The 56966-nt window shown below is 76.2% G+C and carries 55 protein-coding genes, 1 pseudogene and 1 riboswitch (1 of these 57 running past the window's edge); of the genes and pseudogenes, 36 read left to right on the top strand and 20 right to left on the bottom strand.

Going from position 1 to position 56966, the window contains the following annotated elements; all coding sequences use genetic code 11:
• Positions 1-306: the start of an NAD(P)/FAD-dependent oxidoreductase gene (locus tag DQ239_RS15235; RefSeq protein ID WP_113835275.1), read on the bottom strand. 1521 nt of this gene lie to the left of the window's left edge; the window shows 306 of its 1827 coding nt (coding positions 1-306); its start codon is at positions 304-306; the stop codon falls past the left edge of the window.
• Positions 307-502: 196 nt separating this feature from the next.
• Between DQ239_RS15235 and DQ239_RS15230 the strand changes: the two genes are divergently transcribed.
• The 10 genes and pseudogenes from DQ239_RS15230 (at position 503) to nhaA (ending at position 10231) form a co-directional block, all read left to right on the top strand.
• The gene (locus tag DQ239_RS15230) at positions 503-1153 is read left to right on the top strand and encodes an RNA polymerase sigma factor (protein WP_233489301.1); all 651 of its coding nucleotides are present in this window, start codon (positions 503-505) and stop codon (positions 1151-1153) included.
• Positions 1150-2217 (top strand): hypothetical protein, encoded by a 1068-nt coding sequence (locus DQ239_RS15225; RefSeq protein ID WP_113835274.1) that lies wholly within the window; start codon positions 1150-1152, stop codon positions 2215-2217. The genes DQ239_RS15230 and DQ239_RS15225 overlap by 4 nt, the downstream gene beginning before the upstream one ends.
• Positions 2218-2282: 65 nt before the next feature.
• Positions 2283-3200 carry an aldose epimerase gene (locus DQ239_RS15220; RefSeq protein ID WP_113835273.1) on the top strand — a complete coding sequence of 306 codons (918 nt, stop codon included), beginning with the start codon at positions 2283-2285 and terminating at the stop codon, positions 3198-3200.
• Between the two features lies 1 nt (position 3201).
• A pseudogene (locus DQ239_RS21010) lies at positions 3202-3366 on the top strand (MOSC N-terminal beta barrel domain-containing protein); the annotation flags it as partial.
• A gap of 565 nt (positions 3367-3931) precedes the next feature.
• The gene (locus tag DQ239_RS15210; RefSeq protein ID WP_113835272.1) at positions 3932-4147 is read left to right on the top strand and encodes an RNA-binding S4 domain-containing protein; all 216 of its coding nucleotides are present in this window, start codon (positions 3932-3934) and stop codon (positions 4145-4147) included.
• Positions 4148-4192: 45 nt separating this feature from the next.
• Positions 4193-5623, top strand: a complete 1431-nt coding sequence (locus DQ239_RS15205) for an RNB domain-containing ribonuclease (RefSeq protein WP_113835271.1) — start codon at positions 4193-4195, stop codon at positions 5621-5623.
• Positions 5620-6243, top strand: coding sequence for an aminotransferase class I/II-fold pyridoxal phosphate-dependent enzyme (locus DQ239_RS21205; protein ID WP_255411246.1), 624 nt, complete (start codon positions 5620-5622; stop codon positions 6241-6243). Before DQ239_RS15205 ends, DQ239_RS21205 begins: the two co-directional genes overlap by 4 nt.
• A gap of 67 nt (positions 6244-6310) precedes the next feature.
• Positions 6311-6811, top strand: a complete 501-nt coding sequence (locus DQ239_RS21200) for an aminotransferase class I/II-fold pyridoxal phosphate-dependent enzyme (RefSeq protein ID WP_255411245.1) — start codon at positions 6311-6313, stop codon at positions 6809-6811.
• Entirely contained in the window at positions 6808-7596 is a 789-nt protein-coding gene (locus tag DQ239_RS15195) for a nitrilase-related carbon-nitrogen hydrolase (RefSeq protein ID WP_113835270.1), read from the top strand. Before DQ239_RS21200 ends, DQ239_RS15195 begins: the two co-directional genes overlap by 4 nt.
• A gap of 7 nt (positions 7597-7603) precedes the next feature.
• The gene (gene nhaA / locus DQ239_RS15190) at positions 7604-10231 is read left to right on the top strand and encodes a Na+/H+ antiporter NhaA (protein WP_113835269.1); all 2628 of its coding nucleotides are present in this window, start codon (positions 7604-7606) and stop codon (positions 10229-10231) included.
• 9 nt (positions 10232-10240) lie between these two features.
• On the opposite strand, the gene DQ239_RS15185 is transcribed toward nhaA, so the two are convergent.
• Positions 10241-11152, bottom strand: a complete 912-nt coding sequence (locus DQ239_RS15185; protein WP_113835268.1) for a DUF2382 domain-containing protein — start codon at positions 11150-11152, stop codon at positions 10241-10243.
• 132 nt (positions 11153-11284) lie between these two features.
• On the opposite strand from DQ239_RS15185, the gene DQ239_RS15180 reads away from it, so the two are divergent.
• Positions 11285-12820 carry a CYTH and CHAD domain-containing protein gene (locus DQ239_RS15180; protein ID WP_113835267.1) on the top strand — a complete coding sequence of 512 codons (1536 nt, stop codon included), beginning with the start codon at positions 11285-11287 and terminating at the stop codon, positions 12818-12820.
• A 6-nt stretch (positions 12821-12826) separates the two neighbouring features.
• Here DQ239_RS15180 and DQ239_RS20415 read toward each other — a convergent pair whose 3' ends face one another.
• Complete coding sequence (locus DQ239_RS20415) at positions 12827-13402, bottom strand: TetR/AcrR family transcriptional regulator (RefSeq protein WP_158544853.1); 576 nt, start codon at positions 13400-13402, stop codon at positions 12827-12829.
• A 78-nt stretch (positions 13403-13480) separates the two neighbouring features.
• On the opposite strand from DQ239_RS20415, the gene DQ239_RS15165 reads away from it, so the two are divergent.
• The 3 genes from DQ239_RS15165 to DQ239_RS15155 all read left to right on the top strand — a co-directional run bounded on the left by DQ239_RS15165 (position 13481) and on the right by DQ239_RS15155 (position 14738).
• A complete protein-coding gene (locus tag DQ239_RS15165) occupies positions 13481-13933 on the top strand; it encodes an SRPBCC family protein (RefSeq protein ID WP_113835265.1) in 453 nt (150 codons plus the stop codon).
• A 145-nt stretch (positions 13934-14078) separates the two neighbouring features.
• Positions 14079-14351, top strand: coding sequence for a GlsB/YeaQ/YmgE family stress response membrane protein (locus tag DQ239_RS15160; protein WP_113835264.1), 273 nt, complete (start codon positions 14079-14081; stop codon positions 14349-14351).
• 123 nt (positions 14352-14474) lie between these two features.
• Positions 14475-14738 carry a GlsB/YeaQ/YmgE family stress response membrane protein gene (locus DQ239_RS15155; protein WP_113835263.1) on the top strand — a complete coding sequence of 88 codons (264 nt, stop codon included), beginning with the start codon at positions 14475-14477 and terminating at the stop codon, positions 14736-14738.
• A 27-nt stretch (positions 14739-14765) separates the two neighbouring features.
• Here the strand turns inward: DQ239_RS15155 and DQ239_RS15150 are convergent, their stop codons facing one another.
• On the bottom strand, positions 14766-15404 hold the full coding sequence (locus tag DQ239_RS15150) for an MBL fold metallo-hydrolase (protein ID WP_113835262.1): 639 nt from the start codon (positions 15402-15404) through the stop codon (positions 14766-14768).
• A gap of 120 nt (positions 15405-15524) precedes the next feature.
• On the opposite strand from DQ239_RS15150, the gene DQ239_RS15145 reads away from it, so the two are divergent.
• On the top strand, positions 15525-15740 hold the full coding sequence (locus tag DQ239_RS15145; protein ID WP_233489299.1) for a hypothetical protein: 216 nt from the start codon (positions 15525-15527) through the stop codon (positions 15738-15740).
• Positions 15741-15743: 3 nt separating this feature from the next.
• On the opposite strand, the gene DQ239_RS15140 is transcribed toward DQ239_RS15145, so the two are convergent.
• Entirely contained in the window at positions 15744-16535 is a 792-nt protein-coding gene (locus tag DQ239_RS15140) for an enoyl-CoA hydratase-related protein (RefSeq protein WP_113835260.1), read from the bottom strand.
• Positions 16536-16730: 195 nt separating this feature from the next.
• Between DQ239_RS15140 and efeO the strand changes: the two genes are divergently transcribed.
• The 4 genes from efeO to DQ239_RS15120 all read left to right on the top strand — a co-directional run bounded on the left by efeO (position 16731) and on the right by DQ239_RS15120 (position 22653).
• Positions 16731-17873, top strand: a complete 1143-nt coding sequence (gene efeO, locus DQ239_RS15135) for an iron uptake system protein EfeO (protein WP_113835259.1) — start codon at positions 16731-16733, stop codon at positions 17871-17873.
• Positions 17870-19159, top strand: a complete 1290-nt coding sequence (efeB, locus tag DQ239_RS15130; protein WP_113835258.1) for an iron uptake transporter deferrochelatase/peroxidase subunit — start codon at positions 17870-17872, stop codon at positions 19157-19159. Before efeO ends, efeB begins: the two co-directional genes overlap by 4 nt.
• A gap of 229 nt (positions 19160-19388) precedes the next feature.
• A complete protein-coding gene (locus DQ239_RS15125) occupies positions 19389-21083 on the top strand; it encodes a protein kinase (RefSeq protein ID WP_113835257.1) in 1695 nt (564 codons plus the stop codon).
• A 199-nt stretch (positions 21084-21282) separates the two neighbouring features.
• On the top strand, positions 21283-22653 hold the full coding sequence (locus DQ239_RS15120; RefSeq protein ID WP_233489297.1) for a serine/threonine-protein kinase: 1371 nt from the start codon (positions 21283-21285) through the stop codon (positions 22651-22653).
• A gap of 19 nt (positions 22654-22672) precedes the next feature.
• On the opposite strand, the gene DQ239_RS15115 is transcribed toward DQ239_RS15120, so the two are convergent.
• Entirely contained in the window at positions 22673-23461 is a 789-nt protein-coding gene (locus DQ239_RS15115; protein ID WP_113835255.1) for a hypothetical protein, read from the bottom strand.
• A 118-nt stretch (positions 23462-23579) separates the two neighbouring features.
• On the opposite strand from DQ239_RS15115, the gene DQ239_RS15110 reads away from it, so the two are divergent.
• The 6 genes from DQ239_RS15110 to DQ239_RS15085 all read left to right on the top strand — a co-directional run bounded on the left by DQ239_RS15110 (position 23580) and on the right by DQ239_RS15085 (position 30799).
• Complete coding sequence (locus tag DQ239_RS15110; protein ID WP_113835254.1) at positions 23580-24863, top strand: competence/damage-inducible protein A; 1284 nt, start codon at positions 23580-23582, stop codon at positions 24861-24863.
• Between the two features lie 43 nt (positions 24864-24906).
• Positions 24907-25296 carry an SRPBCC family protein gene (locus DQ239_RS15105; RefSeq protein WP_199583053.1) on the top strand — a complete coding sequence of 130 codons (390 nt, stop codon included), beginning with the start codon at positions 24907-24909 and terminating at the stop codon, positions 25294-25296.
• A 60-nt stretch (positions 25297-25356) separates the two neighbouring features.
• Entirely contained in the window at positions 25357-27006 is a 1650-nt protein-coding gene (locus DQ239_RS15100) for an acyl-CoA dehydrogenase family protein (protein WP_113835253.1), read from the top strand.
• A gap of 106 nt (positions 27007-27112) precedes the next feature.
• Complete coding sequence (locus tag DQ239_RS15095) at positions 27113-29203, top strand: EAL domain-containing protein (protein ID WP_233489295.1); 2091 nt, start codon at positions 27113-27115, stop codon at positions 29201-29203.
• A 116-nt stretch (positions 29204-29319) separates the two neighbouring features.
• Complete coding sequence (locus DQ239_RS15090) at positions 29320-30051, top strand: NYN domain-containing protein (RefSeq protein ID WP_233489293.1); 732 nt, start codon at positions 29320-29322, stop codon at positions 30049-30051.
• Between the two features lie 109 nt (positions 30052-30160).
• Positions 30161-30799: a PilZ domain-containing protein gene (locus DQ239_RS15085; protein WP_113835251.1), complete on the top strand. Its 639-nt coding sequence runs from the start codon at positions 30161-30163 to the stop codon at positions 30797-30799.
• A gap of 7 nt (positions 30800-30806) precedes the next feature.
• Here the strand turns inward: DQ239_RS15085 and DQ239_RS15080 are convergent, their stop codons facing one another.
• Positions 30807-31322, bottom strand: a complete 516-nt coding sequence (locus tag DQ239_RS15080) for an ATP-binding protein (RefSeq protein WP_113835250.1) — start codon at positions 31320-31322, stop codon at positions 30807-30809.
• A gap of 128 nt (positions 31323-31450) precedes the next feature.
• On the opposite strand from DQ239_RS15080, the gene DQ239_RS15075 reads away from it, so the two are divergent.
• Positions 31451-32137 carry a GAF and ANTAR domain-containing protein gene (locus DQ239_RS15075; protein ID WP_113835249.1) on the top strand — a complete coding sequence of 229 codons (687 nt, stop codon included), beginning with the start codon at positions 31451-31453 and terminating at the stop codon, positions 32135-32137.
• Here the strand turns inward: DQ239_RS15075 and DQ239_RS15070 are convergent.
• Both DQ239_RS15070 and DQ239_RS15065 read right to left on the bottom strand, forming a co-directional pair.
• Positions 32134-33081: a nucleoside hydrolase gene (locus tag DQ239_RS15070; RefSeq protein ID WP_113835248.1), complete on the bottom strand. Its 948-nt coding sequence runs from the start codon at positions 33079-33081 to the stop codon at positions 32134-32136. The two genes, DQ239_RS15075 and DQ239_RS15070, sit on opposite strands and share 4 nt — an antisense overlap.
• Positions 33082-33112: 31 nt before the next feature.
• The gene (locus DQ239_RS15065) at positions 33113-34486 is read right to left on the bottom strand and encodes an APC family permease (RefSeq protein WP_113835247.1); all 1374 of its coding nucleotides are present in this window, start codon (positions 34484-34486) and stop codon (positions 33113-33115) included.
• 335 nt (positions 34487-34821) lie between these two features.
• Here DQ239_RS15065 and DQ239_RS15060 point away from each other — a divergent pair, with 335 nt between their 5' ends.
• Positions 34822-35742 (top strand): hypothetical protein, encoded by a 921-nt coding sequence (locus DQ239_RS15060; RefSeq protein WP_113835246.1) that lies wholly within the window; start codon positions 34822-34824, stop codon positions 35740-35742.
• A gap of 687 nt (positions 35743-36429) precedes the next feature.
• A complete protein-coding gene (locus DQ239_RS15055) occupies positions 36430-38988 on the top strand; it encodes a SpoIIE family protein phosphatase (protein WP_113835245.1) in 2559 nt (852 codons plus the stop codon).
• A gap of 4 nt (positions 38989-38992) precedes the next feature.
• On the opposite strand, the gene DQ239_RS15050 is transcribed toward DQ239_RS15055, so the two are convergent.
• The 5 genes from DQ239_RS15050 to DQ239_RS15030 form a co-directional block, all read right to left on the bottom strand.
• Complete coding sequence (locus DQ239_RS15050; RefSeq protein ID WP_113835244.1) at positions 38993-39421, bottom strand: ATP-binding protein; 429 nt, start codon at positions 39419-39421, stop codon at positions 38993-38995.
• Between the two features lie 105 nt (positions 39422-39526).
• Complete coding sequence (locus DQ239_RS15045; protein ID WP_113835243.1) at positions 39527-40294, bottom strand: energy-coupling factor transporter transmembrane component T; 768 nt, start codon at positions 40292-40294, stop codon at positions 39527-39529.
• Positions 40291-41694 carry an ABC transporter ATP-binding protein gene (locus tag DQ239_RS21320; protein ID WP_304543622.1) on the bottom strand — a complete coding sequence of 468 codons (1404 nt, stop codon included), beginning with the start codon at positions 41692-41694 and terminating at the stop codon, positions 40291-40293. The genes DQ239_RS15045 and DQ239_RS21320 overlap by 4 nt, the downstream gene beginning before the upstream one ends.
• A gap of 41 nt (positions 41695-41735) precedes the next feature.
• A complete protein-coding gene (locus DQ239_RS15035) occupies positions 41736-42347 on the bottom strand; it encodes an ECF transporter S component (protein WP_113835242.1) in 612 nt (203 codons plus the stop codon).
• A riboswitch (TPP riboswitch) is annotated at positions 42345-42448 on the bottom strand. Its footprint overlaps the gene before it by 3 nt.
• Before the next feature lie 79 nt (positions 42449-42527).
• On the bottom strand, positions 42528-43823 hold the full coding sequence (locus DQ239_RS15030) for an Nramp family divalent metal transporter (RefSeq protein ID WP_199583052.1): 1296 nt from the start codon (positions 43821-43823) through the stop codon (positions 42528-42530).
• A gap of 172 nt (positions 43824-43995) precedes the next feature.
• On the opposite strand from DQ239_RS15030, the gene DQ239_RS15025 reads away from it, so the two are divergent.
• Positions 43996-44508 (top strand): VOC family protein, encoded by a 513-nt coding sequence (locus tag DQ239_RS15025; protein ID WP_113835241.1) that lies wholly within the window; start codon positions 43996-43998, stop codon positions 44506-44508.
• A 73-nt stretch (positions 44509-44581) separates the two neighbouring features.
• Positions 44582-45379, top strand: a complete 798-nt coding sequence (locus tag DQ239_RS15020) for an SDR family NAD(P)-dependent oxidoreductase (protein WP_113835240.1) — start codon at positions 44582-44584, stop codon at positions 45377-45379.
• Between the two features lie 42 nt (positions 45380-45421).
• Here DQ239_RS15020 and DQ239_RS15015 read toward each other — a convergent pair whose 3' ends face one another.
• Both DQ239_RS15015 and DQ239_RS15010 read right to left on the bottom strand, forming a co-directional pair.
• Complete coding sequence (locus tag DQ239_RS15015) at positions 45422-45625, bottom strand: hypothetical protein (protein ID WP_113835239.1); 204 nt, start codon at positions 45623-45625, stop codon at positions 45422-45424.
• Between the two features lie 44 nt (positions 45626-45669).
• Positions 45670-46692 carry an NADP-dependent oxidoreductase gene (locus DQ239_RS15010; protein ID WP_199583050.1) on the bottom strand — a complete coding sequence of 341 codons (1023 nt, stop codon included), beginning with the start codon at positions 46690-46692 and terminating at the stop codon, positions 45670-45672.
• A gap of 82 nt (positions 46693-46774) precedes the next feature.
• On the opposite strand from DQ239_RS15010, the gene DQ239_RS15005 reads away from it, so the two are divergent.
• From DQ239_RS15005 to DQ239_RS14985, 5 genes are all read left to right on the top strand, one after another.
• A complete protein-coding gene (locus tag DQ239_RS15005; protein WP_113835368.1) occupies positions 46775-47689 on the top strand; it encodes a haloalkane dehalogenase in 915 nt (304 codons plus the stop codon).
• Positions 47686-48807: a methyltransferase gene (locus DQ239_RS15000; protein ID WP_113835238.1), complete on the top strand. Its 1122-nt coding sequence runs from the start codon at positions 47686-47688 to the stop codon at positions 48805-48807. Before DQ239_RS15005 ends, DQ239_RS15000 begins: the two co-directional genes overlap by 4 nt.
• 136 nt (positions 48808-48943) lie before the next feature.
• Positions 48944-50524 (top strand): methyl-accepting chemotaxis protein, encoded by a 1581-nt coding sequence (locus DQ239_RS14995; RefSeq protein WP_113835237.1) that lies wholly within the window; start codon positions 48944-48946, stop codon positions 50522-50524.
• Positions 50525-50612: 88 nt separating this feature from the next.
• Positions 50613-51656 carry a sensor histidine kinase gene (locus tag DQ239_RS14990; protein ID WP_233489290.1) on the top strand — a complete coding sequence of 348 codons (1044 nt, stop codon included), beginning with the start codon at positions 50613-50615 and terminating at the stop codon, positions 51654-51656.
• A 58-nt stretch (positions 51657-51714) separates the two neighbouring features.
• The gene (locus tag DQ239_RS14985; protein WP_113835236.1) at positions 51715-52554 is read left to right on the top strand and encodes an NmrA family NAD(P)-binding protein; all 840 of its coding nucleotides are present in this window, start codon (positions 51715-51717) and stop codon (positions 52552-52554) included.
• A gap of 10 nt (positions 52555-52564) precedes the next feature.
• Here the strand turns inward: DQ239_RS14985 and DQ239_RS14980 are convergent, their stop codons facing one another.
• The 3 genes from DQ239_RS14980 to DQ239_RS14970 all read right to left on the bottom strand — a co-directional run bounded on the left by DQ239_RS14980 (position 52565) and on the right by DQ239_RS14970 (position 56150).
• The gene (locus tag DQ239_RS14980) at positions 52565-54412 is read right to left on the bottom strand and encodes a diguanylate cyclase (protein ID WP_113835235.1); all 1848 of its coding nucleotides are present in this window, start codon (positions 54410-54412) and stop codon (positions 52565-52567) included.
• An 81-nt stretch (positions 54413-54493) separates the two neighbouring features.
• Entirely contained in the window at positions 54494-55507 is a 1014-nt protein-coding gene (locus DQ239_RS14975; RefSeq protein ID WP_113835366.1) for an ATP-dependent DNA ligase, read from the bottom strand.
• Positions 55508-55595: 88 nt separating this feature from the next.
• Positions 55596-56150: an NUDIX hydrolase gene (locus DQ239_RS14970; RefSeq protein WP_233489288.1), complete on the bottom strand. Its 555-nt coding sequence runs from the start codon at positions 56148-56150 to the stop codon at positions 55596-55598.
• 9 nt (positions 56151-56159) lie between these two features.
• On the opposite strand from DQ239_RS14970, the gene DQ239_RS14965 reads away from it, so the two are divergent.
• Positions 56160-56633 carry a DUF1992 domain-containing protein gene (locus tag DQ239_RS14965; protein ID WP_158544851.1) on the top strand — a complete coding sequence of 158 codons (474 nt, stop codon included), beginning with the start codon at positions 56160-56162 and terminating at the stop codon, positions 56631-56633.
• Between the two features lie 13 nt (positions 56634-56646).
• Here DQ239_RS14965 and DQ239_RS20410 read toward each other — a convergent pair whose 3' ends face one another.
• The gene (locus DQ239_RS20410) at positions 56647-56784 is read right to left on the bottom strand and encodes a hypothetical protein (RefSeq protein ID WP_158544850.1); all 138 of its coding nucleotides are present in this window, start codon (positions 56782-56784) and stop codon (positions 56647-56649) included.
• Positions 56785-56966: the final 182 nt, after the last annotated feature.

Here is a 56966-nt window from a genome sequence, read left to right as displayed (position 1 = left end):
CCCGCCCTTCTCCACGATCCGCACGTCGTGCACGCCGGCCTCCTTGAGGCGGGCCCCGGTGACCAGGCCGGCGAAGCCCCCGCCGATGAAGGCCACCGTCACGTGGTCGGTCTTGGGCGCGCGCTCGACCCGCGGCGTGTACGGGTCGGTGAGGTAGCCGGCCAGCTCGCCGGTGAGCCGCACGTACTGCTCGTTGCCGTCGGCGCGGAGGCGCTTGTCCCGCTCGGCGAGGTACTTGCGGCGGACGGCGTCCTTGTCGATCGGCGTGCCGTCCGGGCGCACCGGCCCACGGGTGGAGGTCGTCATCGCTCGCGTTCTCCTCATCCGGCTGTGCTCCGCGCCACAGTGCCGGAAGACTCTCACAGCCGAGCGGGCCGGCGGTGCGATGTGGACCACAAATGTCGAACCCGGTTCTGTTTTGCTCGGTCGTGAACCGGTTCCGCCGCTCCGGACATGAAGGGGTGTGACCACCTCACCTCTTGCGGCCGCATCATCACCAGCCGTGACCTCCACGGCGGTGCACCGGTCCGCCGACCCACCCGGCGACCCCCCACGGCTGCGCGCCCTCCCGGACAGCGCGCCGTCCGACAGCGAGCTGGTGGCCCGCTCGATCGACGACCCGGCCCAGTTCGCCGCACTGTTCGACCGGCACGCCACGTCGGTGCACCGCTACCTCGGCCGGCGGGTGGGCGAGCTCGCCGACGACCTGCTCAGCGAGACCTTCCTGGTGGCGTTCCGCCGGCGGGGCGCCTACCGGCCCGAGCACCTGGAGGTGCGGCCCTGGCTCCTGGGCATCGCGACCCACGTCGTGCACGGCCACCAGCGCAGCGAGCGACGCCGCTACCGGGCCCTGGCCAGGGCGGCGGGACGCCCGGAGGAGCACGGCGACGATCCGGCCGACTCCGGTGACCGGCTCGCCGCCCAGGCGTTGCGCGGACCGCTGGCCGCGGCCCTGGCCCGGCTGAAGCCCGGGGACCGCGACGCGCTGCTGCTCCTGGCCTGGGGGCAGCTCGGCTACGGCGAGATCGCCGCCGTCCTCGACGTCCCCGTGGGCACCGTCCGGTCCCGCCTCCACCGCGCACGCCGGCAGACCCGCGCCGCGCTCGGCGACGTCTCCCCGTTCGACCCCACCTCCGAGGAGGACGACCGATGAACGACCTGCAGCTGCTCCGCGACGTCGGCCCGGAGGCCGCGCCACTCTCCCCCGCCGCACGCTCGGCGGCGCGCGCCGTCCTGCTGGCCGGCATCGAGGGCCCCGTTGAGCCTCGGCGCGGTCTCCGTCTCGGCCGGACCGCCGCCCTGCGGACGGGTGTCGCGGTGGCGACGGCGGCCGCCGCCTGGGCCGGCGCCGTGGCGGTCACCGGTCCCGACGCCGGTGCCGCACCGGAGGAGCCGGGCGGCATGACGCTCGTGGCCGTCGACGAGGTCACCTTTCCGCTCTCCCTGGACCCCGTGCCCGCCGGGATGACCCCCAGCTTCTCCGGGTCGGCCGGCGATCCGGAGGCGGTCGCGGGCTACACCCACGCGGACGGCACCGGCTTCTCCATCTACCTGTCGCCGGCCGAGCCTGCCCCGGCGGACGAGCCGGACCTGACGGCCAGCGGGACGGTGGCCGTCGCCGGCGCCGAGGCGCGCTGGACCACCGCCGTCACACCGGAGCTCTGCACCGTCGCCAACGTCTGCTTCGACGACCTCCCGTCCGCCTCGCTCACCTGGCAGCGCGCGCCGGGCCAGTGGGTGAGCCTGGCCGGCGACGGCGCCCACGGCGACGTGGCCGCGCTGGTCGCGGTGGGGGAGTCGCTGGTCGACCGCCCGCAGCCGATCAACCTCCAGGTCGGGCTCGCACCGGCCGGCTGGTCGGTCGTCGACTGGCACGAGAGCAGCGGGTACGTCGGCGTCGCCAGCGACGACGACCCCACGCGCACCCTCGCCGTCCAGTGCATGCCGGAGGCGCCGGCCGGAGACCACGAGATGGACAACGGCTCGGTGGAGGGCCGGATCGCCTCGGTCACCGCGATCGACCCGGTGGTCTCCACCACGGTCGGCGACCGGCCGGCCCAGGTGGTGCACGCGCACGACTACGTGGACGCCGAGATGCGGTTCTGGATGGTCGCGTGGGAGCTGCCCGACGGCACGCTGTGCACGGTGCAGACGCCCGAGGAGTTCACCCAGGACGACGTCCTGGCCATCGCCGAGGGCGTCACCTACACCCCCTGACCCCACCGACGTCGCCGGCGGGGCACCCGCCCGGCCGGCGGCCCGGATGTGGTGAGCTGAGCGCCATGCCCGACATCTGGCCGCCGGCCGAGCCCCGCGAGGCGCAGCTGACCGCGGGCGAGGCCTCGCTCGCCGTCGACCTGCGCGGCGGGGCGCTGCGGCGGCTGACCGTCGCGGGCTGGGAGGTGCTCGACGGCTACCCGGCGGGCGGCACCTTCCCCGGGCGTCGCGGCGCGGTCCTTCTGCCGTGGCCCAACCGGCTCCGCGACGGCCGGTGGACGTGGGAGGGCGAGCAGCTGCAGCTGGAGGTCGCCTCGCCCGCCTCGCCGAACGCGGCCCACGGCCTCGTCGGCTGGCAGCCCTGGTCGGTGCTCGCCGCGACCGCTGACACCGCCACGGTGGGGACGACGGTCCTGCCCCGGCCCGGCTACCCGTTCCGGCTCGCCGCCGCGGTCGACCTCGCGCTGACCGCCGACCGGCTGACCACCACGCTCCGGGTGCGCAACGACGGCGACCGCCGTGCGCCCCTGGGCGCGGGGTTCCACCCGTACCTGTCCGTCGGCGCCGACACCGACGGCGGGATCGGGGACGCCGAGCTGCACGTGCCCGCCCGCACCGAGCTGCTCGTCGACGGCGGCCTGCCCAGCGGCGGAACGCGCCCCTTCGACGGCGCCGTCGGCCGGATCGGGGACCGCGCGCTGGACGTCCCGCTCACCGACCTGGTGCGCGACGACGACGGATGGGCCCGGGTGTGGCTGCGCGGCGCGGCCGGAGAGCTCGAGCTCGCCGTCGACGCGGCGTGGCCCTGGCTCCAGGTCTACAGCGGCGAGACCCTGCCGGCCGGCCAGCGGCGGCGCAGCCTGGCCGTCGAGCCGATGACCTGCCCGCCCAACGCCCTGGCCGACGGCGTGGACCTCGTCGTCCTGGAGCCCGGGGAGACGTGGGCCGGCAGCTGGACCCTCGCCTGGACCCCCGGGAGCTGACGTGCGCGTGCTCGAGCTGTGGCGCTACCCGGTGAAGTCGCTGCAGGGGGAGCGGCTGACCGAGGCCTGGCTCGGGCCGCTCGGCATCCCCCACGACCGGGGCTGGGCGCTGTTCGACCGGGACACCGGACTCGGGCTGACTGCCCGTCGCGAGCCCGAGCTGCTGTTCGCCGCGGCGCGGGTCCGCGACGACGGAGGGGTCGAGGTCGTGCTGCCGGACGGGTCCGTCACGGCCGACGACGGCGTCCTCTCCGACTGGCTCGGTCGGCGGGTGGAGCTGCGGGCCGCCACGGCCAACGAGGGCGCCGCGCCCACCTACGAGGACCCGGGCGACGAGCAGCCCGACGGGCCGGTCGAGTGGCAGCAGTGGCAGGGCGCGACCGGCCCGTTCCACGACAGCCCCCGCATCCGCGTGTCGCTGGTGTCCACGGGCACGCTGGGCCGCTGGGACCGCCGGCGCTTCCGGGCCAACGTGCTGCTCGACGGCGCGGGGGAGGACGCGCTCCGGGGCCGCGACGCCGTCCTCGGGGCGGCCGGGGTCCGCGTCGGCGCCCCCATCGCCCGCTGCGTCATGACACCCGCCCCCAGTCCGGCGGCATCGGGCGCGACACCTCGGTGCTCAAGACCATCCACCGCGAGCGGGACGGGTTCCTCGCCGTCCGCGCCGCCGTGGTCGAGCCCGGGACGGTCCGGGTCGGCGACCTGCTGGAGCCGGCGGCAGACTGAGCGGCATGCGCACCGTCGACCTGCGGCCGGGGGAGGACACCATCCGGCTCGGCCAGCTGCTCAAGCTCGTCGACGCCGTCCCGACCGGCGCCCAGGTGAAGGACGTCCTGGCCACCACCGATATCCGGGTCAACGGCGAGCCCGAGGACCGGCGCGGCCGCCAGCTGCGCTCGGGGGACGTCGTCTCCGTCGACGGGTTCGGGGACGTCCGCGTCCGCTGATCGGTTCGTTCCACGTGGAACCGCCCGCTCTGCGAGGCTGAGCGCATGGCCCGCCCCCCGCTCCGCGTCCCCCGGTGGCCGGCCGCGGCGCCCGAGGGGCCGGACTTCGCCGCGATCCGCGCCGAGTTCGACGTCCCGGAGGAGTTCCCGGCCGACGTCCTCGCCGAGGCGGCCGACCGGGCTGCCCACCCCCGCCTGCCGGAGCTGGACGCGACCGACGTCCCGCTGGTCACCCTCGACCCGCTCGGCAGCAAGGACCTCGACCAGGCCGTCCACCTCGAGCGGCGCGGCCAGGGGTACCGGGTGAGCTACGCGATCGCCGACGTCGGCGCGGTGGTCGCGCTCGGCGGGGCGCTCGACGCGGAGGCCCGGCGGCGCGGGCAGACGCTGTACAGCCCCGACCGCCGCACGCCGCTGCACCCGCCGGAGCTCAGCGAGGGCGCCGCCAGCCTGCTGCCCGGCGAGCTGCGCGCGGCGGCGTTGTGGACCATCGACCTGGACGCCGACGGCGAGCCGGTGCACGTAGACCTGCACCGGGCGCGGGTGCGGAGCCGGGCGCAGCTGGACTACCGGTCGGTGCAGGCGCAGGCCGACGCCGGCTCCCTCCCGGAGGCGCTCGCGCTGCTGCCCCGGATCGGCGGTCTGCTGGAGGACCGGGCCGCCGAGCGCGGCGCGATCGAGCTGGGCACCCCCGACCAGGAGGTCGAGGCGACGCCGGACGGCGGCTGGAGGCTGGTGCTGCGCGGCGACCTGCCCGTGGAGGGGTGGAACGCGCAGATCTCGCTGCTGACCGGTCGTTGCGCCGCGGCCCTCATGCTGGAGGGCGCCGTCGGCATCCTCCGCACGCTGCCTCCGGCCCGCCCGGAGGACGTCGAGCGGTTGCGTCGCCTGGCGCCCGCCCTGGGCGTCGACTGGCCGGCCGACGCGGGCGCCGGGCAGGTGATCGCCGGGCTCGACCCGGCCGAGCCGATGCACGCCGCCTTCCTGGAGGAAGCCGTGACCCTGCTGCGCGGCGCCGGGTACACGCCGTTCGACGGCGCTCGCCCGGAGCAGCCGGCCCACGCCGGGGTCGGCGCGCCCTACGCGCACGTCACCGCGCCGCTGCGGCGGCTGGTCGACCGCTTCGGCACCGAGGTCTGCCTGGCGCTGGCCGCCGGCGCCGAACCGGACCCCGCGCTGCGCGCCGTCCTGCCGGAGCTGCCGGGCCTGATGACGGCGTCGGACCGGCGCACCCGCGAGGTCGAGCGGGCGGTCGTCGACGCCACCGAGGCGTGGCTGCTGCGCGGGTCGGTGGGCCGCACCTTCCGCGGGGTCGTCGTCGAGGCGGGGGAGGACGCCGGCACGGTGGTGCTGGACGAGCCGGCCGTGCGGGCGCGCTGCGCGGGCGGCGGCCTGGAGCCCGGGGCCCGGGTGGAGGTGCGGCTCACCGAGGCCGACGTCGCCGCCCGGCGGGTGCGGTTTGAGGTGGTCGCGTGACCCGGTCCCCGGAGCTGGCGACCCGGCTGCAGGGCTTCGGCACGACGGTGTTCGCCGAGATGAGCGCCCTCGCCGTCGCCACGGGGTCGATCAACCTGGGTCAGGGGTTCCCCGACTACCCGGGCCCGCCGGAGGTGCTCGACGTCGCCCGCGCCGCGATCGGGACCGCCGCCGACCAGTACCCGCCCGGCCCGGGCATCCCGGAGCTGCGGGCCGCGGTCGCCGAGCACCAGCAGCGGTTCTCCGGCCTGGCGTACGACCCCGACACCGAGGTGCTGGTCACCGCGGGTGCCACCGAGGCGCTGGCCGCGGCGATGCTGGCGCTGCTCGAGCCCGGCGACGACGTCGTGCTGCTGGAGCCCATCTACGACAGCTACTCCGCGTCCGTCGCGATGGCCGGCGGAGTGGTGCGCCCGGTGCCGCTGCACCCTCCGGCCGACGGCGCCGGGCGCTGGACCTTCGACCCCGCCGACGTGCGGGCGGCGGTGACGCCGCGGACCCGGCTGCTGCTGCTCAACACCCCGCACAACCCGACCGGCACGGTGCTCACCGCCGAGGAGCTGGCCTTCCTCGCCGAGGTCGCGGTGGCGCACGACCTGCTGGTGGTCACCGACGAGTAGAAGGACCCCGTCCTCCTCACCCCTCGCACGCTCGGGGCGAGCCTCTGGACGGGGCCGGCGCACCCTCGTGGTCGGCAGCGCGGGCAAGACGTTCAACGTGACCGGCTGGAAGGTCGGCTGGATCTGCGGCCCGGCGCCGCTGGTCACCGCCGTCCGCACCGCCAAGCAGTTCCTCACCTACGTCAACGCCGGGCCCTTCCAGCCGGCGGTGGCCGCGGGCCTGCGGCTGCCGGACGCCTTCTTCGCCGGCATCGCCCGCGACCTGGAGTTCCGCCGCGACCTGCTGGTCCGGGGGCTCCGCGACGCCGGCCTCCCGGTGATCAGCCCCGAGGCCACCTACTTCGCCACCGTCGACGTCCGCGGCGTGCAGCCCGACGGCGACGGGCTCGCCTTCTGCCGGGAGCTGCCGGCGCGGGCCGGGGTGGTCGCCGTGCCGGCGGGGGTGTTCTACACGCCCGAGCACGCCGCCCTGGGCCGCCACCTGGTCCGGTTCGCGTTCTGCAAGAGCGACGCCGTGCTCGCCGAGGCGGTCGCGCGGCTCTTGAACCCCGGAGAGGAGACGCCATGAGGATCGCGGCGGTGCAGCACGACATCGTCTGGGAGGACCGGGAGGCCAACTTCGCCCGGCTCGCGCCCCAGGTGGCCCGGGCCGCCGGGGCCGGCGCCGAGCTCGTGCTGCTGAGCGAGACCTTCTCGACCGGCTTCTCCATGACGCCGGGGATCGGGGAGCCGGAGGGCGGACCGTCGGCCCGCTTCCTCGCCGCGTGCGCCGCCGAGCACGGCGTCTGGGTCGGCGGCAGCTGCCCCGAGATCGCCGCCGACGGCACCTTGCCCTACAACTCCTTCGTCCTGGCCGGCCCCGACGGCGCGGTGCACCGCTACCGCAAGCTGCACCCGTTCACCCACGGCGGCGAGGACGCGCGCTTCCGCGCCGGCGAGGAATCGGTGACGGTGACCGTCGGCGGCCTGCGCATCACCCCGTTCGTCTGCTACGACCTGCGCTTCGCCGACGTGTTCTGGGCGGCCGCGGCGGACACCGACGTCTACCTGGTGACGGCGAACTGGCCGGCGGCCCGCCGCGAGCACTGGACGACGCTGCTGCGCGCCCGGGCGATCGAGAACCAGGCCTACGTCGTCGGGTGCAACCGGGTCGGGACGGCGGGCGACGGCACCGCGCACACCGGCGACAGCCGGATCGTCGACCCGATGGGGGAGGTGCTGGCCTCGGCCGCCGGTTCCGAGACGCTGGTGATCGCCGACGTCGAGGCGGCGGAGGTCGCGGCCACCCGGGACCGGCTGCGGTTCTTGGCCGATCGTCGCCCGGGGAACACATCGGCGCGCCCGGTGCGCTGACGCGCTCGTGAGCAGCGTCACGGAGGCCAGCCGCCCCCGGTCCCGTCATCTCAGCGGCCAGCTGCCCGAGCCCGTCCGGCGGCTGATCCGGTCGGGTCTGGCGGGGACCGTCCTGCTGGTCGCCGCGACGGTCCTCGCCCTGCTGTGGGCCAACAGTCCGTGGGGCGAGGCCTACGACCGGCTGTGGCACACCGAGTTCGCCGTCCGGCTGGGCGACCGGACCATCGGCCAGGACCTGCAGCACTGGGTCAACGACGGCCTGATGGTGTTCTTCTTCTTCCTCATCGGCATGGAGGTGCGCCGCGAGCTGTCGATGGGGGAGCTGGCCCAGCGCAGCCGGCTGACCGTGCCGGCCCTCGCCGCCGTCGGCGGGCTGGCCCTGCCGGCGCTCGTCTACTACGCCTTCAACGCCGGGACCCCCGCGGCGCACGCCTGGGGGATCCCGATCGCCACGGACACCGCGTTCGTGCTCGGCGCGCTGGCGGTCTTCGGCCGGCACTTCCCGATCCAGCTGCGGGTCTTCCTGCTCTCGCTGTCGGTGGTCGACGACATCGGCGCGCTGAGCGTCATCGCGCTCGTCTACACCGACGACATCGACCTCGGCGCCCTGGCCGTGGCCGGCCTCTGCGTGCTGGTCTTCATCGGGCTGTCCAAGCTCCAGGTCTGGCGCGGCCCCGCGTACTTCGCCGTCGGCGTCGTCCTGTGGGTGGCGATGTACCAGTCCGGCGTGCACGCCACGATCGGCGGCGTGGTGCTGGGCCTGCTGGTCAGCGCCTATCCGCCGCAGCGGGACGCCGTCGAGCGCGCCGGCTCCCTCACCCAGGCGTTCCGCCAGTCCCCGGACGTCGACATCGCCCGGCAGGCCAAGCTGTCGGTGGAGCGTGCCGTCTCCCCCAACGAGCGCATCGGCGCCGTCCTCGTCCCGTGGACCACCTACCTCGTCGTCCCGGTGTTCGCGCTGGCCAACGCGGGGGTCCGGATCGACGGGGAGCTGCTGGACCGCGCCCTCGGCTCGCCGATCACGCTGGGCGTCTTCGTCGGCCTCGTCGTCGGAAAGCTGCTCGGCGTCGGGCTGGCCGCGACGCTGGCCGTGCGGCTCCGCCTGGGGGTGCTGCCGCCGGGCGTCACCCTCCCCAGCGTGTGGGCCGGCGCCGCGCTGACCGGCCTGGGCTTCACCGTGTCGCTGTTCGTCACCGACCTCGCCTTCGACGACGAGGCGCTCCGGGAGGAGGCGACGGTCGGCATCCTGGCGGCCGCCGTCGTCTCCACGCTGCTGGGCGCGCTCGCCTTCCGGCTGCTCGCCCGCCGCAACACACCCTCCGCGGCGGCCCCGCGGCCGGTGCACCTGGACCCGCCGGTGGACCCCGCCGTCGACCACGTGCGCGGGCCGGTGGACGCACCGCTCACGCTGGTGGAGTTCGGGGACGTCGAGTGCCCCTTCTGCGGCCGCGCCACCGGTGTGGTGGCCGAGCTGCGCGGGCGGTTCGGCGACGAGCTGCGCTACGTCTTCCGGCACCTCCCCCTCGTCGACGTGCACCCGCACGCCGAGCTGGCCGCCGAGGCGACCGAGGCCGCCGGCGCCCAGGGCGCCTTCTGGGCCATGCACGACCGGCTGTTCGCCCACCAGGACCAGCTCGACGCGCCGGACCTGCTCAACCACGCGGCCGCGCTGGGCCTGGACCTCGAGCGGTTCGCCCGCGAGCTCGGCCAGGAGACCTACGCCGGCCGCGTGCGGGACGACGTCGCCGGCGCCGAGGCGAGCGGCGTGCAGGGCACGCCCACCTTCTTCGTCAACGGCGTCCGGCACGACGGCCCGACGACGACCGACGCGCTGGCCGCGGCCCTCCTGCGCACCGACCCCCGGGGTGCCCCCGCCGCGCGGCTGCCGGAACCCCCCTCGAGCCCGACCGTGGTGCCGGTCTCCCCGCAGGCGCGGCTGGACCCCGTCGCCGAGCTGAGCGGGCTCGCCGACGCGCCGGAGACCCCGGACCGCGACGGCTCCTCGCCCCGGCTGAGCGACCGGGAGCTGGCCGTGCTGCAGCGGTTCGGTCGGCGTCGCCCGACGGCGTCCGGCGACGTCCTGGTGCAGGGCGGCAACGCGGACTGGGACTTCGTGGTCGTGCTGGCCGGCACCGTCGCGGTCGTCGAGGACGCCGACGGGCCGGACGACGAGCCGCGGGTGATCTCCGTCGTGGGGCCCAAGCGCTTCCTCGGCGGGCTCAACATGCTCGCCGGTCAGCGCGCCGTCCGGTCGGTCGTGGTCGCCGCGCCCGGCGAGGTGCTCACGCTGTCGGTGGACCGGCTGCGCGCCGCGCTCGCCGCCGACCGCGAGCTGTCCAACACCGTCATGCGCGCGCTGCTCATCCGGCGGGCGATGCTGATCGGCCGGGCCACCGGCATCCGCGTGCTCGGGGACCGCCGGTGGCCGGCCAGCGGGCGGCTGCGCCGGCTGCTGGCCGACCACGGCGTCGGGCACACCTGGCTGGACCCGGCCGAGGACCCGGCGGCCCGCTCGATGCTCGAGGAGCTGGAGGCGCCGGCGGGCACGCCGGTGGTCCTGGCCGCCGACGGGCGGGTGCTGTTCGACCCGACCGGCGACGACCTCCTGCGGCTCGGTTCCGCGCCCGTCGGCTGACCAGCCCGCTCAGCTCCCGCGGGGGACGGGGTGCTCGTCGACGGTGACCTGCTCGCGCTGCAGCGTCTCCGAGACCGAGGTCTGCCCCTCCACCAGCTCGGTGCGCAGCCGCACCCGCTCGACGGGGACGACCTCGACGGAGACGACGGGGCGTTCGGTGTGCAGGACGATCTCGTCGGGCAGCCCGTCCGCGAGCGAGCCGGCCGCCGGCGTTCCCGTCCCGGCGCCCGCCTGCAGCGCCTCGCCCTCGGTGACGACGCCGCCGTCGCCGTCCAGCGGCACCTCCTCGATGCGGATCTCCTCCCGGCGGATCGGGACGGAGATCTGCACCTCCTCGGTGACCACGTACTTGACGACCCGCATCCGCCGGGCGGCCACCTGCTCGGTGCCCACCCGCAGCCGCTCCTCGCTGCGCACCATGCTGCCGTCGCCGCGGTCGGCGACGTCGTGGCCGGCGACGGCGCCGGCAGGGGCGTCGGGGACGGCCGCGGCGGCAGGGCGGGGGACCTCGACCGCGCGGGTGTCACCGCCCCGGGCGCCCTCGAGCGCTGCGTCCCCGTCGGTCTGCCGGTCGACGTCCACGTCGCGCCGGTCCAGGTCGCCGTCCCCGGTGCGCGCCTGGGCGTAGTGCCGGCGCAGCGCCTCCTCGTCCTCGGGGGAGAGGTGGTCGCCCGCGATGCGCGGTGCGGAGGACACCGAACCGGCCGGTACCGACAGCTGCAGGCGGCCGTCGGCGAAGGTAGCGTCCTGCGCGGGCGCGATCGACTGCTTCCGGCCGAGCAACCCGCTGGACACCGAGACCCACGTCGTAGCCCCCGTGAGGTCGTCGGTGTAGAAGGTCTCGACGGTGCCGATTGACTCACCGTCGCTGCCGTACGCGGTGCTGCCGATCGCCGTCGACACGTCTCGTTCGCTGATCATGAGCCGACCTCCACCCTTCGCGGCGCCCGTGCTGGGCCCCGACGGTCCCTGGGCGTGCCCACCCCCGGACCGTCGTGAACATCGCGGTTCGGGACGGGGCCGCCCCGCCGGCTGCGGCCGTACGGTTCCCCCGTGCCCGCCGACCACCTCGAGATCGAGACGAAGTTCGACGTGCCGCTGTCCTTCGTGGTGCCGGAGCTCGACCGGGTGGAGGGCGTGGCCTCCGTCGACGCCCCCGTCGAGCACGCGCTCGAGGCGCAGTACTTCGACACCGCCGACCTGCGGCTCGCGGGGGCCCGGATCACGCTGCGGCGGCGCACCGGCGGCCCCGACGACGGGTGGCACGTCAAGCTGCCGGCCGCCGGCGACGCCCGCCGCGAGCTGCGCTCGCCGCTGGGGCGCGCGACCCGCCGGCCACCCAGGGCCGTGGCCGCTCCCCTCGCCGGAGTCCTCCGCGGAGCGGTGCCGGCGGCGGTGGCGCAGCTGCACACCCGCCGGGTCGTCGTCGTGCTGCGCGACGCCGACGGACGTCCGCTCGCCGAGGTCGCCGACGACGCGGTGAGCGCCACCCGCCTGGCCGGACCGGACGGCACGGTCGAGGTGCGCAGCTGGCGCGAGATCGAGGTCGAGCTCGTGCAGGGGGACCGCGACCTGCTCGCGCGCGTCGGCGAGCAGCTGGTGGCCGCGGGCGCCGAGCACACGGCGCGCGCCTCCAAGCTCGCCCGGGCCCTCGGGCTGGCGGACGAGGCCCGGGAGGAGCGGCCGAGGAAGAAGAGCGGTCGGAAGCGCCGCGACCGGGGGCCCGCGGCCGGCGAGGTGGCGCAGGCGGTCCTCCGGGACCAGGTCACCGCGCTCCAGCTGGCCGACGTCGGCCTGCGCACCGGGGCCGACGACGGCCTGCGCCGGATGCGGATCGCCTGCCGGTCGCTGCGCGCGACCCTGGCCGCCCTCCGCCCGGTCCTCGACCGGGACGCGACCGAGCCCCTGCGCGGGGAGCTCAGGAGGTTGGCCGGCCGGCTCTCGGAGGCCCGCGACGGCGAGGTGGCGTACGCCACGCTGCGCGCCGCGGTGGCCGAGCTGCCCGTCGAGCTGGTGCTCGGGCCGGTGGGAGCCCGGCTGCAGTCGGGCGAGATGGCGGCCGCCGAGCGTGGCCGCACCCGCGCCGTGGCCCTCGTGGCCGAGCGGCAGCACCTCGAGCTGCTCGACGCCCTGCACGCCCTGCTCGCCGACCCGCCCCTGACGGCGCGGGCGACCGAGCCGGCGGGGCCGGTGCTGGAGCGCATCCTGCACCGGGAGGCGCGCCGGGTGCGCCGGGCCGCCGCGGCCGCCGAGGCGCTGGCGGGCCCGCAGCGCACCGAGGCGCTGCACGGCGTGCGGCGGGCGGCCCGGCGCGCGCGGCACGTCGCCGCGGCCGTCGCGCCGGTCGCCGGCGAGCCCGCGCTCGAGGTCGCCCGGGCGGCGAAGCGGACGCAGCGGCTGCTGGGCGGCCTCCAGGACCTGGTGGTCACCGGCGAGCAGTGCCGGCAGCTCGCCGTCAGCGCGCACGCGGCGGGGGAGCCGGGCTTCACCTACGGCCTGCTGCTCGGCCGCGCCGAGGCGGGGGCGCGGGACGCCGAGCAGCGGTTCGTCGAGCGCTGGCCGGCGCTGGACCGGCAGCTCCGCGGCTGAGGGCCCTCAGTCGGAGAGGGCGCGGAAGGCCTCGTCGACCGCCTTGACGACGTCCGGCTCGCCGTCGCCCTCGGCCCAGAGCAGGACGCCGGCCGTGTAGGCCACCAGCACGGCGCCGATCCGGACGACGTCCCCGGGGCCCGGTGCCTCGCCGGAGGACGACGTCGCGCTCGCCAGGAACATGCCGGCGGTCGCGCGCTCGAACTCCGCGGCGCGGATGCGGAGGGCCGGGGTCGCGGCGACGACCCGCCAGCGGGCGAGGACCTCCTCGAGCTGCTCGGGCGGGACGCCGCCGAGGAAGGAGAGCAGCGCCCGGCGGACGCGCTCGTCGAGCGGCAGGTCCGCCGGCTGGGTGGCCAGGAGCGCGTCGACCGCCTCCTGGGTCGGCAGCCCCATGAGCAGGTGTTCCTTGCTCGGGTAGTGCGCGTAGAACGTCGGTACCGAGACCCCTGACCGCTTGGCGATCTGGTTGACGCTCACCTGCTCGTAGCCGAAGTCCTGGAAGAGGTCGAGCGCGGTCGTGAGGATGCGCCGGTGGGTCGCCTCCCACCGGCGGGTCCGCCAGTCAGACGTCTCGGTCACGCCGTGATCGTGCGGCCGTGTCCCCGGTTCGGCCAGTCGTCGCTTTGGGGATCCGCAGGTCGGCGGTACCGTCGGGCCGTGAGCTCGGCCACCGGCACCCGCGAGCTGCCCGAGCCCCGGGACGACGTGTGGCGCGCGCTCGCGGTGCTCGCCCCCTACTGCCCGGTCTGCGACGTCTCCTACGTCGTCACCGGCTCCGGGCGGCGGACCACGTTCGTGGCGGTGCCCGGCCGGCTCGAGGGCGAGCCGCCCGCGGGGGCACCGCGCGGCCGGATCGTGGAGTGGACGCCGGGCCGCGTCGTCGTCACGTCCCTGGAGCTCACGCCGGAGACCTGGACGACGCGCATCGAGCTGGCCGACACCCCGTCCGGCGGGACCCGGGTGACGCTGACGATCACCCACGAGACCCGGGCGAAGCGCCGGCTGGCGCGGCTGGTGCAGGGCCGAGCCGCGCGTCCGATGGTGGCCCGGACGGTGGAGTCCGAGCTGGACAAGGTGCCGGCGCACGTCGACCTGGTCCGCGGGGGCTGAGCGCCCGCGGCTCGAGGTCACGATCGGGCGAACGGCGCTTCGATGATCGTCAGCGGGGGTATCTGCTCCTCCGTGCTCCGGCGGCGCACCCGGCACCTCGTCGGCACCCCCGCTCGCCGGACCGTTCGATCCGAGGGAGTTCGCTATGGAGATCATCGGAGTGCTCGTCGCGGGCCTCATCATCGGTCTGCTGGGCAAGTTCGTCGCCCCGGGCGCACGGGACAACACGCCGCTCTGGCTGACCGTCCTGTGCGGCATCGCCGGTGTGCTGATCGGCTGGTACCTGGCCGAACTGCTGGGCGTGGAGGCGACCGACGGCATCGACTGGGTCCGCTGGATCATCTCGATCATCGTGGCCGCCGTGCTCGTCGTCGCCGCCTCGACCATCACCGGTCGCAACAACCGCGCCGTCCGCTGATGTCGCGCCCCGGGGACGCGGTCCGACCGCGTCCCCGGGGTCCTGCCATCCCCCGGCCCTCGTCCGAGCAGCCGGGATCCGTGCCTGTCCGGGGTCCCCGCACAGAACAGAAGGAGAACCACAGTGATCGGCTTTCTCGTCGCCGGACTCATCATCGGCGCGCTCGCCCGGCTCATCGTCCCGGGCCGGCAGAACCTCGGGATCCTGGCGACCCTCGCCCTGGGCCTCGTCGGTTCGCTGATCGGTGGCCTGATCGCCCAGGCGTTCGGCACCGGTGACATCTGGGAGCTGAACGCCCTCGGCTTCGTGCTCGCCGTCGTCGCCGCCGTGCTGCTGATCGGCGTCGCCGAGGGCATCGCCGGGCGCTCGCGCCGCCCCGTCCGCTGATCCGGTCCCCGGGGGACGCGTCGGGCCTCAGAGCTCGGTCGTGTCCCCCGGGGCCAGTCGGCTGAACGGCGTCGGTGTCCCCGGGCCCCGCTCCCCGAGCAGGCCGGCGACGATGCCGAGCCCGGCGTCGTTGAGCAGCCCGTCGTGCACGGCGAACGCCTGGTCGGCGTGCACCGCCCGCACGTAGTCGATGAGGTCGGCGGTGCGCGACCAGGGCGCGTGCATCGGCACCAGCAGCGTCGCCACCGGCTCGTCCGGCACCGTGAGCGCGTCGCCCGGGTGGAAGACCTGACCGTCCACCAGGAAGCCGATGTTCGGGATCCGCGGGATCTCCGGGTGGATCTCGGCGTGCAGCTCACCGTGCACGCGGACGTCGAAGCCGGCGGCCGTCACCGCGTCACCGTCGCCCACCACGTGGACCCGCCCGCCCAGGCCCTCGAGCGCGGCCGCCACGGACTTGTTGGTCCACACCTCCAGCGCCGGATCGGCATCCAGCGCCGCGCGCAGCCGCTGGGGCTCGACGTGGTCCGGGTGCTCGTGGGTGATCAGCACCGCGCCCGCGCCCTGCAGCGCCGCGGGGTCGGTGAAGGCGCCGGGGTCGATCACGAGGCGGCGGTCCCCGTCGCTGAGGACGACGCAGGCGTGGCCGTGCTTGGTCAGCTCCATGCCCGCATCCTGCACCCGGCCGCCCGCCGCCCGCGCCCGATGGCCGTCTCACCCCTCGGGGGGAGGACCGGCGCCCCGGCCGTCACCCCGGACGCCCGGGCTGCCGACGGGATCCCCATGATGCTGCAGACCACCGCGCACGCTCCCGCGCTCGGCCGCGCCCACGGCGCGACCGCCGCGCTCTGGCACGCCGTCGAGCTGCACCGGCCGGCCGCCGAGATCGACGGCGCCTGCGAGCTCACGGTCTGCGGCTCGCTGGCCCGCGTCTCGCCCGAGGACTCGTGGCCGCGCAACGGTACCGACGTCTGCCCCGCCTGCGCCGCCCTCGCGGGCTGACGCTCAGCGGCCGGTGAACTCCGCCGGCCGCTTCTCCAGGAACGCCGCGACCGCCTCGCGATGGTCGTCGGTCCGCCCGGCGAGCACCTGCAGTCGGGCCTCCAGCGCCAGCGTCTCCTCCAGCGAGTCCGTCGCCGCCGTCGCCAGGACCGTCTTGATCGCCCGGTAGGCCACCGTCGGGCCCGCCGCCAGCCGTGCGGCCAGCGCGAACGCCTCCGCCCGCACCTGCTCGGCCGGCACCACGCGGTGCACCAGGCCCCAGTGCGCCGCCGTCTCGGCGAGGAAGGGCTCGGGCAGCAGCAGCAGCTCGGTGGCACGCGCCCCGCCCACGCAGTGCACCAGCCGGGAGGCCACCGCCGAGTCGCTGGACAGCCCGACCCCCGCGAACGCGGTGGTGAACTTCGCGCCGGCCGCGGCCACCCGCAGGTCGCCGGTGAGCGCCACCCCCAGGCCCGCGCCCGCGCACGCGCCGTTGACGCCCACGACGAGCGGCACCGGCAGCCGGGACAGCGCGAGGATCATCGGGTTGTACTCCTCGACGAGCACCGGCAGGGGCTGGTCGGGGTCCGCCGGTGGCTCCTCCGCCGCGCGGCGCGCCCGGGACTCGTGCAGGTCCTGGCCGACGCAGAACGCGCGGCCGGAGCCGGTGAGCAGCACGGCGCGCACCGACTCGTCGCCGGCGACGTCCCGGGCGTGCGCGAGGAGCTCCCGGCGGGAGGCCGACGACAGCCCCGGCCGCAGCATGGTCAGCGTGGCGACGCCGGCGGAGTCCTCCCGGGTCACGGTCTCGGCCATCGTCGTCCGCCTCTCGCGCGCAGTGGTCCGGGCCCCGGGCGTCCCGTGCGGCCCACCCTGCCACGGCAGTGGCCTCGGTCACGCTGCGGGCCGGAGGGTGGTGCCCGACCGATCGGCCGTGACTAAGGTGAGCCTGCCCTTCGTCCGGTCGACGGGGCTCCGTACCGACCCCTCACAGACTCGGAGAAGCGCCGCATGTCCCTGCGGAACCGCCGGGCGGCCCTCGCCCCGGCCCTGGCCCTCGTCGTCCTCACCGCCGCCTGCGGCGAGTCGGACGACGCCGCGGGCGGGAGCAGCCCGGCCGCCGAGACCATCCCGGTCGCCGCGTCCGACGACGCCTGCGACGTCGGGACCGCGGAGCTCGAGGCGGGCACGTACGAGTTCGAGGTGACCAACGGCGGCAGCACGACCACCGAGTTCTACGTCTACGCCGAGGGCGACCGCGTGATGGCCGAGGCGGAGAACATCGCCCCGGAGCAGAGCCGCCCGCTGCTGGTGGAGCTGCCGGCCGGTGAGTACGAGACCGCCTGCAAGCCCGGGATGACCGGCGACGGCATCCGGAACCCGCTGACCGTGACCGGCGACTCCGAGCGGCTGTCGGAGGACGAGTCGCTCGCGCAGGCCGGCACGGACTACCAGCGTTACGTCCGGAGCCAGACCGCCGCCCTGCTCGAGCAGACGACGGCCTTCACCGGGGCGGTGACCGCCGGCGACGTCGAGAGGGCGAAGGCGCTGTACCCGGTCGCCCGCACCTACTGGGAGCGCATCGAGCCGGTCGCGGAGATCTTCGGCGACCTCGACCCCCTCATCGACGGCCGCGAGGGCGACCAGGAGGAGGGCCAGGACTTCACCGGCTTCCACCGCATCGAGAAGGCGCTCTGGGAGACCGGGGACGTGTCCGGCATGGGGCCCTACGCCGACAAGCTGCTCACCGACGTCCAGCGAATCGTCGAGCTCGCGGACGGGACGACGCTGGAGCCGCTGCAGCTGGCCAACGGTGCGAAGGCGCTGCTCGACGAGGTGGCCACCGGCAAGATCACCGGCGAGGAGGACCGTTACTCGCACACCGACCTGTGGGACTTCGCCGCCAACCTCGAGGGCTCGCAGGCCGCCGTCCAGGCGCTGCGCCCCTACCTCGAGGAGGCCGACCCCGAGCTGGTCGCCGAGATCGACGAGCGGTTCGCCGCGACCGAGACCGAGCTGCGGCAGTACCGCGCCGGCGACGGCTGGGTGCTGCACGACCAGCTCACCCAGGAGCAGCTCAGGGGCCTGTCCGACAGCGTCACCGCCCTGACCGCGTCGGTCAGCGAGGTCGCGGCGGTCGTCGCCGACCGATGAGCGGGCAGGAGGAGCCGACGGGGGTCTCCCGCCGGCGGCTGTTCGGCTGGATGGGGGCCGGGACCGCCGGCGTGCTGGCGGCCGGCGCCACCGGCGGGCTGATCGGGCGGGCGACGGCCGTGGAGACGGCGGCGTCGTCCGCCGGCCCTGACGACGCCGTCCCCTTCACCGGCGCCCACCAGGCCGGCATCGTGACCCCCGCGCAGGACCGGCTGCACTTCGTCGCCCTCGACGTCATCACCGACGACCGGGACGAGCTGGTCGAGCTGCTCCGGACGTGGACCGACGCCGCGCGGCGCATGACGGCCGGGCGCGACGCCGGCCCGGTCGGTGCGGTGGACGGCGAGCGGTACGCCCCGCCGGACGACACGGGCGAGGCCCTCGGGCTGCCGGCGTCGGGGCTGACCCTGACCATCGGCTTCGGGCCGACCTTGTTCGAAACGGTCGACGGCGGGGACCGCTTCGGCCTGGCCGCCCGGCGGCCCGCCCCGCTGGTGGAGCTGCCCGCCTTCGCCGGCGACCAGCTCGACCCCGCGATCAGCGGAGGTGACCTCTGCATCCAGGCCTGCGCGAACGACCCCCAGGTGGCGGTGCACGCCGTCCGCAACCTGGTGCGCCTCGGTGCCGGCGTGGTGAGCGTCCGCTGGTCGCAGCTCGGCTTCGGGCGGACCTCGTCCACCAGCACCGGGCAGGCCACCCCGCGCAACCTCTTCGGCTTCAAGGACGGCACGAACAACCTCAAGGCGGAGAACGAGCAGGCGCTCGACCGGTTCGTCTGGGTGGCCGACGGCGACAGCGGCGGCGACTGGCTGGCCGGTGGCTCGTACCTGGTCGCCCGCCGGATCCGGATGCTGATCGAGCCGTGGGACACCGCGACCCTCGACGAGCAGCACCGGACGATCGGCCGCACCAAGGGCACCGGAGCGCCGCTCGGTCAGCGGGCCGAGTTCGACCCGGTCGACGTCACGAAGCAGGTCGACGGCGAGTTCGCGATCCCCGAGACGTCGCACGTCTTCCTCGCCCACCCGAGCAACTCCGGGACGGCGATCCTCCGGCGCGGCTACAGCTTCGTGGACGGCTCGGACGGGCTGGGCCGGCTGGACGCGGGCCTGTTCTTCATCGCCTACCAGCGCGACCCCGCGACCGGGTTCGTGCAGGTGCAGCGGAACCTGCGGCGGGACGCCCTGAACGAGTACGTCCGGCACACGTCCTCGGCGGTCTTCGCCTGCCCGCCGGGCGTCCGGGGCGACGGCGACTGGTGGGGCCGGGCGCTGTTCACCGGCTGATCCCGGTTCTCGTGCGCGGCCGTGCACGCACCGCAGCCGCCGCGCCGACCGGACGGGGGTGGTCGTGGGCATCACGCCCGCCGCCGCGGGGTGTGCGGCGGTCCGCGGGCGACCATGGATCGGCCTGCGCATGTGTAGACCCGACCGGGTCTGGACACCGTGGGTACGGGGCTCGCTCGCGGTGGACCCCGTGCACCAGCCGGACGGACGTGGACGAGGAGTGACCCCCGTGGTCGAACCAGGACGACGGTGCCTGGGCGACCGGTACGAGCTCCACCAGATGATCGCTGCCGGTGGCATGGGCCAGGTGTGGCGCGGCACGGACATCGCCCTGCACCGGTCGGTCGCCGTGAAGGTACTGCGCAGCGAGTACACCGGCGACCCGAGCTTCCTCGCCCGGTTCCGCGCCGAGGCACAACACGCGGCCTCGCTGAGCCACCCCAACGTCGCCGCCGTCTTCGACTACGGCGAGGAGATCGCCCAGGACGGCACCGGCGAGACGCTGGCCTACCTGGTGATGGAGCTCGTCGAGGGCGAGCCGCTCTCCGCCCTGCTGGCCCGCGAGGGCGCGCTGGACGCCGACACGACGCTCCGGCTGCTGCAGCAGACCGCGTTCGCGCTCGCCGAGGCCCACCGCATGGGCCTGGTCCACCGCGACGTGAAGCCGGGCAACATCCTGGTGCGGGACGACGGCAGCGTGAAGATCACCGACTTCGGCATCGCCTGGTCGGCCCGCAGCGTCGCGCTCACCCGCACCGGCCAGGTGATCGGCACCCCGCAGTACCTCTCCCCCGAGCAGGCCGAGGGACGGCTGGCCACCCCGGCCAGCGACGTCTACGCGCTCGGCCTCATCGGCTACGAGTGCCTGACCGGCCACCCCGCGTTCGAGGGGGACAACGCGGTCACCATCGCCCTCAAGCAGGTGCAGCAGGAGCCCGAGCCGCTCCCCGGCGCGCTGCCGCCCGGCGTCCGCACGCTCATCACCCGCGCGCTGGTCAAGGACCCCGCGGTGCGCATCCCCGACGGCGCGGCCTTCGGCGCCGCGGTCGACGACGTCCTGGCCGGACGCTCGCTGCCCGAGCCGCCCGCGCCCGCGACCCAGGAGGTCGCCGCCCTCCCGCCCGCGCCCGAGGAGGGCACGGCACCCACGACCGGGACCACCGTGCTCACCCCGCCCGCCCCGCGCCGCGGGCGCCGGGTGGCGCTGGCGCTGCTGCCGCTCGTCGCGCTCCTCGCCGGCGCCGGCATCGCGGCCGCGGTGCTCCAGACCGTCTCCGACAGCCCGCCCGCGTCGGCCGCGGTGGCCGCCGAGCAGCGCGACAGCGGCAGCACGCTGCTGCGGGCCGGCGACTACGTCGGTCGCCCGGTGGACGAGGTCGCCGAGGAGCTGACCGGGCTGGGCCTGGTCGTGCAGCTCGACGAGGAGCCGTCCGCCGACGTCCCGGCCGACCAGGTCACCGGCGTCTCCCCGACCGGCCGGCAGCTGCGGGCCGGGGACGTCGTCGTCGTCCGCTACGCCGTCCCGGTGCCGCGGGAGGGCGGGAGCGCGAGCAGCCGGACCACCCCGCGGGAGGCGCTCGTCACCGACGCCGCCCCCGGGTCCGACACCCCCGCAGACGACGGCGCTGCCGAGGAGCCCACCACCTCCGAGCCCACCCTCCAGGCGGGCCGGCCCAGCACCACGCCGAGCGAGCCGGTCGACGAGCCCGCGACCCCCGTGGACCAGGGGCCGGCCGACCCCGGCACCCCGGACCCGGGGACCGGGACGTCCGGTCCCGGTACGGACCCGGGGACCGACCCCGGCACCACCGACCCGGAGCCGGAACCCGAGCCGGACCCGGCACCGACGACGCCCACCACGACACCGGCGCCGACGAGCCCGGCGTCCCCCACGACGTCCACGACCACCTCGACCCGTTCCTGACGTCCCCCGGAGGGAGGAGGGCGGTCGCGCCGACGGCCGCGGGCGGGTAGGACGAGCACGGAACGCGAGGTGAGGCGGGTGGCGGAGCCCGGACGGCGGCTGCTCGGCGGCCGGTACGAGCTGGACACCCTGCTCGCCACGGGCGGGCAGGGCCAGGGTCTGGCGCGCCCGCGACACGGTGCTGTCGCGGCGGGTCGCGGTGAAGGTGCTCCGCAGCGAGTTCACCGGCGACCCGACCTTCCTCGCCCGCTTCCGGGCCGAGGCCCAGCACGCCGCGCTGGTCACCCACCGGCACATCGCCGCCCTGTACGACTACGGCGAGCTCGACGACGCGCAGACCGGGGAGCGGCTGGCCTTCCTCGTCATGGAGCTGGTCGACGGCGAGTCGCTGGCCGACCTGCTCGCGCGCGAGCGGCGGCTGCCGGCGCCCCGCACCCTCGCGATCCTGCGGCAGGCCGCCGACGCACTGGCGGCGGCGCACGCCGCCGGGCTAGTGCACCGCGACGTGAAGCCCGGCAACGTCCTCGTCGCTGCGGACGGCTCGGTCAAGCTGACCGACTTCGGCATCGCCGTCTCCGCCTCCAGCCTGCCGCTCACCCAGACCGGCCAGGTCGTCGGCACCGCGCACTACCTCTCGCCCGAGCAGGCGGAGGGGAACCGGGCCGGCGCGGCCAGCGACGTCTATGCCCTCGGGCTGGTCGGCTACGAGTGCCTGGCCGGGCGGCGGGCCTTCGACGGCGAGAGCTCCGTGCAGATCGCGCTGAGCCACCTGCGGGACAACCCCGATCCGCTGCCGGACGACGTCCCCGAGCAGGTGCAGGTGCTGATCCGGCGCGCCACTGCCCGGGACCCGGCGAAGCGGCTGCCGGACGGCGGGGCGTTCCGGGACGCGATCGACGACGTGCTGGCCGGCCGCCCGCTCGCCCCGCCCGCGCCGGACACCGCCCCGCTGCCCCCCGTCCGGCCTCCCGTCTCGCCCGCCGGCCGGGGTCGCCGCCGGGCGCGGGCCGTGGTGCCGCTGGCCGCGCTGCTCCTGGGCGCGGGGCTCGGCGTCGGTGCGCTGCAGCTGGCCCTCGATCCCGCTCCGTCCCCGGCCGCGCAGGAGGCCGGTGCCGCCGACACCGTGCAGGTGGTCGCGGCCGACCACCTCGGCCGGCCGGTCGCCGAGGTGGAGGCCGCGCTGGGCCGGCTGGGCCTGCGGGTCGAGCGGGTCGCCGACGACGCCGCCGACGGTGCGGCCGGCACGGTCACCGGCCTGGGTCCGACCGGTGCGCTGGAGCGCGGGACCCTGGTGCGGGTCAGCTACGCCACCGGCACGTCCGACGTCGACGGGCCGGCGGTGGGCGAGGTGAGCTCGGAGGCGCCCGCGTCGTCGCCTCCCGCCCCCGTGGCGGCGACCGCCCCGCCGCTCGTCGAGGCACCCGCCCCGCCGGCCGCGGCCTCCTCGCCCGAGCCGACGGTCGCCGAACCGCCACCGGCCCCGGCGAACGGGAACGCCGGCGGCAAGGCGAACGGCAACGGGAAGAGCAACGGGAACGGCAAGGGGAACCCCGGCCGCGGGAAGGGCTGAGCAGCCGCTGCCGGCGGGATCAGCCCTTCCGGGCCGGACCGCTCCACAGCGCCCCGCCGAGGCACGCCAGCGCCGCAGTGAGCAGGAAGCCGCGGTCGGTGGCGACGACGGGCAGCACGACGAGCACCCAGAAGACGGCGAGCCCGACCAGCCCGCCGGCGGCGACGCGCCAGGCGGTCCCCCCGTCGATCCGCCGGCCGCCGGGGAGCAGCGGGGCGGCGGCCGCCAGGCCCAGCACGGTGCAGGCGGTGGCGAAGGCCGACCACAGCGGGATGTCCGACCAGAAGGACTCCCCGCCGAAGCGGAGCGCGAGACCGGCCTCCAGCAGGACGAGGGAGAGCAGCACCAGTCCCAGGGCCAGCAGGGACGCCCGGTCGGGCGCCGTCCGGCCCGGCGGCTCCTCGGTGTCCCCGGCCATGGGGACCGGTCCGGTCACCAGCGAGTCGGGCCACCCGGCGGCGGGACCGGGCACCTGCGACGGGGGTGGGGGCGGCGGCGCGGAGGCGCCGACCGCGGTCGCCCCGGCGTGCGGCAGCGGGGAACCGGCGGGCAGGCCCGGGACGAAGTCCACCGGTCCGGTCGCCTGCACGGTCGGCACGGGGGCCGGGGCGGTGGCCGCGGGGTGCGGCGGCAGCTGCTGGGCGGGGGTCACCGGCGCGACCGGGATCTCCTGGGTGCGCGGCCCCGCCGGCTGCGCGGGCTCCGCCGCCGGCGCGGCCTCGGCCGCCGGCGCAGCCTCGACCGCGGGCGCGGGCTTGGCCGACTGCCGGCGCTCGGCCGGCTCCCGGGGATCGGTCGGTGAACTCACGGGCCCTCCCTCCGCGGCGGACGGCCGGCCGGGCGGCCGGTCGCTCCCCGCACGGTATCCGGGCGGTCGTCCCGGGCGGGCCGGGCACACCGGCGGCCGCCGACCTAGGGTCGGTCGGGTGAGCATCCGCGCCGGCATCGTGGTCACCGGTACCGAAGTCCTCACCGGGCGCGTCGCCGACGCCAACGGGCCCTGGCTCGCCGAGCGGTTGCGGGAGCTGGGCGTCGACGTCGGGCACGTCGTGGTCGTCGGCGACCGGCCCGCGGACCTGCGCGCCGCCCTGGGCTTCCTCGAGGGCACCGGCGTGCCGCTCGTCGTCACCACGGGCGGCCTGGGCCCCACGGCCGACGACCTCACCGCGGACGTCGTGGGGGAGTACCAGGGGCGGCCGTCGTCGGTCGACGCCGCGCTCGAGCAGCGGATCGCGGCCGTCGTCGAGCGGCTCATGGCGCTGCGGGGGTGGCGGGCCGACGCCGAGTCCACCGCGGCCGGCGTCCGCAAGCAGGCGCGGGTCCCCGACGGCGCCACCGTGCTGGAGCCGGTCGGGACGGCGCCCGGGCTCGTCGTCCCGCCGGCCGAGGGCCGCCCCGGGCCGGTCGTGCTGGTGCTGCCCGGGCCGCCGGGGGAACTGCGCGGCATGTGGCCCGCCGCGGTGGCCGCCGGGCCGGTGGCCACGCTGCTGGAGGGCGCTCCGGAGCTGCGCCAGGCCACGGTCCGCATGTGGGGGACGCTGGAGGCGCAGCTGGCCGCCACGCTCCGCGAGGCCGAGCCGGAGCTGGGCGGCCTGGAGATCACCACCTGCCTGCGCGAGGGCGAGCTCGAGATCGTCACCCGCTACGCCCCGGACGCGCAGCCGGCCTACGACCGGCTGGTCGAGGTGCTCACCGAGCGGCACGGGGACACCGTCTTCTCCACCGGGCCCGACCTGGACGACGTCGTCGCCGAGGCACTGTCCGGCCAGGGGCTCACCGTCGCCACGGCCGAGTCGTGCACCGGCGGGCTCCTCGCCGGCCGGCTGAGCGCCCGCCCGGGGTCCTCGGGGTACCTGCTCGGCGGGGTGACCGCCTACGCCAACAGCGCCAAGGAGGCGCTGCTGGACGTGCCCGCCGACCTGCTCGCGCGGCACGGGGCGGTCAGCGCCGAGGTGGCGGCGGCCATGGCCGAGGGGGCGCGCGCCCGCTTCGGCGCCGACGTCGGGGTGGGCATCACCGGCGTCGCGGGCCCCGGCGGGGGCACGGCGGACAAGCCGGTCGGGACGGTGCACGTGTGCGTCGTCGGCCCGGCCGGCGGAGTCGCCCGCGCCCTGCGGCTGCGCGGCTCGCGGACGGCCGTGCGGGACCGATCCGTCACGATGGCCCTCCACCTGCTCCGCGAGCTGCTCGTCGGGGGTCCGCCGGCGTGAGGGGCAGGTGTCCGGCCGGCCGGGGCGGGGCACCTCACCCGCGGTGACGACGCTGACCGTGCACGCGACCGGCACCGCCCCGCCCGCCGAGGTCTGGGAGCGCTACGCCGTCCCGGCGCGCTGGCCGGGGTGGTCGCCGCAGATCACCGGCGTGGAGTTCCCCGCCGACCGGCTGGCCCCCGGCCTCGGCGGACGCGTCCGCGGTCCGCTCGGGGTGGCGGCGCCCTTCACCGTGGAGGAGGTCGACGAGGCCGCCCGGCGGTGGTCGTGGCGGGTCGCGGTCGGACCGCTGCGCGTGCGGCTGCTGCACTGGGTCGGCGAGGCGCCCGGCGGGGGGACGACGACCGGGCTGCGGCTGTCCGGGCCGGCGCCGCTCGTCCTTGGCTACGCCCCGGTCGCCCGCCTGGCCCTGGGGCGCCTGGTCCGCGCCTGACGCCGACCCGGGTGCGGGCGCGGGACCCCGGTCGCGCGCCGGCCGGGCTACGGTGCCGGCATGCCCGCCGCGCACGAGGTCACCAACCAGGTTCCGCCGCTGGTCGGCCACGACCCGATCGCCGGTGACGCCGCGCTGGCCGAGGCCTGCCTCCGGCACGCCGACCGCGCCACGCTGGACTCCCTCGCCGGGCTGGGCCGCCTCGCCGGCAGCGAGCAGGCGCAGGAGTGGGGCCGGCTGGCCAACGAGAACCCGCCCCGGCTGCGCACCCACGACCGCTACGGCCACCGGATCGACGAGGTGGAGTTCCACCCCGCCTGGCACGAGCTCATGCGGACCGCCGTCGAGCACGGCCTCGCCGGGGTGCCGTGGCGGGCGGCGGCCGAGGGGGACGCGCACGCGCACGTCCGGCGGGCCGTCGGCTACCTGGGCTGGACGCAGGTCGAGATGGGGCACGGCTGCCCCACGACCATGACCTACGCCGTCGTCCCGGCCCTGCGCCGGACGCCGGAGCTGGCGGCCCGCTTCGAGCCGGGGCTCACCGCGGCGGCCTACCAGTTCGGGCTGGCCGAGCCCACGGGCAAGGCGGGCCTGATCGCCGGCATGGGCATGACGGAGAAGCAGGGCGGCTCCGACGTGCGGGCCAACACCACGCGTGCCGTCGCCCGGCCCGACGGCACCTACCGGCTGACCGGGCACAAGTGGTTCACCTCGGCCCCGATGAGCGACCTGTTCCTGGTGCTCGCCCAGCTGGACGAGGGGGTGTCGTGCTTCCTCGTCCCGCGGGTGCTGCCCGACGGCACCCGCAACGTGTTCCACGTGCAACGTCTCAAGGACAAGCTCGGCGACCGGTCCAACGCCTCGAGCGAGGTCGAGTTCGACGGCACGACCGGCTGGCTGGTGGGCGAGCCCGGACGCGGCGTGCCGGCCATCATCGAGATGGTCAACATGACCCGGCTGGACTGCGTCCTGGGCTCCGCCGCCACGGTGCGCGCCGCCCTCACCCAGGCGAGCCACCACGCCCGGCACCGCTCCGCCTTCGGTGCCCTGCTGGCCGACCAGCCGCTCATGCAGAACGTGCTCGCCGACCTGACCGTCGAGAGCGAGGCGGCCACGGCGCTGGCCGTCCGCCTGGCCGCGGCCGTGGACGGCGGGGAGACGGCGTTCCTGCGGCTCGCGGGGGCCGCGGCGAAGTTCTGGGTGTGCAAGCGGACCCCCGGGGTGGTGGCCGAGGCCATGGAGGTGCTCGGCGGCAACGGCTACGTCGAGGACTCCGGCCTCCCGCGGCTGTACCGCCAGTCGCCGCTGAACTCGATCTGGGAGGGCTCGGGCAACGTGATCGCCCTCGACGTCCTGCGGGCGCTGGGGCGCTCGTCGGAGTCGCTGGCCGCCGTCACGGCCGAGATCGAGCTGGCGCGGGGCGTGGACGCCCGGTTCGACGACGCGGTCAAGCGCCTGTCCGCCGAGCTCGGCGACCCCGACCAGCTGCCGCTCCGCGCCCGGCGGATCGCCGGGCTGCTGGCGCTGTGCCTGCAGGGCTCGCTGCTCCTCCGGCACGCTCCCGCGCCCGTCGCCGACGCCTTCTGCGCCTCCCGCCTCGGGGGCGACTGGGGAGCCGTGCTGGGCACCCTCCCAGCGGGCACCGACGTCGCGTCGCTGGTCAGGCGCTCGTCGGTCGGCGCCCCGGGCGGAGGTCCGCGCACGCAGTAGTCTCGGAGGGACGGAGCGCGGCTCCGCCCGGTCGGGCGGGGACGGTCGGGCGCCGGGAACCGTGCGTGCAGGGGTCCCGGGTCCTGGGGGACGGAGAGCGGGGAGCGTGGCTTCAGACGACGGGTCGCGACCGGACCTGGCCGCCGCACCCGACGCCGTCTTCCGGCTGGACGCCGAGGCGCGGTTCACCTACGTCAACCCGGCCGCGGAGCTGCTCCTCGAGCGGCGTGCCGACGAGCTGCTGGGCCGCCGGGGGACGGACTGCTTCCCCGCCGCCGTGGGCACCCCCGTCGTCGACCGGTACCAGGCGACGATGGCCGACGGCCGGGCGCGCGAGTTCGACTACTACTACGAGCCGCAGGACCGCTGGTACGAGATCCGCGTCTTCGCGGACCCGCCGGGTGTCGCGGTCTTCTTCCGCGACGTCGACTCCCGGCACCGCGCCGACGCAGAGCGGGAGGCCGAGCTGCGGCGGCTCACCTCGGTGCTGGAGGCGCTGCCCTCGGCGACGGTGCTGATCGACGAGGACCGGCGCATCCTCACCGCCAACCACGCCTGGCTGACCCGCCGGACGCAGGTCTCACGGTCGGCCGGGAGCGACTACCTGGAGGCGATCCGGCCGGGGCTCGCGCCGGCCGACGCGGAGGCGATCGCGGCCGGGATTGACCGGCTCCTCCGGTCCTCGCCGGGGTCCGGGACGGGCGGCTTCGAGCACGAGTACCCTCGCTCCACGCCGACCACGACCGCCTGGTTCCGCCTGCAGGCCTTCCGGGTCGGGGAGTCGCGCCGGATCGTGGTCACCCACACCGACATCACCGAACGGGTGCGCGGCGAGCAGGCGCTGGCCTGGCGGGCGCGGCACGACGACCTCACCGGGCTGGCCAACCGCGGCACCCTGCTGGACCTCACTGCCGAGGCCCTGGCCGACGGCCCGTCCGAGGACGGCGCCGCCGCGGCGCTGATCGTCCTGGACCTCGACGGCTTCAAGACCATCAACGACTCGCTCGGGCACGGGATCGGCGACCAGCTGCTGCGCCAGGTGGGGCACCGGCTGGCCGGTGCGGTGCGTCCCGGCGACGCCGTCGGCCGGCTGGGCAGCGACCAGTTCGTCGTGCTGGCGCGCGGCTGCCACACCTCCGACGCCGCCGACCTCGCCTTCCGCCTGCAGGGCACCTTCACCCGGCCCTTCCCCGCGTCCGGCATCTCGGTGCCGCTGTCGGCCAGCGTGGGGGTGGCGGTGGCGCAGCCCGAGGCGCGCGACGCCCACCAGCTGCTCAGCGACGCCGACGCGGCGATGTTCGCGGCCAAGAGCATGGGCCGGGACCGGGTGCGGCTGTTCTCGCCGGGGCTGCGGGAGGCCGCCCGCTGGCGGCTGGAGGTGGCCACCCGGCTGCGCGACGAGGCGATCGACCAGCTCGTCGTCTACTACCAACCGGTCGTCCGCCTCGACACCGGCGCGGTGGAGGGCGTGGAGGCGCTGGTCCGGTGGCAGCACCCGGAGCGCGGCCTGATCGGCCCGGACACGTTCCTCGCCGTCGCCGAGGAGACGGGGCAGATCATCCCGATCACCCGGTGGCTGCTGCGCGAGACGACCCGCCGCGCCGCCGCGTGGGCCGCCGAGGGGCTGCCGCTGCGCATGTCGGTGAACATCAGCGCCCGGCACTTCTCGGCCGAGACCCTGGTCCGCGACGTGCGGTTGGCGCTGCGCGAGTCGGGCCTGGCACCCGAGCAGCTCGTGCTGGAGCTCACCGAGACCAGCGTCGCCGAGGACCCGACCCGCGCCGAGGACCAGCTCACCGTGCTGCGCCGGGCCGGCGTCCGCATCGCCATCGACGACTTCGGGACCGGCTGGTCCTCGCTGGCCCAGCTCTTCTCGCTGCCCATCGGCACGCTGAAGATCGACCGGTCGCTGCTGGTGGCCGCCGAGCAGGTCACCGGTGGCGAGGGCGGCGCCGTGCTGGAGGCGATCGTGGCGCTCACCCGGACGCTGGGCATCCGCTCGGTCGCGGAGGGCGTGGAGACCGTCGAGCACCTGCGGATGGTGCGCGAGGCCGGCTGCGACCTGGTGCAGGGCTGGCTGATCGGCCATCCCATGCCGGCCGACGAGCTGCCGGGCTGGCTCCGCCGGGTGCAGGCCGCGGGCGGCGACGCCTGCGCGCTGGCCGCCGCCCGCACGCCGGTCAGCACCGCGCCGTGAGCGTCCGTCGGATCACCCGGCGGGCGACGGCGCCGGCCGGCCCCCCGGCCGTCGTCCGCCCGTCCCTCCCCCCACCGCCGACGACGCACGCGGGACCGGCGGGGCACACTGCTCCCGTGCTGGACAGTCCCCCCGCTTCCGCCCCGGTCGACGACGCCGTCCGCGAGTCGCAGCCCGCCGAGGCCACCGGCTCCGGCGAGAGCCGGCCGCGGCCGCCGCTGGACCTGCTCATCTGGGACGCCCCGAACATCGACATGACCCTGTCGACGGTCATCGGTGCCCGCCCCACGGCGGCGTCCCGGCCTCGCTTCGACGCCATCGCGGCCTGGTTCGTGGCCGCGGCCGGCGAGCCCGGGGCCGCGGGCTCGGACGGGGCCGCGCCGGACGTCGAGGCGTGCGTCTTCGCCAACATCCCACCGGTGCCCGGGACGCTGCAGCGCTGGGTGGAGGCGCTGCGCGGCTTCGGCTACGCGGTGTTCGCCCGCCCGAAGACCCAGCCCGACGACGACATCGACCAGGACATGCTCGACCACATCGCGGTCCGGGCGCACAGCCACCACCTGCGCCGGCTGGTGGTCTTCTCCGGCGACGGCCGGAACTTCGCCGAGCCGCTGGAGGACCTCGCCCGCCAGGGCACCCAGGTCGTCGTCGTCGCCTTCAGCGAGGTGGCCGGGTACGCGATCAGCTCCGAGCTCATCGAGTTCATCGACATCGAGGACGTGCCCGGCGCGTTCGTCGAGCCGCTGGACCGGGTGCGCCTGGACGCGCTGCCCGCCGACGGCGCCTGGCTGCGCCCGACGCGTAGCCTGCGTGACTTCGTCAGCTCCTACGCGGCGCGCCGCACCTGAGGGCGCCCGCACGCGGAACGGGCGGTTAGCGTTCCCGACCGCGGGCGCCGGTCCATCGACCGGGGTCCGTGCACGTGCTCGTGCGCGTGGAAGCAGAACGGAGACAGGCATGACCAGCGTTCCCGGCGTCGACCACCCCGAGGAGCAGTCCGAGGCCGACGTCACGCTCGCGTCCCGGGGGATCTCGGTGACCGCGCGCGTGGAGTCCGTCATCGACGGCGTCGTCGTGGTGCGCCCGTCGGCCGGGGAGTACGTCGGCCAGTCCGTCGTCGTCCCCGGTGACCAGGTGGAGGTCTACTGGAAGGGCGCCGAGACGCGGCGGGTGCTGCCGGCGGGTGTCCTGGAGGTCGAGACCGGCGCGGTCGTGCGCTGGCGGCTGGAGATCACCGGTCCGGCGGAGGAGAGCCAGCGCCGCACGGCGGTCCGCGGTCGCGTCGTCGTCCCGGTGTCGGTCGGCCACGGCCCGGTCGAGCTGAACGGCCAGAGCATGGACCTGAGCGAGAACGGGGTCCGGGCGCAGTTCGACGGCTTCGGGGCGCTGCCCGAGCCCGGCACCTCCGTCGACCTGGCGGTCCAGCTCGAGGACGGCGAGCTGAGCACCAAGGCGGAGATCGTCCGGGCCCAGGCGCGCGGGGCCCGCTGGCTGATGTCGATCCGCTTCGTCGACATCGTCGAGAAGGAGCAGGACCGGGTGCGCCGGCGGGTGTTCCAGGCCCTGCGCGAGGAGCGCGCCCGGAGCGTGGAGTAGACCGGTCCTACTCGCGGCCGATGTCGCCGGAGCGCGGCTGGGGCAGGCGTTCGCGCTGCTGGCCCTGGGCCTGCTCGGCCCGGCCGGAGGGCAGGCGGGCCCACACGTGCTTGCGCCCGGGGCGCTCCTCCCACCCGTAGGTGGTCGACAGCTGGGTGACCAGGTGCAGCCCCATGCCACCGAGCGCGGGGTCGCGGTCGACGGCGGGGACCGGGGGCTTGTCGGGCGCCTCGTCGCTGAGGTCGAGCAGCCAGCCCTCCGGCCCGGCCACGACGAGCGCGCGGACGTCGCCGCCGCCGTGCCGCAGGGCGTTGGAGGCCAGCTCCTCGAAGACGAGCAGCAGCCCGTCCCGCGCGTCCTCCGTGGAGGCCGACGCCACCGACGGGTGGGCGATCCGCGCGCGCAGATCCGACCGCACCCGCGAGACGACGTGCATGGCCTCGAGCTGCCAGTGCCACACGTCGCCGGGGACCGACGGGACGGGCGCGCTGGGCCACGTGTCCCGGGCCGGCTCGTCGGCCATCGCATCTCCCTCGCGTCTGCTTCGCAGGGTGGGGCCGGGTGGTCCCCGCTCCACCCCATCCTGACCGATGGTGCCGCGACGCGCGAAGGGGGGCGGATGAGCGGGACGCCGCCGGGCACAATGGTGGCGTGCAGGAGCTGCTGCGGGACCTCAGCCGGGTGGTGCTCGCCGACCGCGAGCTGAACGCCGTCCTCACCGACATCACCCTCATCGCGGCCCGTGGCGTCCCCGGGGCGGAGTCGGTCTCCACGACGCTGCTGCGCGGCGACAAGGCCTTCACGGGGGCCTACAGCAGCGCGATGGCCCTCGAGGCCGACGAGCTGCAGTACCGCGAGGGGTACGGGCCCTGCATGGACGCCGGCCGCGGCGGCGTCGCCCTTCGCATCGACGACATGCTCACCGAGCAGCGGTGGCCCACGTACGTCGAGCGGGTGCGGGAGACCGGCGTGCGCAGCTCGCTGTCGGTGCCCCTGCCCTACCAGGGGTCGGCGATCGGCGCCCTCAACATGTACTCCTCGCAGCCGGAGGCCTTCGTCTCCCCGGAGTCCCTGGAGGCCGGCCGGGAGGTCGCCGAGGCGATCGCGGTGGCGGTGGCCAACGCCGACGCCCACCACCGGCTGTCCGAGCAGGCCCGCAACATGCAGCTGGCCATGGAGTCGCGGGCGGTGATCGAGCAGGCCAAGGGCGTGCTCATGGCCCAGCGCCGCGTGGATGCCGACCAGGCCTTCGAGATCCTCCGCGACGCCTCGCAGCGCTACAACCGCAAGCTGCGCGACATCGCGGTGGGCATCGTGGAGTCCACCCGGGCGGACTAGCGCCGGTCGAGGCGGGAGAGCCGCGACACGAGGAACTCCAGCGCGGCGTCGGCGTCGACGCTCTCGGCGACCTCCACCGCGGTCGGGGACGCCGAGACCGTCCGCCGGTCGACCAGCGTCTGCCCGCGCCCGGCCCCCAGCGTGGTGTCGACGACGACATCCCGGCGGACCGTGCCCAGCGTGCCGGGCACGACGGCCTCGGTGAGCGCGAGCGCGTCGTGCACCACGACCCCGGGGACGCCGTAGGCGTCGCGCGCGTGGTCGAGGTACTGCTGCAGGATCGCGGCGGCGGTCGCACCGACCGGGCCGGCCGCGGCGAAGCGGGCGATGCCGGCCTCGCCCAGCACCGTGGGCAGCGTGACGTCCAGCCCGACCATGACCGTCGGGATCGTCGAGCCGAACACCGCGGCGGCCGCCTCCGGGTCCGACCAGATGTTGAACTCCGCCGCCGCGGTGACGTTGCCCCCGCGCGCCGCCGACCCGCCCATGACGACCAGCCGGTCGATGCGGGCGGCGGCCTCGGGGTCGACCGCCAGCAGCAGCGCGATGTTCGTGAGCGGGCCGATGGCCGCCACCGTGACCGGCTCGGCGGAGGTGGTCAGCAGCTCGGCGAGGGCCACCACGGCCGGGCGCGGGTCGGGCCGCGCGGGGGAGGGCGGCAGCTGCACGCCGCCCAGCCCCTCCGCGCCGTGCACGTGCCCGGCCCGCTCGGGCTGCGGGTGGATCAGCGAGGCGCGGGCGCCGGCCGCGACCGGGACGTCGGACCGGCCGGCGAGGTGCAGCACCCGCAGCGCGTTCTCCGTGGTCAGCGCGAGGTCGACGTTGCCGTGCACCGTGGTGACCAGCCGCAGATCCACCTCGGGGCTGGCCAGGGCCAGCAGGATCGCCAGCGCGTCGTCGATGCCGGGGTCGGTGTCGATCACCAGGGGGATGCGGGGGGTCACCGCGGCATCCTCGCAGTGGCGCTCGCGCCCCTCAGGAGGCGGTCGGGGCCGACTGCTCCGACGTCCGCCACCACGGGGCCTGGGCCAACACGTACAGGACGACGCCGACGACGAGGAGGACGCCGGCGCGGAGCCAGATCTCCGCCTCCTGCTGCCACAGCAGCAGCACGCAGGACGCGATGGCCAGCACCGGGACGACTGCCCACACCCGGAAGTGGTCGGCCGCGACCCGGTCCCTCCGCAGCACGAGGACGGCGGTGTTGGTGCTCAGGAAGACGAACAGCAGGAGCAGGACGACGGTGTTGGCCAGATCGCCCAGGTCGCCGGTGAGCGTCAGGCCGATGGCGACGAGGGTGGTGACGGCGATGGCGACCCACGGCGTGCGGCGGCCGGGCAGCACCCGGGCCAGCGGGCGGGGGAGCAGGCCCTGCTCCGCCATGCCGAACACCAGGCGGCTGGCCATGATCATGGTGAGCAGGGCGCCGTTGGCCACGGCGATCAGGGCGATCGCGCTGAACAGCTCGTCGGGGACGCCGACGTCGGCGGCCCGGACGACCTCGAGCAGCGGTCCGGTGGAGCCGGCGAGCGCGTCCGGCGCCAGCACGATCGAGGCGGCCAGCCCCACCAGGACGTAGACCAGACCGGCGACCAGCAGGGCCCCGAACAGCGCCCGCGGGTACACCCGCCGCACGTCGCGGACCTCCTCGGCGACGTTGGCAGAGGTCTCGAAGCCGACGAACGAGTAGTAGGCCAGCACGGCGGCGGCCAGCACACCGGAGCCGACCGAGACACCGTCGGGGAACTCGGTCACCCGGCCGACGTCGCCGTCGCCCCGGCCCAGGACCAGCGCACCGAGGATCACCACGAGCACCAGCCCGGAGACCTCGATGACGGTCATGACCACGTTGGCGCGCACCGACTCCTTGATGCCGCGGGCGTTGAGCAGCGCGACGAGCACGAGGAAGACGACCGCCGCGGGTACGGCCGGCACGTCGAGGAAGACGCCCAGGTAGTCGCCGCCGAACGCCAGCGACAGGCCGGCCGCGCTGGTGACGCCTGCGGCGAGCATGCAGTAGCCGACGAGGAAGGAGACCAGCCGGCTGCGGTAGGCCCGCTCCGCGAAGACGGCCGAGCCGCCGGCGCGCGGGTACTTCGTCACGAGCTCGGCGTACGACGCCGCGGTCAGCATGGCGAGCACGAGGGCGACCAGCATCGGCAGCCAGACCGCGCCCCCGACCTCTCCGGCGATGACGCCGAACAACGCGTAGATGCCCGCACCCAGGACGTCGCCGAGGATGAAGAGGAACAGCAGCTTGCCGGTGACCGACCGCTTGAGCCGGGTGTCCCCGTCCGCGTCGTGTCCTCCGGTGACGGCCGTCGCGCCCTGCTGCTCCTGTGCACCCACGGACCGAGTCTCGGAGCACCCCCTCCCGGCGGCAATTCGGCGGCGCCCGATCGGGTGGCGTGCCCGATGAGGGCCGCGACACGCGGGCGCGCCGCGCACCGGCCGGAGGTGACCGACCCGCCGGTCACCGGTTCCCACGCTCGGGAACCGCCGCTTGTCGACAAGGGAACGCACCGGGGACCGGGTCACCGACCGCTCCGGAGCGGCGGCGCAACGGTTCGGTCTCGCGCGCCGGCGGAGGTGTCGCGAACCGCGGTCGGGACCCTCCCGACTGCCTAGTTTTCTCCTTGTCCGCGACACCTTCCCCGGTCGCGGACGACGAACCTGGAGGCGAGATGAGCAGCAGCGAGGCGGGCGTTCTGACGCCTGCACGAGGAGGCGCCTCCCCCGCCGACGCCGGTGCGTCCCTGGCCGGTCTGATCGGGGTGCTGGACCGCGCGGACGGCGCACGGCCGGCGCAGCGGACCCGGCCGGTCCACACGACCGCCTTCCGGGCCTCCGCCCGCGCCGTCCCGCTGCGCCCGGTGCCGCCGGCGCCCGCGGCCCGCCCCGGGCGCGTGCCCCTGGCCGCTCCGCTCCGGCCCACGGTCACCGTCGTCCCGGAGCCCGAGCGCCGTCCCGTCACGGGGCTGCGCGACCTGGCGCGCCGCGCCGCCCTCTGGGGCGCCGGCCCGCAGGGCGAGCACGTCGCCTGGCGGACCCCCGAGCCCGCGCCCCGCCCGCCGCTGCGGCCGCGACTGCGGGCGCTCACCCGGCGGATCGCGCTGTGGGGCGCCGGCCCCCGGGGCGAGCACCTCGCCTGGGGCCGGCCGGCTCCGGTGGCCGCTCCCCGTCCGGTCGCCCCGCCCGTGGTGCTGCGCGAGCTGCCCAGCACCCCCACGATCCGGCCCGCGGCGTCTTCCCCCGCCGTGGCGCTGATTCCCGCACCGACGGCGCCGTCCCCCCGGACGGGACCGGCCGTGCTGCGGGCTCCCACCCCGGTCGCGGCGGCGCGGCCCGCACCGGCCGGGCCCGTCGGGCCCGGTTGGACACCGCCGCCTCCCGGCTGGCCGCAGCCCCCCGCGTGGGGCAGCCGGCGGCAGGCCGCGGTCCCGGTCGGCCGGACGACGGTTCTCCCGCCGCTGCCCGCCGGTCCCCGGCGCACCGTGCCGGTCCCCCGGTCGGCCACCGCCGGAGCCCGTGCCGGGCCGGCCCGGGCCAGGGGCGACCCGGAATCGGTCCCCGCACCCCGCCCGGCGCTGACCGCGCCCGGCTGATCCACCCGCGACCACGGCCGTCCGGCCGTGCCGCCGTCCTCCCCTTCACCCGGGCACACCGCGACCGTCCCCCTCATCCCGGGGACCGACCGCGCCCCGAACGTCCGAGTGCGACCCTCGCGGGCCGCCTCGGTCTCCACCCGGCCCTCCTCACGGTGCCCCTCCGGGCGCCGGCAGACCGCACCGCGCGACGTACCCCGCCTCGACCCACCGCCGACTGCAGCGCAGCGAGCGGACCCTCCAGGGAGGCGGCGACCGAGCCGGCGCGGGCTGCCGGGAACCCGGATCCGTCGAGGAGAGACCAACAGGCCCTGCCGGTACCCGGTGCGACACGACCCCCCTCGTGACCACCACCGGGTCTCTGACCGTCAGCACCTGGCCGGCTGGACACCGACGCAGCCCGCACCGGCTCCGCACCACGATCGGCGCGATCACGGGAGCGACCTCCCCGGGCGCAGTCGAGGAGGACGGTCCACGGCCCCCGGGCCCGTGGCCGCGAGGGGCGAGCACCTCGCCCGCACACCCCGCCGAGCGGCGGGCGCCGTTCCCCCGGCGCCCGCCGCTCGGCCGTTCCGCCGTCCGGGGCCCCGCTCCGGTCCCGCCCCGACAGGCGCTCGGGGCGGCAGGGAGAATGGACCGGCGGACCGATCCCGGGCCGCGCACCGCCGGCCGACGGGAGGGCACGACGTGGCTTCCCTCGACCCCGGCGCCCGCGACCGGGTCGCCGCCGTCGCCCGCCTCGGGGAGACCCCTGTCGGCTCACCGGCCCTGCAGCGGTTGACCGCCCTGGCCGTGCAGCTGCTGGGCGCGGATGCCGCCCAGGTGTCCCTGTTCGGCGTGGACGAGCTGGTCCTCGGTGGCACCGGCCTGCCGCAGGGCACCGTGGGCATCCGGGTCCCGCTGGCCGAGTCGCTGTGCGCCGTGACCACCACCGCGGCGCCCGATCCAGTGGTCGCCTCCGACGCCCGCCTCGACCCCCGTCTGGCCGGGCTCCCCCCGGTGGCCGACGGCACCGTGGCCGGCTACCTCGGCCTCCCGCTGGCGGTCTTCGACGGCCAGGTGGTCGGCGCGCTGTCGGCGTTCACCCACGAGCCGCGCGAGTGGTCCGACGCCGACGTCGCCCTGCTCCGCCAGCTGGGGGACTCGGTGGCGGTCGAGCTGCAGCTGGCCGCCCAGGTGCGCGAGCTGGAGTCCAGCCGGCTGGCCTTCGAGCTGGCCATCGACGCCGCCGGCATCGGCAGCTTCGACTGGGACCTGGTCGCCGGCCGCCTGGTCTGGGACGACCGGCTCAAGGAGATCATGGGCTTCGGGCGCGACTCGTTCGACGAGACGATCGACGCCTTCACGGCGGCCTGCCACCCCGACGACCGGGTCCGGACGGCGGAGGCGCTGCAGCAGGCCATCGACACGGTGGGGGAGTACGAGGCCGAGTTCCGGGTCGTGCACCCCTCCGGCGAGACCCGCTGGGTGCAGGGCCGCGGCCGGGCGCTGGCCGACGAGCGCGGTGTGGCCGTCCGCCTGGTCGGGGCCGCCTACGACACCACCGCGGAGCGGCTCGCCGATGCGCGGGTCGCCCGGGTCATGGAGTCGGTGAAGTCCGCGTTCTTCACCCTCGACCGCGACTGGCGCTTCACCTACCTCAACGCCGAGGGCGAGCGGGTGCTGCAGACCACCCGGGAGGCGCTGCTCGGCTCGGTCGTCTGGGAGGCCTTCCCGGACGCCGTCGGCAGCGACTTCGAGGTCGCCTACCGCGCCGCGATGGCGACCGGCGCGGAGCAGGTGTTCGAGGCCTTTTACCCCCCTCCGCTCGCCGCGTGGTTCGAGGTCCGGGCGTGGCCCGGCCCGGACGGGCTGTCGGTCTCCTTCCTCGACGTGACCGAGCGCCGCGCCGCGGAGGACCGCGCCCGCCGGAGCGCGGCGCGGCTGCGCCTCGTCGCCGACACGACGGCGGCGATGGCCGAACGGCTGACCCCCGGCGCCGGCGAGCAGGCCGCCCTGCAGGAGGTCGCCGAGGCGCTGGTGCCGGTGGGCGGGGACTGGGTGATCGCCAGCCTCGTGGACGACGACGGCCGGATGCGCGACGTCGCCTGGTGGCACCGCGCCGAGGACCAGCAGCCGCTGGTCGCCCGCTACGCGGCGCTGCGGCTGGCCTCCCTCCCGCCGCACGCCCCGATCCTGCGGGCGCTGGGGTCCGGCCAGCCGCGCGAGGTGGCCGACGTCCGGACGGCCCTCGCCCGGTTCATGCCGCCCGGCGAGGCGCGGGACCTGCTGCAGGAGCTGGCGCCGCAGTCGGCCGTCATCCTCCCGTTGGCCGCCCGGGGCCGCACGCTCGGCGCGCTCAGCGTCTACCGGTCGGCCGACCGGGAGCAGGCCGACGCCGACGACGTCGCCACCCTGCGCGACGTCGGCGACCGGGTCGCCCTGGCGCTGGACAACTCGCGCCTCTACGAGCAGCAGCGACGGCTGGCCGAGGGTCTGCAGCGCAGCATGCTCACCGAGCCGCCGGAGCCCGACCACGCCGAGATCGTCGTGCGCTACCTGCCGGCCGTGCAGGTCGCCGAGGTCGGGGGCGACTGGTACGACGCCTTCCTGCAGCCCAGCGGGGCGACGGTGCTGGTGATCGGCGACGTCGTCGGGCACGACACCGCGGCCGCGGCGGCGATGGGCCAGCTGCGCGGCATGCTGCGGGGGATCGCCTACCGGGACGGGATCGGCCCGGCGACGGTGCTCGCCGACCTCGACGCCGCCATCGACGGCCTGGGCATGGGGACGATGGCGACCGCCGCCATCGCGCGCGTGGAGCAGACCCCCGAGGAGCGCGCGCAGGGGCTCAGCCGACTCCGCTGGTCCAACGCGGGGCACCCACCTCCGCTGCTGCTGCACGTCGACGGCCGGATCGAGGAGCTCGCTCCCGAGCGGGCGGAGCTCATGCTCGGCGTCGACCCCGGTGCCCGCCGCACCGAGACGGTCGTCACCGTCCGGCGGGGCGCCACGCTGCTGCTCTACACCGACGGGCTGGTCGAGGGCCGGGACCTGCCGCTGGACGACGGCATCGCCCGGCTCCGGGAGGTGGTCGCCGAGCTCGCGGACCGCCCGCTGGCCGAGCTGTGCGACGAGGTGATCGCGCGGCTGCGCCCGGAGGGGCTGCAGGACGACGTCGCGCTGGTGGCGATCCGCCTGCACCCGGAGGACGAGCCGCGCCCGCGCGAGGCCGGCCCGGAAGTGCTGCCGCCGCGGTTCGCCTGATCCCTCAGGACCGGGGGAGCAGCGCCCAGACGTGCTTGGCCCGCGCGCTCGCGTACCACCCGTGCCGCAGCGCCATCCGGGCGATCAGGTACAGGCCGAGGCCGCCCTCGCTCGGATCGCGGTCGATCGCCGGCGTCGGCGGCCGCGACGCCGCGCAGTCGGTCACCTCGATGAGGTAGCCGGTCGCGGTGCTGCGGACGCAGGCCTCGACCTGGCCGACGCCGCCGTGCCGCAGCGCGTTGGAGGCCATCTCGTCCAGGGCCAGGATGATCTGGTCGAGCGCGTCGGGGTCGATCGTGGGTTCCAGGGTCCGGCGCACCTGGCGGCGCATCGCGGGCAGCTCGGCGACGTCGGCCAGCTGCCACTGGAGGAGCTGCTCGGCCGCCGGAGGCGCCGACGGCAGCCAGATGCCGTCCGCCGCCTGCCCTGTCACGCGCCGATCCCTCGCAATCCCGACCACTGCACAAGTGGCGCAGTGAGACACCTGTGTATGGGTTCGGCGGGATGCGCTCAAACGTGAGTGCGATCCAGCTCACTCTCAGCCGAACACCGGGTGCCAGCTGCCGGTGCCCACGCTGAGCACGAGGGCCAGCGCGCAGACCCCCGCCGCCCCTCCGAGGTAGGCGGCGTCACGGCGCCGCAGCCGGGATCCGCGGGCGTTGGTGCGCACGGTGCCGGAGTCGAAGCCGCGCGCGTCCATGGCCGTCGCCAGCCGGGTGCCGCGGCGGACCGCGGCGACCAGCAGGGCGAACGCGGTGCCGGCGAACAGCCGCACGTGGGCGACCGGGTTGCGGCCGGGCTCGATACCGCGGGCGCGCCGGGCCAGCCGGATGGTCTGCCACTCGGTGGCCAGCAGCGGGACCAGGCGCAGCGCGGCCAGCGCGCCGTAGGCGAACCGCGTGGACACCCGCCAGTGCACGGTGAGCGCGTCGGCCAGCCGCACCGGATCGGTCGAGGCGACCAGGAGCACCCCCGGCAGGGCGAGGGCCAGCACGCGGACGGCCAGGGCGAGCGCGGAGGGCCAGCCGCTGCCCTCGGCCGGGTCCCCGAAGAGCACGTTGACCCAGGCCACCCCGGCCGCGCCCAGCAGCAGGGGCCAGGTGCGGGCCAGGAGCGCCCGCGGCCGGGCCAGCCCCGCGGCGGGTAGCAGGCACACCTCGGCGGCCAGGACGACCGAGGGGGTGACCAGGTCGCCGCTGACCAGCAGCACCGGCAGCAGGAACGCCAGCGCGCCCAGCTGGGCCACCGGGTTGATCCCCGACAGCGGGACGGGCCGGGCGGGACCCAGCGTCAGCGGCAGGCTCATGCCGGCACCCGCTGCGCGGCCGGATCGAGGGTCAGCACGTCGTCGGCCAGGGCGGTGACGACGGCGTCGTCGTGCGTGACCAGGACCAGCGCCCGCCCATCGTCCTGCTGCTCGGCGAGCAGGGCGACCAGCTCGCCCCAGGTCTCGCGGTCCTGGCCGAAGGTCGGCTCGTCGAGCACCAGCACCGAGGGGCCGGTGGCCAGCGCCGTCGCCACGGACAGCCGGCGCTGCTGCCCGCCGGAGAGGGTGAACGGGTTGGCCTCGGCGAGCGCGGCCAGGCCGAGGCGCTCCATCAGCTCCTCGGCCCGCCGGTGGGCGGCGTCGTCGCCGGCACCGGAGCGCAGCGGGCCCAGCGCCAGCTCGTCGCGCACCCGGCCGGTGAGGAACTGGTGCTCGGGGTGCTGGAACACCGTGCCGACGCGGGTGACCAGGTGGTCGGCCCGCCACCGGTGCGGCGGCCGGCCGGGCCGCGGCAGGCCCGCGGTGAGGGCGGATCCGGCGCTGATCCGGCCCGTCGTGGGGCCGCGCAGCGCCGCCAGGAGCAGGGCCAGCGTCGACTTCCCCGCCCCGTTCGGGCCCGTGACGGCCAGCGTGCGCCCAGCGGGGACGGCGACGTCGGTGGGCGGCAGCGCGGCGACGGCGCTGCCGCGGTGGGTGAAGCCTGCCGCCTCGGCCCGCAGCAGGGGCGCCCCGGGGGCCCGCGGGGTGCGGACCGGCATCCGCAGCGGTGCGGGCGCCCAGCCGGCCCCGTGCTCGACCGCACCGCCGTCGGGGTGCAGCTCGACCACCCGGTCGACCAGCGGCAGCCAGGCCGCGGCGTCGTGGTCGACGACCAGCAGCGTGGTGCCGCGCGCCGCGACCGCCCGCGCCACCGCGCCGCGCACCAGCTCGGCGCCGGCCGGGTCGAGCTGCGCGGTCGGCTCGTCCAGCAGCAGCAGGCCCGGGCGGCCGGCGAGCGCGCCGGCGAGCACCAGCCGCTGCTTCTGCCCGCCGGAGAGCGCGGCGGTGGCCCGGTCGCGGCCGTACGGGAACCCGACCGCGGCCAGCGCCTCGTCGACCGCGGGCCAGATCAACTCCGGCGGCATTCCGGCGTTCTCCAGCGCGAAGGCGACGTCGTCCCCGGCGCGGGTCATGACCAGCTGCGCGTCCGGGTCCTGGAAGACCACCGCCGTCCCCGAGCGGGCACGGGCCGGGGGCTGCCCGCCGACGGTCATCGTCCCGGTCTGCTCGCCCTCGTCCGGGCCGAGCAGCCCGGCGAGGGCGTGCAGCAAGGTGGACTTGCCCGCCCCCGAGGCGCCGGTGAGCAGCACCCGCTCGCCGGGCTCGACGCGCAGGTCGACGTCCCGTGCCGCCCAGGCCAGCCGGCTGGCGTACCGGAACCCCCAGCCGGTCAGCCGCACGCCGGCCGGCGAGGAACCGGCCGGCGTGCCGCCGTGCGTGGTCAGACCCGGGCGCTGCCGGCCGGGAAGGCCGAGAGCGCGCCGGTCGCCCCGAGGGAGCGCCGCAGGGCGATCGCGCCCACGCCGGCGATGACGGTGGTGCTGGCGACGACGAGCAGCACGTACGCCGTCTTCCACCCGCCGGACCAGTCGGCGTAGTAGTTCACCAGGTCCAGGACCGCGGCCATGGCGCCCGCGCAGAGGGCCGACAGCAGCGCCTGCGGCCAGCCGTAGCGCCGATAGCCGAACGCGGCGTAGCCCACCTCGCCGGCGGCACCCTGCAGCAGGCCGTAGACGATGGTGAGCGTTCCCCACGCCGAGCCCAGCAGCGCGGAGACGACCGCGGCGAGGAACTCGGCGAACAGGCCCGCGCCGGCCTTGCGCACGATCAGCGGGGCCAGCACGGCGGGCACCAGCCAGACGCCGTACATGACCGCCTGCCCGGGTGGGAAGGCGGCGAACGGGGCGTCGACCGCTGCCCAGAGCAGTCCCCAGGCCCAGAAGACGACGCCGAAGGCGACGCCGAGGACGGCGGTGACGACGATGTCGACGGTGCGCCAGCGGGTGCCCCGGACGGGGGCATCGGTCGACGGACGGACGGCCGGATCGGCCATGTCTTTCCTCCAGACTCCCTGCGCCGGCATGACCCGGATCAGGTTCGAGGGTCTGCGGTGTCCCGCACTCTCAGCGCCGAAGCGCTCCCCTGCTGTTGATGGATGTGTTCAGTTGTGCCGCCGAGCGTAGACCCCCGCCGCCCCGCCGTCCCCACCCCCGCTTTTCCGCGGAAAAGCGGATCAGAGGGCGAGGCCGAGGAGGAGGTGGGCGTTGAGGCCGATGATCAGCGCGGCGACGACGGCGCCCGCGAGCGTGGTGGTCCGCCGGTTCACCCAGCCGCCCATGACGTCGCGGTTGCTGGTCAGCAGCAGCAGCGGCACCAGTGCGAACGGGATGCCGAAGGAGAGCACCACCTGCGACCAGACCAGCGCGGTCGTCGGGTCGCCGCCCAGCACCAGGACGGCGAGCGCCGGGGCCAGCGTGAGGAGCCGGCGGGCGAGCACGGGGATGTGCCGGCGGAGGAACCCGGCCATCACCACCTGGCCGGCGTGCGTGCCCACCGACGACGACGCGAAGCCCGAGGCGAGCAGCGCGAGGGCGAAGGCCAGCGCCGCTCCGCTGCCCAGCCGGTCGCCGAGGCCGGCGTGGATGCCCTCGAGGCTGTCAGCGTCGGTCCCGCCGGTGAACAGCTGCGCGGCGATGACCAGCATCGCGGCGTTGACCAGCCCCGCGAGGCCCATGGCCAGCAGCACGTCGAGGCGCTGGGCGCGCAGCAGCCGGCCCCGGCCCTGTGCCGTCCGGCCGGCGGTGACGACGTCGCCGTAGCGGCCCGGGGTGAGCGCCGAGTGCACGTAGATGACGTGCGGCATGACGGTGGCGCCGAGGATGCCGGTGGCCAGCACGACGCTGTCCGCGCCGGCGAAGGAGGGCACCATGCCGTCGGCGACGCCGCCCACGTCCACCCCCGCGCCGACCAGCGTGTACGCGAAGCCCAGGCCGACGACGAGCAGCAGCCCGGTGATCACCCGCTCGAAGGGCCGGTGCCCGCGCGACTGCGCCGCCAGCAGCACGAAGGCGACGACGGCGGTGATCAGCCCACCGATCGCCAGCGGCACCCCGAACAGCAGGTTCAGCGCGACCGCGCCGCCCACGATCTCGGCCAGGTCGGTCGCGACGGCCACCGCCTCGGCCTGCAGCCACAGCCCCCGGGTGACCGGCCGGGGGAACCGCTCGCGGCACAGCGTGGCCAGGTCGCGGCCGGTCGCCAGCCCGAGCTTGGCGGTGAGCGACTGGATGAGCATCGCCATGAGGTTCGCCGCGACGATCACCCAGAGCAGCGTGTAGCCGAAGCCCGCGCCGCCGGAGAAGTTGGTCGCGAAATTGCCCGGGTCGACGTAGGCCACGGCCGCCACGAAGGCCGGCCCCAGCAGCGGCCAGATGCGCCGCCGTCCCGGTGTCGGAGCCGCCGCCACGGGGCGGCGACCGGTGCCGAGCGTGGCCGGGAGGACGGCGGCCTCGGTCGTGGACAGGTACACGGCGGCCTCGCAGGGGTGGGTCGGGAGAGTCGCTCCTGTGCTGCCCGGGGCCGGTGACACGTCGGGGCCGACCCGTGGCCCCCGGGGGCCAGCCGCGGGCGCAGCGTGGCTGTTACTTGAACTCTCAAATAAAGCGGCGCACACTGGAGGCCCCTGGCCCAAGGAGCTCCCCGTGCCCGTCCAGCGCCTCAACCACGCCGTCCTCTACGTCCGCGACGTCGACCGCAGCCTCGCCTTCTACCGCGACGTCCTCGGCTTCCGGGTGAAGGTCGAGATCCCCGGCCGTGCGGTCTTCCTGCAGGCCGAGGGGTCGACCAACGACCACGACCTCGGCCTGTTCGCGATCGGGAGCGGGGCCGGCCCCTCCTCGGCGGGCCGCGGCGCCGTCGGGCTGTACCACCTGGCCTGGGAGGTGGACACCCTCGCCGAGCTGTCCCGTGTCCGGGACGCGCTGCTCGCCGCCGCCGCCCTGGTCGGCGAGTCCGACCACGCCACCACCAAGGCGCTCTACGCCCAGGACCCCGACGGCCTCGAGTTCGAGGTCTCCTGGCTCCTGCCGGCCGACCTGATCACCGACGACGTCCGGGCCCAGGGCGCCACCACCCGCCCGCTGGACCTGGCTCGCGAGATCGAGCGCTACGGCGCGACCACCCCCGGGGGGATCGGCGTCTCCGTGCGGGTCTGAGCGCCGGGAGACGCATGGGCGGCCCGGATCGGGGCACGGGACGGACCGTTCCCGCCCGCCGCAGGAGGTCCCCGTGTCCGCACCCACTCGTCCCCTCGCCCTCGTCACCGGTGCCTCCAGCGGCATCGGCCTGGAGCTGGCCAAGCAGTTCGCCCAGAACGGCTTCGACCTCGTCGTCGTCGCGGAGGACGACGAGCTCGAGCCCGCGGCCGCGGAGCTGCGCGGCCTGGGCGCCGCCGTCTCCCCGGTGCGCGCCGACCTCACCCGCCGGGCCGAGGTGGACAAGGTGGTGGCCGCCGTCCGCGGCTCCGGCCGCCCGCTGGACGCCGCGGCGCTCAACGCCGGCGTGGGCGTCGCGGGCCGGTTCGTCGAGACCGACCTGGACGCCGAGCTGAACATGGTGGAGCTGAACTGCGCCTCCACCGTCCAGCTGGCCAAGCACGTGGTGCGGGACATGGTGGCCCGCGACCAGGGCCGCATCCTGTTCACCTCGTCGGTCGCCTCGCAGGCACCCGAGCCCTTCCAGGCCGTCTACTCCGCGACCAAGGCCTTCGTGCAGTTCCTCGCCCTGGGCATCCGCGAGGAGCTCACCGACACCGGTGTGACCGTGACCGCGCTGCTGCCCGGCCCGACGGACACCGAGTTCTTCGACCGCGCCGACGCCACCGACACCAAGCTGGGCGCCTCCGACAAGAAGGACGACCCCGCCCTGGTCGCCCGGCAGGGCTTCGAGGGCCTGATGAAGGGCGAGGCGTCGGTGTTCGCCGGCTCGGTGACGAGCAAGCTCATGGGCAAGCTGTCGGCGGTCCTGCCCGACGCGATCGCCGGGAAGTCGCACAAGCCGATGACCCGCCCGGGCTCGGCCGGCTGAGTCCGGGCGGCGGAGACCGGTCCCGGAGCTACCGGCGCCGGGCTACCGGCGCCGGGCCTTGCCGCCCAGCGCCGCCCGCGCCCGGTCGCCGAGCTCGCCCGCCCGCAGGAGGCCGTTGCTCACGACGGAGGGGCCGGTCCGCCGCTCCAGCGTGCGGCCGAGGCCCCGGAGGACCCTGGTCGCGAGCGGGGCGAGGACGGTGAGCAGGACCCACATGCGGAACCGGCGGGTGAGGAAGAGCCACATGGGCTCAACCCTGCCCGCACCCGCCGGCGCTCACACGGGTCGGGTCAGGTGGCGTCGTCGGCCAGCTTCACGATCATCTTGCCGGTGTTGCCGCCGCGCAGGAGGTCGATGAAGGCGGAGACGGCGTCGTCGAGGCCCTCGCGCACCGTCTCGCGGACGACCAGCTCGCCGGAGGTCACCCGCGGCGTCACCTTCTGGATGAACTCGTCGCGCCGGTCGTAGTGGTCGCCGACGATGAAGCCGCGCAGGGTCAGCTTGCGGCCCACCATCAGGGCCATGTTGCGCGGCCCGGGCGGCGGCTCGGTGGCGTTGTAGGCCGAGATCGCCCCGCACAGCGCGCCGCGGCCGAACTCCTTGAACGCCCCGATCGCCGCCTCGAGGTGCTCCCCGCCGACGTTGTCGAAGAAGACGTCGATGCCGTCGGGTGCGGCCTGCGCGAGCTGCCGGGCCACCGGGCCGTCGTGGTAGTCGAAGGCGGCGGTGAAGCCCAGCTCGTCGGTCAGCCAGCGCACCTTCTCCGGGGTGCCGGCGCTGCCGATGACGGCCGAGGCGCCGTGCAGCCGGGCGAGCTGCCCCACCGCGCTGCCCACGGCGCCGGCGGCACCGGAGACGAAGACGACGTCGCCCTCGCGGTACTCGGCGAGACGGAACAGTCCGGCCCACGCCGTCAGCCCGGGCATCCCGAGGATGCCCAGGTGGTAGCTCGGCGGGATGCCGGGGAGCTCGGGGAGGACCTGGACCGCCCGCGCGTCGAGGACGGCGACGTCCCGCCACGCGGCGTTGGTGGAGACCAGCGCGCCCTCGGCGACGTCGGGGGAGCGGGACTCGACGACGCGGCCGACGGCCCCGCCCTGCATGGTGTCGCCCACCTCCCACGCGGCGGCGTAGGACCGGCCGGCGTTCATGCGGCCGCGCATGTACGGGTCGACCGACATGGCCAGCATCCGGACGACGACCTGGCCCTCGGTCGGGTCGGGGTGCTCGACCTCGACCAGGCGGAAGTCCTCGGGCTTCGGCTCGCCGTGCGGCCGGGCCGCCAGCTGCCACTCACGTGTGGTCAGGGACACAGGGGTGATCATGCCCGCGCCGTCCCGCTGTGCCGAGGCGGGGGCGCCGCCGTCCGCCTGGATCCCCTGGCAGGGTGGGGGCATGCAGACCCTGCGCACGCCGGGCGAGCGGTTCGCCGATCTCCCGGGGTTCCCCTACGCCCCGCGGTACGTCGAGATCGACGACGGCGAGGGCGGGCGGCTCCGGGTCGCGTACGTCGACGAGGGCCCGGCGGACGGCGAGACGGTCCTGCTGATGCACGGCGAGCCGACCTGGTCGTTCCTGTACCGCCGGGTCGTCCCGGTGCTCCTGGACGCCGGGCTGCGGGTGGTCGCCCCCGACCTGGTCGGCTTCGGCCGGTCGGACAAGCCCACCCAGCAGTCCGATCACAGCTATGCCCGGCAGGTCGACTGGATGCGGCAGGCGCTGCTCGACGGGCTCGGTCTGCGCGACATCACCCTCGTGGGCCAGGACTGGGGCGGGCTGATCGGGCTGCGGCTGGTCGCCGAGCACCCCGACCGGTTCGCCCGCGTGGTCGTCGCCAACACCGGCCTGCCCACCGGCGATCAGCAGATGCCGGAGGCATTCCTCGCCTGGCAGCGGTTCTCCCAGCAGAACCCCCGGTTCGAGATCGGCCCGATGATCTCCCACGGCTGCGCCACCCCGCTGCCCGCGGAGGTCGTCGCCGCCTACGACGCGCCGTTCCCCGACGACCGGTACACCGCCGGCCCCCGCGTGCTGCCCGCACTCGTGCCCACCGGACCGGACGACCCGGCCGCCGCGGCCAACCGGGCGGCCTGGGAGGTGCTGTCCCGCTGGGACAAGCCGCTGGTGACCGCCTTCTCCGACGGTGACCCGATCACCGGCGGCGGGGAGCGGGTGTTCCAGAAGCTCGTCCCCGGCGCCCAGGGCAGGCCGCACACCACGGTGGCCGGTGGCGGGCACTTCCTCCAGGAGGACGTCGGCCCGGAGCTCGCCGCCGTCGTCGTGGACCTGATCGCGGCCACGCCCCGGTGACCGCCCCGGACCTCTTCGAGCGGCTGCGCCGTGCTCCCGACGTCGAGGCGCCGGACCTGGTGGCGGTCGACGCCACCGACCGGCTGCTGCTGGACGAGGCGGCCGCCGCCCTCGCGCTCTGCGGCCCCGGCGAGGTCGCCGTCGTCGACGACTCGCACGGCGCGCTGACCCTCGGCGCGGTCGCCCTGCACGGTGCGCGTGACGTCCGGGTGGCCCACGACCTGCTCGTGGGGGAGCGGGCGCTGGCCCGCAACGCCGAGCGCACCGGCCTGAGCGGCACCTACCGGTCGCTGCCGCTGGCCGAGGCGCCCGCGGGCGCGCGGGTCGTCCTCGTGAAGGCTCCCCGGGCGCTGGACGCGCTGCGCGAGATCGCCGAGCACGTGGCGGCCGCCGCGGCGCCCGACGTCACCGTGCTCGTCGGCGGCCGGGTCAAGCACATGACCCACGCGATGAACGACGTCCTGCGCGACTCCTTCACCGACGTCTCCGCGACGCTGGCGCGGCAGAAGTCGCGGGTGCTGGTCGCGCGCGGCCCCCGCCCCGGGGCGTCGTCGTTCCCCCGCTGCCAGCAGCACGCGGACCTGGGGCTCACCGTCTGCGCCCACGGCGCCGCGTTCGCCGGGACGAAGATCGACATCGGCACCCGTGCGCTGCTGCGCCGGCTGGGCGACATGGCGCCGGAGGCGGCCACCGCGCTCGACCTGGGCTGCGGCACCGGCGTGCTGGCGGCGGCGCTGGCCACGGCGCGGCCGGCGCTCGACGTGCTCGCCGTCGACCAGTCCGCCGCGGCGGTGGCGTCCACGGTCGCGACGGCGGGCGCCAACGGGATCGAGGGCCGGCTCCGGGTGGCCCGGGACGACGCCGCCGACTCGCTGGCCGACGGGAGCGTGGACCTGGTGGTGTGCAACCCGCCCTTCCACGTCGGCGCCGCCGTCGTGACCACCGCCGCCGACCGGCTGTTCGCCGCCGCCGCCCGGGTGCTGCGGCCCGGCGGCGAGCTGTGGACGGTCTACAACAGCGCACTGCGCTACAAGCCGGCGCTGACCCGCGTCGTCGGGCCGACGCGCGTGGCCGACCAGTCGCCCAAGTTCACGGTCACCGTCTCCACCCGGCGCTGACGGCGGTTCCGGAGACTGCCCGGAACCGGAACGGGGACGATCGTCACGAGTGACGTTTTCCGCTGAAGTCGCCCCGGGCCCCGCCGAAGCAAGCGATCGGTGGGATGCCCCCGCCCGCACGGCGATGGAGGAGCCCATGTCCCTCTGGTCCGACCGCCCGCTGGGCGTGAAGCTCGCGACCCTGGTCACCGCCGGTGCGGGGGCGCTCGGGATCTTCGCGGCGGTGTCGCTGCACGCCCTGGCGGGCACCGGCGAGACCGCCGGGGAGCTGCTCGCCAGCGCCGAGGGCACCGAGGACGTGCTGCTCGCCGACATGATGCACGACGCGGTGCGCGGCGACGTCCTCCAGGCGCTGGTCAGCCGGGGGGCGGGCCCCCTCCACGACGGCGCCGTCGCCGACCTCGCGGAGCACGACCAGCAGTTCCGGTCGGTCCTCGAGGAGGTCGTCGGCGACGGGCTGGGCACCGAGGTCGACACCGTCGTCGCCGACGTCACGCCCGAGGTGGAGGCCTACCTCGCCTCGGCGGCGCGGATCGTCACGCTGGCCTCCAGCGACCCGGTGGCGGCCGACGCGGCCTATCCGCAGTTCGCCGCGGACTTCGCCGTCCTGGAGGACGAGCTGCCCCGGCTGGGCGACGCGGTGGCGGCGGTCGCGGAGGAGGCCGCCGCCTCCTCCGAGGACCAGCGGCGCACCGCGGTGGTGCTCTCGCTGGTGGTCGCCGGCGCCGGCGCGCTGGTGCTGGGCCTGCTCGGCTGGGTCATCACCCGCTCGGTGGTCCGGCCGCTGCGCCGGGTGGTCGAGGTCGTGACCGGTCTGGCCGACGGCGACCTGCGCGGCGAGACCGGGATCGACAGCAGGGACGAGGTCGGCCAGGTCGCCGCCGCGCTCGAGTCCTCCATGGCCACCATGCGCGCGGTGGTCGGCGCCATCGGCGACAGCTCCACGACGCTGGCGTCGGCCACCGAGCAGCTCTCGGCCAGCGCGCAGGACATGGCCCGTCTCGCGGACGAGTCGTCGGAGCAGAGCCGGACCGTGGCCGCGGCGGCCGGCCAGGTGTCGACGAACGTGCAGACGGTCGCCGCCGGCTCCGAGCAGATGGGCGCCTCGATCCGGGAGATCGCCCAGAACGCCAGCGAGGTGTCCCGGGTGGCCGGGCAGGCGGTGACCGCGGCCGACCGGACCACCGCGATCGTCGCCACGCTGGGCGAGTCCTCCCTCGAGATCGCCGGCGTCGTGAAGGTGATCACCGGCATCGCGGAGCAGACGAACCTGCTCGCGCTCAACGCCACGATCGAGGCGGCCCGCGCCGGTGAGGCGGGCAAGGGCTTCGCCGTCGTCGCCAACGAGGTCAAGGAACTGGCGCAGGAGACCGCGAAGGCGACCCAGGACATCACCGCCCGGGTCGAGGCCATCCAGGCCGACACGCAGGGCGCCGTCCACGTCATCGGGGAGATCGCCTCGATCATCGCGCTGATCAACGACTCGCAGGGCACGATCGCCGCCGCCGTCGAGGAGCAGACCGCCACGACGACGGAGATGAACCGCAACGTCGCCGAGGCGGCCGTCTCGGCCGGTGAGATCGCGGCGAACATCGACGCGGTCTCCACCGCCACGTCGTCGACCACCCGCGCGATGGCCGACGCGCAGGCGGCCATCGACGAGGTCGCGCGGATGGCGACCTCGCTGCACGGGTCGGTGTCCCGCTTCCGCTACTGAAAGGTCCCGGATCCGCGCGCCGGGCCGGTTAGACTCCGACCGGTGCCCGGGGCGCCCCGGGGGGTCGGCATGCCCGACACTGGACGGAGTGGCCGGGACGACGGCCGAGGACGAGTACGAGGCATCGGTGGAACCAGCGGCGGGTGAACGGGTGCAGCACTCCGTGCTGCCCGTGCCGCGTCCGCAGGCCCGCGCCCTGTCCGCCCGGCCGCACGCCGCGGCGTTGGTGGACTCCGACGAGGCGATCCTCGCCGCCTCCCTGCCCCACCTCGAGGCGGGTCTGGCGGCCGGTGACACCGCCGTGCTCGCGTGCCCGCCCGACACCGCGGCGCTCATCGGTGCCGGACTGGGGCTGCGTGCCGGGGCCGTGGAGAACCATCCCCGCATCTGCCTGCTGGACACCCGCGCTCCCGACGCGATCACCGAGACCCGGCGGCTGCTCGCCCGTGCCGGCTCGACCGGCTCGGGCTGGGTGCGGCTGGTCGGGCAGGTCCAGTTCGGCGACCGGCCGCGGACCTGGCGGGAGGGGACGCGGTACGAGGCGGCGAGCAACGCCCTGCTCGCGGGGCAGCCGCTGGCCGCCCTGTGCCTCTACGACTCCCGGACGCTGCCGGACGAGGTCCTCCGCAGCGCGCGGGCGACGCACTCCGAGCTCGTCGTCGACGGCGCCCGCGAGCCCAGCCCCGAGTTCGACCCGGCGGCCTTCCTGCGCCGGCTCCCGGTGCCCCGCGAGCCCGTGGAGGACTGCGCACCCGTCCTCGACGTGCCCGCCGCCACCGTGCTGGCCGACCTGCGGCACCGGCTGGCCGCCGCGCTGTCCGCGCACGTCGCCGACCGCGATCTGGTCGACGACCTGCACCTGGCCGTCAGCGAGGTCGTGGCGAACGCGTTCCGGCACGGCGTGCCCCCGGTCTCGGCCCGCCTGTGGGTCGGCCCCGAGCAGCTGGTCTGCGAGATCGGCGACCACGGCACGGCGTTCGCCGATCCGCTGGCCGGCTTCCAGCCCGCGCACGGCCCGGACCTCGGCCGCGGGGGGATGGGCCTGTGGCTGGCGCGCAAGCTGTTCGACCACGTCGACCTCCTGCCCGGCCCCGGTGGGCTCGTGGTCCGGCTCGCCACCCGCCTCCCCTGATCGTGCGCCGTCGGCACGGCCGCTTGCCGCGCCGGGGCCGCCCTGCTGAGCTGGCCCGGTGATCGTGGTGACGGCGGCCGGCGGTCGCACCGGGGCCGCCGTCGTCCGGGCGCTGAGCGCTCGCGGCGAGGAGGTCCGCGCGGTGGTCTCGCGCCGCACGCCGCGCCCCGAGCTCACCGACCTGGGTGCCGAGGTCGTGGTGGGCGAGCTGACCCAGCCGCTGCCGTGGGCCGGGCTCCTCGACGGTGCCAGCGCGTTCCACCTGCTCTGGCCGCAGTTCCACCCGGAGGAGGCCGAGGGCTCCGCCGCGCTGTTCGCCGAGGCGCGCCGGGCAGGTGTGGAACGGGTGGTCTACCACTCGGTGCTGCGCCCGCAGACCCGCGTCCTGCCGCACCACGCGGCGAAGGACCGCGCGGAGGAGTCGCTGGAGAGCGCCGGCGTGCCCTGGCGGGTGCTGCAGCCGGGTGCGTCCATGCAGGACCTCGACGCCGAGCTAACGGAGGTCGCGCGCACCGGCGTGCTGCGGTCGCTGTGGGGCCTGCGGACGGCGCAGTCGCTGGTCGACGTCGACGACGTCGCGGAGGCCGCGGCCGTGCTGCTCACCGAGGACGGCCTGGACGGCGGGACGTTCGAGGCGGTGGGCCCCGAGCCGCTGACCGCGCCGCGGATCGCCGAGCTGGTGGGCGAGCGGCTGGGACGCGAGGTGGTCGCCGACGACGTGATCCCGGCCGGGGAGCAGCCCCGGGCCTACGCCGCGCGGTGCCGGCGGGCCCTGCTGGACCACGCGCGCGCCCACGGCTTCGTCGGCAGCCCCCGCGTGCTCACCGCCCTGCTGGGGCGGCCACCGCGCACGCTGGCCGAGCACCTGGCCGCGCTGCCGCTGCCCGCGGCGGGCTGAGCGGCCGCCGTCAGGCGGTGCTGGTCGCTCCGCTGCCGAGCAGCGAGGAGGAGTCCTTGCCGGCCCGCTTGGCCTCGTACATCGCGGTGTCGGCGCGGTGCAGCAGCGTCTCGGCGGTGTCGCCGGGGGCGCCCAGCGCACCGCCGACGCTCGCGGTCACCGACAGCGCGGTGCTGCCGAGGACCACGGGAGCGCGCAGCGAGGTGAGCAGCCGGCCCGCGACGTCGCGCAGGTGCTGGTCGTCGGCCTCGGCGAGCAGGACGGCGAACTCGTCGCCGCCCAGCCGCGCCACGACGTCCCCGGCGCGGACGTCGCCGCTGAGCCGGCCGGCCACCGCGACCAGGAGGTCGTCGCCGGCGGCGTGGCCGTGCGTGTCGTTGATGCCCTTGAAGTCGTCGACGTCCACGAAGAGCACCGCGGGCGGCGCGACGGGGTCGATGGAGGCGACCGCCGCCGCCAGGCGCTCGGAGAAGGCGGCGCGGTTGAGCAGGCCGGTCAGGGGGTCGGTCCGTGCCTGGTGGCGCAGCTCGTCCTCGAGGCGCTTGCGGTCGGTCACCTCGCGGAAGTTGACCACCCAGCCCTTGATGCCGGCGGCGTTGACCCGCCCGCTGATCCGCATCTCCACCCAGCGGGTGTCCCCGGAGACGTGCGCGACCCGGACGTCGGTGTCCACCGCACCGGCCTGCACGTCGGCGGCGTCACCGGCCGCGGCCACGGCGGCGCGCAGGCGCGGCTGGTCGCGGGGGTCGGCCAGGTCGATGGCGTCCGCGCCCAGGTAGTACGACGGCGGGCGGCCCAGCAGCGACTGCACCGCCGGGCTGATGTAGGTGATCGTGCCGGTCCGCGCCTCCACGATGGCGATGACGTCGGCGGCGTTCTCCAGCAACAGCTGGAGCCGTGCCTCGCTGGCCGCCAGTGCGGTGCGGGTGGCCTCGCGGTCGGCGTCGAGGGCCGCGAGCCGCCACAGCGCCAGGCCGGTGAGGACGGCGGTGCCCAGCCCGAGGACGTAGCCGATGCCGCCGTGCCCGACGGTCCACAGGACCAGCAGGGCCGGGCTGATGAGCAGGGTGGTGCCGACGCCCAGCACCCTCGACCCGTCGGCGCGCCCCGCCTCCGGCGCGAACTCGGCTCCCATGCCGGCGACCGAGGGGTGCCGCGCGGCCACGGTCAGCGCGGCCACGGCCAGCAGCGGGAGCGGGTCGAGCAGCGGGAGCTCCCGCAGTGGCGCATCGGCCAGGATCCGCCCGCCGTAGGCCACGACGGTGAGGGCGGCGCCGACGAGCAGCGCGGTCGTGGGCACCGACCGGTGGCGGCGGGACATCGCCAGCGGGACGCAGACCATCAGCAGCACGACGGTGAGCACCGGCGTGCCGATGGTCAGCTCCCAGAGGTCCCCGCCGGCCGCCCGGCGCTGGCCGGCGACGGCGACCACCGCCAGCGCGGCGGCCAGGACCAGGGTCGCGGTATCCAGCCACGAGCCGCGCGCCCGGCGCCGCCGGGTGCCGCGGACGATGCCGAGCGCGCCGAGGGCCATCGCGGCGTACGCGGCGACGTCCAGGCCGGCCTCCGCGGCGGCGAAGGTGGCCGGGCGGACCCCGGAGAGCTCGAGGATCTCGGCGAGGCAGCTCAGGGCGAAGCAGCCGAGCGCGGCACCGATCGCGGTCCAGGCGGCAGCGGCGGACGTCCGGTGCCGGACGACGGCGGTGCGGACGGCGGCGGTGCCGAGGGCGAAGAGCACGAGCTCGGCGGCGGGCCGCCAGGGCCCCAGCGGGACGGAGACGACAGCGGGGACCAGCGCGACGACCAGCGCCGCGTGCAGCCAGGCGGCACGGGCGGTGGGAGCGGCGGGAGCGGTCACACCTCCCCATCGACACCCGGGCGGCCGACCTTACGGCCGCTCACCCGTGTGGGTGACATGGCTGGGCGGCATCTGTGCAGGTCAGGGCAGCAGTGGGAGGTCCTCGGGCCGCAGATCGGGGCGCACGCGCAGGAAGCGCAGCGGGTGCCGGAAGACGCCGGCCTGCAGGGCGGCGTCGGCGCTCACCTCGACCACCACGTCCGGCCGCACGCGGGTCAGGGGAACCGACAGGCGGCCACCGCCGAACCGGCCGGTGCCGATGCGGTCGGGCCAGGGATGGTCGTCGTCCGCGGGCTCGAGGACGGCGGCGACCTCCTCGCTCTGCCGGGGGGTGAGCGGGCTGGTGCGGCCGACGACGACCAGCTCGCCGTCGCGGTAGCGCCCGGCCACCACCTGGCTGGGCCGGTCGAGCGCGCCGATCACCCCGCCGGCCAGCACCTCGGTGCTCTCCCAGCTCTTGACCTTGAGCCACTCGCGCCGGCCGGGCGCGTACCGGCCGTCGGCCCCCTTGGCGACCAGCCCCTCGACGCCCGCGACCCGGAAGTCCTCGAACCACTGCCGCGCCAACTCGGGGTCGGCGGTGCTGGGGGAGAGCTGCAGCGGCGGCGCCCAGCGGGCCGCCAGCGTCTCCAGCTCGGCCCGGCGGCGGCCGAGCGTCTTCTCGCGCAGGTCGGTGCCCCCGAGGGCGAGCACGTCGAAGGCCACGTAGGACGCCGGGTGCGCGGCGACCTGCGCACCGATCCGGCCGCGTGCGGCGACCATGCGCTGCTGGAGCAGCCCGAAGTCCAGCCGGTTGTCGTGCCAGATCACCACCTCGCCGTCGAGCACCGTGCCGGCGGGCACCTGGGCCAGTGCGGCCGCGGCGACGTCGGGGAACCGGTCGGTGAGGTCGCGGCCCTGCTTGCTCCACAGCCGGGTGGAGCCGGCGTCCCGGACGACGACGAGGCGGTAGCCGTCCCACTTCGGCTCGTAGCGGCAGCCGCCGGGCAGCGCGTCGGGGCGGGGGATCTCGCGGACCGGCTTCGCCAGCTGGACGCCGACGGGCCCGGTGAGCCCGGGCGGCAGGCCCGGCAGGCCGGGAACGGTCAGCGGCACCCGGACAGCCTGGCGGCTGACCGGCGCGGATGCACGGCCGGCCGTCGACGTCACACCCGATCGGGGGCGCGTCCCGCACGCCCCGTGATCACCCGCGGTGGAGCAGGAGCAGGCCGTAGGCAGCCAGCGACGGGCTGTCGGTGACCCCACCGTCGCGCATCCTGCGGCGCAGCTCGGTCTCCGGGACGAAGGCCTGCTGCATGTCGGCCTCGGTGGCCTCCCGCGCGGTCGGTCCGGGGGTGAGGTCGGTGGCCGACCAGACGTCGAACCGCTGGGTCAGCAGCCCGGAGGCGAGGTCCAGCCGCCCCAGGTGCTCCAGCCGGCCGGCCCGCAGCCCGGTCTCCTCGGCCAGCTCGGCCCGCGCCAGCTCTTCGCGCGAGCCGCCGGCCCCGGCCGGCCACGTGCCCTGCGGGAACTCCCACGACCGGTGGCCCACGGGGTGGCGGTACTGCTCGACCAGCCAGAACCCGCCGTCCTGCTCCGGCAGCACCAGCGCGAAGTCGGCCTTCTCGACGACGCCGTAGATGCCGGTCGTCCCGTCGTCGAGCTCGAAGGCGTCCTCCCGGACACGGATCCAGTCGTTCCGGTAGACCTCTCGGCTGCTCGTCGTCCGCACCCGCCGACCCTGGCAGATCGGTGTCACGATGGGAGGGTGACCCAGCGCAAACCGCCTGGCGTCTCGTTCGAGACGTGGGTGGACCGGCAGATCACCCAGGCGCAGGAGCGCGGCGACTTCGCCCGGCTGCCCGGCGGACCGCTGAAGGACCTCGACCGCGAGCAGACCGCCTACGACTGGGCGCTGGCCAAGGCCCGGCGCGAGGGCGTGGACACCGGGGCGATGCTGCCGCCGGGCCTGCGGCTGCGCCGCGAGCGCGACGACCTGCCGGAGCGGGCGGCGCGGCTGACCACCGAGGCGGAGGTCCGGGCGCTGGCCGAGGACTACAACGCGCGGGTGGAGGCCTTCTGGCGGCAGCCGGCCGAGAGCAGGTGGGCGGCGGTGCCCGGCCTGGCCGACGTCGAGGCGCTGGTCGAAGGGTGGATGCGCGACCGGCCGCCTCCGGAGCCCGCGCCGGTGGCCCCGTCCCCGCAGCCGCAGGCACGGCGCAGGTGGTGGCGCCGGCGCTGAGGCCGGGTGCCGGTCAGTCCTGGGCGTCGTCCTCGGCTGCGTCGTCCTTGCGGGCGTCGTGCTCGCGGGTGGCCATGCCGCCGTGGCCGCCCTCGTCGTGCTGGCCCGGGTGCAGGTTGTTGGTCTCGTCGTCCTTATGCGGCTCGGTCACGGCGCGAGTCTCCCTCCGCCAGCAGTTCTCCGCACGGTGCGGCTGGGATCAGGTGAGGTGGATTCAAGGAGCGGATGCAACACCCGCTGGTTGATCGCCTGACAGTAGAGGGCCGATGACTTCGACGGGCTTGAGCCAGTTGAGGGTCTTGCGGGGTCGCCCGTTCAGGGAGCGGGCGATCT

The sequence above is a fragment of the Blastococcus sp. TF02-09 genome (assembly GCF_003319105.1).
In the GTDB taxonomy this organism is placed as follows: Bacteria; Actinomycetota; Actinomycetes; order Mycobacteriales; family Geodermatophilaceae; genus Blastococcus.
This window is presented reverse-complemented; position numbering and strand designations above follow the sequence as displayed.

Bases quoted from the DNA above. Each gene is read 5' to 3' on its own strand.
- DQ239_RS15225 (WP_113835274.1), top strand. From the start codon at position 1,150: ATGAACGACCTGCAGCTGCTCCGCGACGTCGGCCCGGAGGCCGCGCCA.
- DQ239_RS15220 (WP_113835273.1), top strand. From the start codon at position 2,283: ATGCCCGACATCTGGCCGCCGGCCGAGCCCCGCGAGGCGCAGCTGACC.
- DQ239_RS15210 (WP_113835272.1), top strand. From the start codon at position 3,932: ATGCGCACCGTCGACCTGCGGCCGGGGGAGGACACCATCCGGCTCGGC.
- DQ239_RS15205 (WP_113835271.1), top strand. From the start codon at position 4,193: ATGGCCCGCCCCCCGCTCCGCGTCCCCCGGTGGCCGGCCGCGGCGCCC.
- DQ239_RS15195 (WP_113835270.1), top strand. From the start codon at position 6,808: ATGAGGATCGCGGCGGTGCAGCACGACATCGTCTGGGAGGACCGGGAG.
- DQ239_RS15185 (WP_113835268.1), bottom strand. From the start codon at position 11,152: ATGATCAGCGAACGAGACGTGTCGACGGCGATCGGCAGCACCGCGTAC.
- DQ239_RS15160 (WP_113835264.1), top strand. From the start codon at position 14,079: ATGGAGATCATCGGAGTGCTCGTCGCGGGCCTCATCATCGGTCTGCTG.
- DQ239_RS15150 (WP_113835262.1), bottom strand. From the start codon at position 15,404: ATGGAGCTGACCAAGCACGGCCACGCCTGCGTCGTCCTCAGCGACGGG.
- DQ239_RS15145 (WP_233489299.1), top strand. From the start codon at position 15,525: ATGCTGCAGACCACCGCGCACGCTCCCGCGCTCGGCCGCGCCCACGGC.
- DQ239_RS15140 (WP_113835260.1), bottom strand. From the start codon at position 16,535: ATGGCCGAGACCGTGACCCGGGAGGACTCCGCCGGCGTCGCCACGCTG.
- efeO (WP_113835259.1), top strand. From the start codon at position 16,731: ATGTCCCTGCGGAACCGCCGGGCGGCCCTCGCCCCGGCCCTGGCCCTC.
- efeB (WP_113835258.1), top strand. From the start codon at position 17,870: ATGAGCGGGCAGGAGGAGCCGACGGGGGTCTCCCGCCGGCGGCTGTTC.
- DQ239_RS15100 (WP_113835253.1), top strand. From the start codon at position 25,357: ATGCCCGCCGCGCACGAGGTCACCAACCAGGTTCCGCCGCTGGTCGGC.
- DQ239_RS15085 (WP_113835251.1), top strand. From the start codon at position 30,161: ATGACCAGCGTTCCCGGCGTCGACCACCCCGAGGAGCAGTCCGAGGCC.
- DQ239_RS15080 (WP_113835250.1), bottom strand. From the start codon at position 31,322: ATGGCCGACGAGCCGGCCCGGGACACGTGGCCCAGCGCGCCCGTCCCG.
- DQ239_RS15060 (WP_113835246.1), top strand. From the start codon at position 34,822: ATGAGCAGCAGCGAGGCGGGCGTTCTGACGCCTGCACGAGGAGGCGCC.
- DQ239_RS15045 (WP_113835243.1), bottom strand. From the start codon at position 40,294: ATGAGCCTGCCGCTGACGCTGGGTCCCGCCCGGCCCGTCCCGCTGTCG.
- DQ239_RS15035 (WP_113835242.1), bottom strand. From the start codon at position 42,347: ATGGCCGATCCGGCCGTCCGTCCGTCGACCGATGCCCCCGTCCGGGGC.
- DQ239_RS15015 (WP_113835239.1), bottom strand. From the start codon at position 45,625: ATGTGGCTCTTCCTCACCCGCCGGTTCCGCATGTGGGTCCTGCTCACC.
- DQ239_RS15005 (WP_113835368.1), top strand. From the start codon at position 46,775: ATGCAGACCCTGCGCACGCCGGGCGAGCGGTTCGCCGATCTCCCGGGG.
- DQ239_RS14995 (WP_113835237.1), top strand. From the start codon at position 48,944: ATGTCCCTCTGGTCCGACCGCCCGCTGGGCGTGAAGCTCGCGACCCTG.